Source organism: Paenibacillus qinlingensis (genome assembly GCF_031455095.1).
Classification (GTDB): Bacteria; Bacillota; Bacilli; order Paenibacillales; family NBRC-103111; genus Paenibacillus_E; species Paenibacillus_E qinlingensis_A.
Genome location: NZ_JAVDSB010000013.1, coordinates 115,344 through 173,014, shown reverse-complemented (window position 1 = coordinate 173,014; position 57,671 = coordinate 115,344). Strand labels below are relative to the sequence as shown.

Annotated in this window: 57 protein-coding genes, 1 tRNA gene, 1 pseudogene and 1 other annotated feature (1 of these 60 only partly in view); of the genes and pseudogenes, 16 read left to right on the top strand and 43 right to left on the bottom strand. The window is 43.5% G+C overall.

What is annotated here, in order from left to right; translation table 11 throughout:
- Positions 1-126: a binding site (T-box leader), on the bottom strand; it reaches 136 nt to the left of the window's first position.
- Positions 127-314: 188 nt separating this feature from the next.
- Together J2736_RS25870 and J2736_RS25865 are read right to left on the bottom strand one after the other, a co-directional pair.
- On the bottom strand, positions 315-1,391 hold the full coding sequence (locus tag J2736_RS25870) for a LysM peptidoglycan-binding domain-containing protein (RefSeq protein ID WP_310501478.1): 1,077 nt from the start codon (positions 1,389-1,391) through the stop codon (positions 315-317).
- A 117-nt stretch (positions 1,392-1,508) separates the two neighbouring features.
- Positions 1,509-2,396 (bottom strand): RluA family pseudouridine synthase, encoded by an 888-nt coding sequence (locus J2736_RS25865; protein WP_310501477.1) that lies wholly within the window; start codon positions 2,394-2,396, stop codon positions 1,509-1,511.
- Between the two features lie 265 nt (positions 2,397-2,661).
- Between J2736_RS25865 and J2736_RS25860 the strand changes: the two genes are divergently transcribed.
- Complete coding sequence (locus tag J2736_RS25860; RefSeq protein ID WP_310501476.1) at positions 2,662-4,158, top strand: phosphodiester glycosidase family protein; 1,497 nt, start codon at positions 2,662-2,664, stop codon at positions 4,156-4,158.
- 153 nt (positions 4,159-4,311) lie between these two features.
- Here J2736_RS25860 and hemL read toward each other — a convergent pair whose 3' ends face one another.
- Positions 4,312-5,610 carry a glutamate-1-semialdehyde 2,1-aminomutase gene (hemL, locus tag J2736_RS25855; RefSeq protein WP_310501475.1) on the bottom strand — a complete coding sequence of 433 codons (1,299 nt, stop codon included), beginning with the start codon at positions 5,608-5,610 and terminating at the stop codon, positions 4,312-4,314.
- A gap of 81 nt (positions 5,611-5,691) precedes the next feature.
- On the opposite strand from hemL, the gene J2736_RS25850 reads away from it, so the two are divergent.
- Entirely contained in the window at positions 5,692-6,351 is a 660-nt protein-coding gene (locus J2736_RS25850) for a Crp/Fnr family transcriptional regulator (protein WP_310501474.1), read from the top strand.
- A 5-nt stretch (positions 6,352-6,356) separates the two neighbouring features.
- Here the strand turns inward: J2736_RS25850 and hemG are convergent, their stop codons facing one another.
- The 15 genes from hemG to lonB form a co-directional block, all read right to left on the bottom strand.
- Complete coding sequence (hemG, locus tag J2736_RS25845; RefSeq protein ID WP_310501473.1) at positions 6,357-7,844, bottom strand: protoporphyrinogen oxidase; 1,488 nt, start codon at positions 7,842-7,844, stop codon at positions 6,357-6,359.
- Positions 7,841-8,788 (bottom strand): ferrochelatase, encoded by a 948-nt coding sequence (hemH, locus tag J2736_RS25840; protein WP_310501472.1) that lies wholly within the window; start codon positions 8,786-8,788, stop codon positions 7,841-7,843. The genes hemG and hemH overlap by 4 nt, the downstream gene beginning before the upstream one ends.
- A 1-nt stretch (position 8,789) precedes the next feature.
- Positions 8,790-9,854 (bottom strand): uroporphyrinogen decarboxylase, encoded by a 1,065-nt coding sequence (gene hemE, locus J2736_RS25835; RefSeq protein WP_310501471.1) that lies wholly within the window; start codon positions 9,852-9,854, stop codon positions 8,790-8,792.
- A gap of 158 nt (positions 9,855-10,012) precedes the next feature.
- On the bottom strand, positions 10,013-11,005 hold the full coding sequence (hemB, locus tag J2736_RS25830) for a porphobilinogen synthase (RefSeq protein ID WP_310501470.1): 993 nt from the start codon (positions 11,003-11,005) through the stop codon (positions 10,013-10,015).
- A complete protein-coding gene (gene cobA, locus J2736_RS25825) occupies positions 11,002-12,546 on the bottom strand; it encodes a uroporphyrinogen-III C-methyltransferase (RefSeq protein WP_310501469.1) in 1,545 nt (514 codons plus the stop codon). The genes hemB and cobA overlap by 4 nt, the downstream gene beginning before the upstream one ends.
- A gap of 5 nt (positions 12,547-12,551) precedes the next feature.
- Positions 12,552-13,496: a hydroxymethylbilane synthase gene (gene hemC, locus J2736_RS25820; protein WP_310501468.1), complete on the bottom strand. Its 945-nt coding sequence runs from the start codon at positions 13,494-13,496 to the stop codon at positions 12,552-12,554.
- Positions 13,493-14,218, bottom strand: coding sequence for a precorrin-2 dehydrogenase/sirohydrochlorin ferrochelatase family protein (locus J2736_RS25815; protein ID WP_310501467.1), 726 nt, complete (start codon positions 14,216-14,218; stop codon positions 13,493-13,495). Before J2736_RS25815 ends, hemC begins: the two co-directional genes overlap by 4 nt.
- Positions 14,219-14,244: 26 nt before the next feature.
- Positions 14,245-15,075: a cytochrome C assembly family protein gene (locus J2736_RS25810; RefSeq protein ID WP_310501466.1), complete on the bottom strand. Its 831-nt coding sequence runs from the start codon at positions 15,073-15,075 to the stop codon at positions 14,245-14,247.
- Positions 15,076-15,165: 90 nt separating this feature from the next.
- Positions 15,166-16,569 (bottom strand): glutamyl-tRNA reductase, encoded by a 1,404-nt coding sequence (gene hemA / locus J2736_RS25805; RefSeq protein ID WP_310501465.1) that lies wholly within the window; start codon positions 16,567-16,569, stop codon positions 15,166-15,168.
- Positions 16,570-16,733: 164 nt separating this feature from the next.
- Positions 16,734-17,276, bottom strand: a complete 543-nt coding sequence (locus J2736_RS25800) for a hypothetical protein (protein ID WP_310501464.1) — start codon at positions 17,274-17,276, stop codon at positions 16,734-16,736.
- Positions 17,277-17,395: 119 nt separating this feature from the next.
- Positions 17,396-17,803, bottom strand: a complete 408-nt coding sequence (gene speD, locus J2736_RS25795) for an adenosylmethionine decarboxylase (RefSeq protein WP_056610310.1) — start codon at positions 17,801-17,803, stop codon at positions 17,396-17,398.
- Between the two features lie 306 nt (positions 17,804-18,109).
- Positions 18,110-18,697 (bottom strand): non-ribosomal peptide synthetase module, encoded by a 588-nt coding sequence (locus J2736_RS25790; protein ID WP_310501463.1) that lies wholly within the window; start codon positions 18,695-18,697, stop codon positions 18,110-18,112.
- A gap of 243 nt (positions 18,698-18,940) precedes the next feature.
- A complete protein-coding gene (gene yihA, locus J2736_RS25785) occupies positions 18,941-19,588 on the bottom strand; it encodes a ribosome biogenesis GTP-binding protein YihA/YsxC (protein WP_310501462.1) in 648 nt (215 codons plus the stop codon).
- 17 nt (positions 19,589-19,605) lie between these two features.
- Positions 19,606-21,957: an endopeptidase La gene (lon, locus tag J2736_RS25780; protein ID WP_310501461.1), complete on the bottom strand. Its 2,352-nt coding sequence runs from the start codon at positions 21,955-21,957 to the stop codon at positions 19,606-19,608.
- Positions 21,958-22,120: 163 nt separating this feature from the next.
- Positions 22,121-23,839, bottom strand: a complete 1,719-nt coding sequence (lonB, locus tag J2736_RS25775) for an ATP-dependent protease LonB (protein ID WP_310501460.1) — start codon at positions 23,837-23,839, stop codon at positions 22,121-22,123.
- 182 nt (positions 23,840-24,021) lie between these two features.
- Between lonB and J2736_RS25770 the strand changes: the two genes are divergently transcribed.
- Positions 24,022-24,714, top strand: a complete 693-nt coding sequence (locus tag J2736_RS25770; protein ID WP_310501459.1) for an N-acetylmuramoyl-L-alanine amidase family protein — start codon at positions 24,022-24,024, stop codon at positions 24,712-24,714.
- Between the two features lies 1 nt (position 24,715).
- Here the strand turns inward: J2736_RS25770 and J2736_RS25765 are convergent, their stop codons facing one another.
- From J2736_RS25765 to J2736_RS25740, 6 genes are all read right to left on the bottom strand, one after another.
- Positions 24,716-25,519, bottom strand: a complete 804-nt coding sequence (locus tag J2736_RS25765; protein WP_310501458.1) for a divergent polysaccharide deacetylase family protein — start codon at positions 25,517-25,519, stop codon at positions 24,716-24,718.
- A 181-nt stretch (positions 25,520-25,700) separates the two neighbouring features.
- Positions 25,701-26,801 (bottom strand): flavodoxin-dependent (E)-4-hydroxy-3-methylbut-2-enyl-diphosphate synthase, encoded by a 1,101-nt coding sequence (ispG, locus tag J2736_RS25760; protein ID WP_310501457.1) that lies wholly within the window; start codon positions 26,799-26,801, stop codon positions 25,701-25,703.
- A gap of 97 nt (positions 26,802-26,898) precedes the next feature.
- Positions 26,899-28,167 carry an ATP-dependent protease ATP-binding subunit ClpX gene (gene clpX, locus J2736_RS25755; RefSeq protein WP_310501456.1) on the bottom strand — a complete coding sequence of 423 codons (1,269 nt, stop codon included), beginning with the start codon at positions 28,165-28,167 and terminating at the stop codon, positions 26,899-26,901.
- 12 nt (positions 28,168-28,179) lie between these two features.
- Positions 28,180-28,770 carry an ATP-dependent Clp endopeptidase proteolytic subunit ClpP gene (clpP, locus tag J2736_RS25750; RefSeq protein WP_065851718.1) on the bottom strand — a complete coding sequence of 197 codons (591 nt, stop codon included), beginning with the start codon at positions 28,768-28,770 and terminating at the stop codon, positions 28,180-28,182.
- 214 nt (positions 28,771-28,984) lie between these two features.
- On the bottom strand, positions 28,985-30,286 hold the full coding sequence (gene tig / locus J2736_RS25745) for a trigger factor (protein ID WP_310501455.1): 1,302 nt from the start codon (positions 30,284-30,286) through the stop codon (positions 28,985-28,987).
- 109 nt (positions 30,287-30,395) lie between these two features.
- Positions 30,396-31,307 carry a hypothetical protein gene (locus tag J2736_RS25740; RefSeq protein WP_310501454.1) on the bottom strand — a complete coding sequence of 304 codons (912 nt, stop codon included), beginning with the start codon at positions 31,305-31,307 and terminating at the stop codon, positions 30,396-30,398.
- A gap of 162 nt (positions 31,308-31,469) precedes the next feature.
- Here J2736_RS25740 and J2736_RS25735 point away from each other — a divergent pair.
- Positions 31,470-31,543, top strand: a tRNA-Arg gene (locus J2736_RS25735).
- A gap of 190 nt (positions 31,544-31,733) precedes the next feature.
- Positions 31,734-32,588, top strand: coding sequence for a methyl-accepting chemotaxis protein (locus J2736_RS25730; RefSeq protein ID WP_310501453.1), 855 nt, complete (start codon positions 31,734-31,736; stop codon positions 32,586-32,588).
- Positions 32,589-32,689: 101 nt separating this feature from the next.
- Here the strand turns inward: J2736_RS25730 and J2736_RS25725 are convergent, their stop codons facing one another.
- Together J2736_RS25725 and J2736_RS25720 are read right to left on the bottom strand one after the other, a co-directional pair.
- Entirely contained in the window at positions 32,690-32,821 is a 132-nt protein-coding gene (locus J2736_RS25725; protein ID WP_310501452.1) for a hypothetical protein, read from the bottom strand.
- A gap of 165 nt (positions 32,822-32,986) precedes the next feature.
- Positions 32,987-33,100 (bottom strand): DUF4023 family protein, encoded by a 114-nt coding sequence (locus tag J2736_RS25720; RefSeq protein WP_310501451.1) that lies wholly within the window; start codon positions 33,098-33,100, stop codon positions 32,987-32,989.
- Positions 33,101-33,292: 192 nt separating this feature from the next.
- Between J2736_RS25720 and asnB the strand changes: the two genes are divergently transcribed.
- Positions 33,293-35,137: an asparagine synthase (glutamine-hydrolyzing) gene (gene asnB / locus J2736_RS25715; RefSeq protein ID WP_310501450.1), complete on the top strand. Its 1,845-nt coding sequence runs from the start codon at positions 33,293-33,295 to the stop codon at positions 35,135-35,137.
- 78 nt (positions 35,138-35,215) lie between these two features.
- On the opposite strand, the gene J2736_RS25710 is transcribed toward asnB, so the two are convergent.
- The 3 genes from J2736_RS25710 to J2736_RS25700 all read right to left on the bottom strand — a co-directional run bounded on the left by J2736_RS25710 (position 35,216) and on the right by J2736_RS25700 (position 37,836).
- Positions 35,216-35,863 carry an XTP/dITP diphosphatase gene (locus tag J2736_RS25710; protein ID WP_310501449.1) on the bottom strand — a complete coding sequence of 216 codons (648 nt, stop codon included), beginning with the start codon at positions 35,861-35,863 and terminating at the stop codon, positions 35,216-35,218.
- Positions 35,847-36,605: a ribonuclease PH gene (rph, locus tag J2736_RS25705; protein ID WP_310501448.1), complete on the bottom strand. Its 759-nt coding sequence runs from the start codon at positions 36,603-36,605 to the stop codon at positions 35,847-35,849. The genes J2736_RS25710 and rph overlap by 17 nt, the downstream gene beginning before the upstream one ends.
- Positions 36,606-36,789: 184 nt before the next feature.
- Positions 36,790-37,836 carry a GerMN domain-containing protein gene (locus J2736_RS25700; protein ID WP_310501447.1) on the bottom strand — a complete coding sequence of 349 codons (1,047 nt, stop codon included), beginning with the start codon at positions 37,834-37,836 and terminating at the stop codon, positions 36,790-36,792.
- Positions 37,837-38,153: 317 nt separating this feature from the next.
- Between J2736_RS25700 and J2736_RS25695 the strand changes: the two genes are divergently transcribed.
- Complete coding sequence (locus J2736_RS25695; protein WP_310501446.1) at positions 38,154-39,116, top strand: phosphatidylglycerophosphatase A family protein; 963 nt, start codon at positions 38,154-38,156, stop codon at positions 39,114-39,116.
- Between the two features lie 54 nt (positions 39,117-39,170).
- On the opposite strand, the gene J2736_RS25690 is transcribed toward J2736_RS25695, so the two are convergent.
- From J2736_RS25690 to J2736_RS25680, 3 genes are read right to left on the bottom strand one after another with little or no spacing between them, the layout of a single operon-like run.
- Positions 39,171-40,145 carry an MBL fold metallo-hydrolase gene (locus J2736_RS25690; RefSeq protein WP_310501445.1) on the bottom strand — a complete coding sequence of 325 codons (975 nt, stop codon included), beginning with the start codon at positions 40,143-40,145 and terminating at the stop codon, positions 39,171-39,173.
- A gap of 10 nt (positions 40,146-40,155) precedes the next feature.
- Positions 40,156-40,887 carry a class I SAM-dependent methyltransferase gene (locus J2736_RS25685; RefSeq protein ID WP_310501444.1) on the bottom strand — a complete coding sequence of 244 codons (732 nt, stop codon included), beginning with the start codon at positions 40,885-40,887 and terminating at the stop codon, positions 40,156-40,158.
- A gap of 35 nt (positions 40,888-40,922) precedes the next feature.
- The gene (locus J2736_RS25680) at positions 40,923-41,597 is read right to left on the bottom strand and encodes a DUF6483 family protein (protein WP_310501443.1); all 675 of its coding nucleotides are present in this window, start codon (positions 41,595-41,597) and stop codon (positions 40,923-40,925) included.
- Between the two features lie 195 nt (positions 41,598-41,792).
- Here J2736_RS25680 and J2736_RS25675 point away from each other — a divergent pair.
- Positions 41,793-41,942, top strand: a pseudogene (locus J2736_RS25675) (LuxR C-terminal-related transcriptional regulator); the annotation flags it as partial.
- A gap of 67 nt (positions 41,943-42,009) precedes the next feature.
- On the opposite strand, the gene J2736_RS25670 reads toward J2736_RS25675, so the two are convergent.
- Complete coding sequence (locus tag J2736_RS25670) at positions 42,010-43,581, bottom strand: recombinase family protein (RefSeq protein WP_310501441.1); 1,572 nt, start codon at positions 43,579-43,581, stop codon at positions 42,010-42,012.
- Positions 43,578-43,754 carry a hypothetical protein gene (locus tag J2736_RS25665; protein ID WP_310501440.1) on the bottom strand — a complete coding sequence of 59 codons (177 nt, stop codon included), beginning with the start codon at positions 43,752-43,754 and terminating at the stop codon, positions 43,578-43,580. The genes J2736_RS25670 and J2736_RS25665 overlap by 4 nt, the downstream gene beginning before the upstream one ends.
- 207 nt (positions 43,755-43,961) lie before the next feature.
- Between J2736_RS25665 and J2736_RS25660 the strand changes: the two genes are divergently transcribed.
- The 7 genes from J2736_RS25660 (at position 43,962) to J2736_RS25630 (ending at position 48,431) form a co-directional block, all read left to right on the top strand.
- Positions 43,962-44,717 carry a hypothetical protein gene (locus tag J2736_RS25660; protein ID WP_310501439.1) on the top strand — a complete coding sequence of 252 codons (756 nt, stop codon included), beginning with the start codon at positions 43,962-43,964 and terminating at the stop codon, positions 44,715-44,717.
- A 142-nt stretch (positions 44,718-44,859) separates the two neighbouring features.
- Complete coding sequence (locus J2736_RS25655) at positions 44,860-45,288, top strand: arsenate reductase ArsC (RefSeq protein WP_310501438.1); 429 nt, start codon at positions 44,860-44,862, stop codon at positions 45,286-45,288.
- A gap of 13 nt (positions 45,289-45,301) precedes the next feature.
- Complete coding sequence (locus J2736_RS25650; protein ID WP_310501437.1) at positions 45,302-45,625, top strand: ArsR/SmtB family transcription factor; 324 nt, start codon at positions 45,302-45,304, stop codon at positions 45,623-45,625.
- Between the two features lie 9 nt (positions 45,626-45,634).
- The gene (locus J2736_RS25645; protein WP_310501436.1) at positions 45,635-47,047 is read left to right on the top strand and encodes an arsenic transporter; all 1,413 of its coding nucleotides are present in this window, start codon (positions 45,635-45,637) and stop codon (positions 47,045-47,047) included.
- 35 nt (positions 47,048-47,082) lie between these two features.
- Positions 47,083-47,511, top strand: coding sequence for an arsenate reductase (thioredoxin) (gene arsC, locus J2736_RS25640; protein ID WP_310501435.1), 429 nt, complete (start codon positions 47,083-47,085; stop codon positions 47,509-47,511).
- Between the two features lie 4 nt (positions 47,512-47,515).
- Positions 47,516-48,004 (top strand): ArsI/CadI family heavy metal resistance metalloenzyme, encoded by a 489-nt coding sequence (locus J2736_RS25635; protein WP_397341604.1) that lies wholly within the window; start codon positions 47,516-47,518, stop codon positions 48,002-48,004.
- Positions 47,997-48,431, top strand: a complete 435-nt coding sequence (locus J2736_RS25630; RefSeq protein WP_310501433.1) for a protein-tyrosine phosphatase family protein — start codon at positions 47,997-47,999, stop codon at positions 48,429-48,431. Before J2736_RS25635 ends, J2736_RS25630 begins: the two co-directional genes overlap by 8 nt.
- A gap of 144 nt (positions 48,432-48,575) precedes the next feature.
- On the opposite strand, the gene J2736_RS25625 is transcribed toward J2736_RS25630, so the two are convergent.
- From J2736_RS25625 to J2736_RS25610, 4 genes are all read right to left on the bottom strand, one after another.
- Positions 48,576-48,962, bottom strand: a complete 387-nt coding sequence (locus J2736_RS25625) for a YjcQ family protein (RefSeq protein WP_310501432.1) — start codon at positions 48,960-48,962, stop codon at positions 48,576-48,578.
- A 267-nt stretch (positions 48,963-49,229) separates the two neighbouring features.
- On the bottom strand, positions 49,230-50,618 hold the full coding sequence (locus J2736_RS25620) for an NAD(P)-binding domain-containing protein (RefSeq protein WP_310501431.1): 1,389 nt from the start codon (positions 50,616-50,618) through the stop codon (positions 49,230-49,232).
- A 286-nt stretch (positions 50,619-50,904) separates the two neighbouring features.
- A complete protein-coding gene (locus tag J2736_RS25615; RefSeq protein WP_310501494.1) occupies positions 50,905-51,171 on the bottom strand; it encodes an ArsR/SmtB family transcription factor in 267 nt (88 codons plus the stop codon).
- 341 nt (positions 51,172-51,512) lie between these two features.
- Entirely contained in the window at positions 51,513-52,508 is a 996-nt protein-coding gene (locus J2736_RS25610) for a hypothetical protein (RefSeq protein WP_310501430.1), read from the bottom strand.
- A 259-nt stretch (positions 52,509-52,767) separates the two neighbouring features.
- On the opposite strand from J2736_RS25610, the gene J2736_RS25605 reads away from it, so the two are divergent.
- A complete protein-coding gene (locus J2736_RS25605; protein WP_310501429.1) occupies positions 52,768-53,034 on the top strand; it encodes a hypothetical protein in 267 nt (88 codons plus the stop codon).
- Positions 53,035-53,286: 252 nt separating this feature from the next.
- Here the strand turns inward: J2736_RS25605 and J2736_RS25600 are convergent, their stop codons facing one another.
- The 5 genes from J2736_RS25600 to recJ form a co-directional block, all read right to left on the bottom strand.
- Positions 53,287-53,652 carry a YolD-like family protein gene (locus tag J2736_RS25600; protein ID WP_310501428.1) on the bottom strand — a complete coding sequence of 122 codons (366 nt, stop codon included), beginning with the start codon at positions 53,650-53,652 and terminating at the stop codon, positions 53,287-53,289.
- Positions 53,649-54,920, bottom strand: coding sequence for a DNA polymerase IV (locus tag J2736_RS25595; RefSeq protein ID WP_310501427.1), 1,272 nt, complete (start codon positions 54,918-54,920; stop codon positions 53,649-53,651). Before J2736_RS25595 ends, J2736_RS25600 begins: the two co-directional genes overlap by 4 nt.
- Positions 54,921-55,289 carry a hypothetical protein gene (locus J2736_RS25590; protein ID WP_310501426.1) on the bottom strand — a complete coding sequence of 123 codons (369 nt, stop codon included), beginning with the start codon at positions 55,287-55,289 and terminating at the stop codon, positions 54,921-54,923. It abuts the gene before it with no gap.
- A gap of 211 nt (positions 55,290-55,500) precedes the next feature.
- Positions 55,501-55,839: an ArsR/SmtB family transcription factor gene (locus tag J2736_RS25585; RefSeq protein WP_310501425.1), complete on the bottom strand. Its 339-nt coding sequence runs from the start codon at positions 55,837-55,839 to the stop codon at positions 55,501-55,503.
- 102 nt (positions 55,840-55,941) lie between these two features.
- Positions 55,942-57,609 carry a single-stranded-DNA-specific exonuclease RecJ gene (gene recJ, locus J2736_RS25580; protein ID WP_310501424.1) on the bottom strand — a complete coding sequence of 556 codons (1,668 nt, stop codon included), beginning with the start codon at positions 57,607-57,609 and terminating at the stop codon, positions 55,942-55,944.
- Positions 57,610-57,671 lie beyond the last annotated feature (62 nt).

Below are 57,671 nucleotides of genomic sequence, written 5' to 3'. Positions count from 1 at the left end.
GGCGATTGCACTCACATTTACTGCTCCAGGGCGACTTCGATCGGATGTATCCTGAGGAACCTCTCAGCGCTGCAGTTCCACTCTCTGAAGGGCGTTCCGACTACTACTCCCTATCTTTGCAATTCCATATGTTGGTTTGAAAATGATTTACACTATATGATAACGAATATTTGCTAAACAGTCAATATTTTCGAACCAGTATAAACGTTTATTTTTTAGTATTGGTTAAAATTAGGTTCTATATACGTCGTAACAAACATAAAGAGCCCCCAGCTGCTATTAGCAGCCAGAGGCTCTTGCCTATGTATAGGTATTTATTTGGGCAAATAAATAACTTGACCCACGACAATATCCTGATCACCAAGACGATTCATCAATTGAAGCTCACGCGTTGTCAGTTGATAACGCTTCGCAATGGATTCTAACGTATCCTCTTTCTGAACAATACAGAGTTTGAGCTTGCGGAACTCTTGCGATTCCGATCGGCTCTGCAGAAATAAACGTCTCCATTCTACCGGATCTATCCGCGATTCCGCCTCAAGAGCCGCTTGCGCCTCTGCTTCCGCAATCCGCTTGTCGGAAAGATACGAGCCTGCCTTAGATAATAGCGATTTGATGCCATAAGGGCTAACCTCCACAGCGTCCGTTGCCTTCTTACCAAAGGCAACTTTAAGCTCCTTTTTCTCCTCCGTTACAACGGTACTATCGGCATGCGGAGTTACTTTCAGCTCGATTTGTTCCACATCTACATCAAACGAATCATCGCCATGAGAGGTAGGCTGTGATGAAATGACAGCTGGTTCAGGTGCAGCTGCGATCAACGTTGGCGCTGGCGTCGGTAGTGGTGTAGGAAGGACTGGTGCTGGCGGTGGCTGGATCACTTGTTGAATCTGCGGTTCTTGTGCAACCGGTACAGGTTCAGCCATGGGCATCGGTGCATACGGCGTAACGGGCTCGGAGCGTGGATACTCAATTTGATGAACAAAAGTAACCTCTTCTTCCTCGCGCCAGCTTTCCTGTGGCACAGAGACCATTTCTACTCCCTGCAAGGACAGAACGCCTGTTACATTCAAGCTGCGTGCCGATAACAGGTCGATATCAAAATTCTCGATTTCTACCTGAATATCCTCAACACGATGAATGCGATTCAAAGGCAGCGTAATTTCGACAGGAATCAAATGCTCAAGTGTGCGAGGGCTCCCGCCTTCTTCACTAAAGTAGTTACCTGTAAGTAGTAGATTCCCCTTTAAAATCGCTTGATCATCCAGCGTTAATACTTGAATATGCGGAAGTAATTCTACTTCATTCAATTCTTGTATGGCCGCCAAATTTTCCTGCAAATGCACACGTTCATAAATATCAAATCGTAATCCAGGTTGTTGTTCAGACACCGAATGAATCCTCCCTTCCGTTAACTCGAAACATGAGTCAGCTCCGAATTGTTGGGTGATATACTTGATTGTCTCTAAAAGTATATGGGTCAAGGAGGCCAGGCATGACTACATTTTTCAATTCACGGACATCTGTTCCAATAATGACTTGAAATCTAGTGGATACGGCGCGTGACATACGATCTCTTTTTGTGTAATCGGATGCTTAAATAGAAGTCGTTCTCCATGAAGTGCTTGTCGCTGGAATAAACGTGAAGAACCTCCATATAGCGTGTCACCTACTAGTGGGTGTCCTAAATAGCTGAGATGAACTCGAATTTGATGCGTTCTGCCCGTTTCCAACTCCACTTCAACGAGTGCTCCTGCTTTCATTTGTTGAAGGACACGATAATGGGTCAGAGCCTGATCGCCATTGGGAGTGACTCTACGTTTTCCTGGATGATGACGATCCTTGCCGATCGGTTCATCAATCCATCCTTCCTTCTTTTTGAAAATCCCTTGAGCTAGTGCAGCATAGCGCCTATCTATCTGCTTCTCCCGCATAGCTTCATCCAATAGGACATGCGCCCACTCATTTTTGGCATAAAGTATGACGCCCGTCGTATCTTGATCTAGACGGTGTATATGACGAATACTGCACGCTTGTCCAGTCGTTTCATAATAATAAGCTACGGCCGAAGCCAACGTTCCACTTTGACCAACTTCCGCCGGATGAACTGACATCCCTGCTGGCTTATTAACGACTAAAGTGAACTCATCCTCATATAAAACGTCTAATGCATAAGACTCAGGTTTAAACACTGCTTTTTCCTGAGGAAATACCTTCAGCCGAATCTTATTATTTTCTATCCGAATAAGCCCCTGGGAGGCTAAGCGCAAAAAGTATTTACGAGGCACCGGCAGATAGTCCGCTAATTCTTCAAGGGCACCCGGTTTAAGTGGTTTCCACTCTGCATTGGGAAGTGGGAGCAGCAACCATTCTCCATCACGCGACCAATCGATCATGAACGTGTGCCCTTGCGAAATGATAGAAAGATTGCTAGCAGGATTAGTAGAAACACAAAGACTATCGCCATAAGGTCGATCGGAAAATCAAAAAAGTAATAACGCTTCATAATTAGAACGAGCTCCTTAAGAAAGAGGGATTATGTACACTTTATTTTAACAATTACCAATACCATTTGCATGCAAAAATATGATATTATTAATCTTGTATTGTTTTTTTTCGACATTTTCTATCAATTTATTAATAGAGCAGGAGAGGTTTACCTTGGGTAGTTCAATTGCAAATCATTTTCGAAATTATAGTTGGCTGAAGCGGACTTTACTTGTTATTGCAGCATGTACATTTTTGACTTCGACCTTTTTATTTTTGACCCCGCCAGGGACTTTCATCCGTGAGTATTTGGCCAAAACCGTGATTACAACCCAGCATCGTGACTGGGCTTGGATCTTTGTTGGCGCGCAACGTAGGGACCAGATGGTGCTTGAGATGCAAAATTTAACCGAAGTTAACTCCATTGAGAAACAAGATATTGAAGCTGTCCAATTTAATACGAATCGCCCTATTGAGAGTCTCGTCAAAGTGGAAGATATTTCAGGTACCCTATGGAAGGGTAAGCGAATGTATGTATATGATCCACGTTCTATCCGTGTTGTCGTTCCTTCCAAAGTAGGTGAAGGTGAACGAATTACAGCCATGGTACAACGTACAGGTGCTGTTGCCGGTGTCAATGGCGGTGGATTTAATGATCCTGACGGCCTTGGAAACGGATTTGCCCCAATCGGAGCTATTATGTCCGGTGGTGAAATCCTTTATACCGACCAAGAGGGAAGCAACCCGCAACAAATTGTTGGTTTTACCAAAGAAGGCACGCTAATTATTGGTAAATATACGATCAACGCCTTATTAGAACTAGGTGTCACGGAAGCTGTTTCCTTCTACCCGCGTGTTATCGCGAACGGTAAACCGCTCATCACAAGCGGTGATGGTGGATGGGGACGTGCACCGCGGACAGCTGTCGGACAAAAAGCAGACGGTACCGTTATCTTTATCGTTATTGATGGTCGTCAAACGTCAAGTGTTGGAGCGACACTGAAAGAAGTTCAGGATCTTTTCTTAGAAGACGATGTTATCAACGCTGGATTCTTGGATGGCGGAGCATCTTCTGAAATGGTTTATAATAATGCACTTATCACAAAACCATCTAGCCGTTATGGTGAGCGTCGCTTACCTTCAGCTTTCTTAGTATTCGATCATCCGGAGAAAGTAGAAGTGAAGAACATTTGGGCTGGATTGACGTCGATTGATGCAGGCGGTGCATCCACTCACCCTGAATTCTTGAAAGAACAAGCAGAACTGAAGGCGCAAGGTAAATTACCTACACCAACACCTAAAGCAACACCGACACCAAAACCAGAAAACTCGACGGAACCTGGTAAAGTCGGCGGATCTACTTCACCAGCGCATACGGAATCGCCAAAACCGACTGGGACTGATAAACCGTCAACTGGTTCACCGACATCATCACCAAACCCTAATACTACTGTAACACCTACACCTACACCAACTCCTGGCAACGGGAATACAAATACGGGCAGCCCTAAGCCGACTAATTCAGCAACACCATCGCCAACACCAAGTGCGACACCTAAGCCGTCCACTAATCCGACAGGCGCTGGGACGCCAACTGGAACGGGTAACGGGGCACCGACTGCACCTAATTCTCAATCAACAACTACTTCACCAACAGTTAAGCCGAACTAATGGTATTAAAAGCAGTTAGCATCCGATCATCACACGGAGGCTGGCTGCTTTTTTTGCACATGGATCCCTTTGCCGCGAGTAAAATATGCAGGTGAAACAAAGAGGCAGCCCTCACGTAGAACACGCTACGGACGACTGCCTCTTCTTACTTTTTTATAAACGTTTCAGCGCTTCGCGATGAGCCTCGATTGTCGCTTCAATATCCGCATCCGAGTGCGCAGTTGATACAAACATCCCTTCAAACTGCGAAGGTGCTACGGATACACCCAGATCCAAGAGATGACCGAAGTACGCATTGAAACGGCCAAGATCTGACGTTTTAGCGGAATCATAATTCGTCACTGATGTTTCTGTAAAGAACGGACAAACCATCGAACCAACGCGATTGATGGTGCTAGCTATACCGAACTCAGCCGCATTCGCAGTAAAGCCTGCTTCAAGTCTCGCAGACTTGCGCTCAAGCTCCTCATACACATTCGGCTCGCCTAGTAAGGATAGCGTGGCATAACCTGCCGCCATAGCCAGCGGATTGCCCGAAAGCGTTCCCGCTTGGTAAATCGGACCCGCAGGCGCCATCTGTTCCATGATGTCTAAACGACCGCCGTAGGCACCTACAGGCAGCCCACCGCCGATTACTTTACCCAAACAAGTTAGATCCGGTGTTACGCCATATAGCCCCTGCGCACAGTTCTTATGCACACGGAATCCGGTCATCACTTCATCGAAAATCAGCAATGAGCCATATTGCTTCGTAATGTCGCGAAGACCTTGTAAGAAGCCCGCCGAGGGAGGTACAACTCCCATATTGCCGGCAATCGGCTCAACGATTAGCGCAGCGATTTCTTCACCAAACTTTTCAAAAACAAGCTTCACAGAATCCAAATCATTATAAGGAACCGTGATCGTGTTAGAAGCCACGCTGCTCGGTACACCAGGACTGTCTGGTAATCCAAGCGTAGCAACGCCAGATCCAGCCTTAATCAACAAGGCATCTGCATGCCCGTGATAGCTGCCTTCGAATTTCACGATTTTATCGCGCTTCGTGAATCCACGTGCTAGTCGCAACGCACTCATGGTTGCTTCAGTCCCCGAATTAACCATGCGAACCATATCGATCGAAGGTACACGTTCAATGACAAGCTTGGCCATCTCGGTTTCGAGCAACGTTGGTGCACCAAAGCTTGTCCCTTTCATAGCAGTAGCCTGAATGGCCTCCAAAACCTTCGGATGCGCATGCCCAACAATGAGAGGTCCCCATGAACCTACATAGTCAATAAATGTATTTCCATCAATATCCGTTACTCGTGAGCCAGATCCGCTCTCCATGAATAAAGGTGTTAAGCCAACCGATTTAAAAGCACGAACTGGACTATTCACACCTCCAGGAATTAGCTTTCTAGATTCTTGGAATGCGGCTGCTGATCGTTTGTCGATTCTGCTCGAATTTCCCATTATTTAGCCCCCTATAACATAATCTTGTGATAAAATGAGGTCATAACCTACCAATAACTACCTACAAAGGCGGTACCACTTATGCTAGAGCTTATCAAGAAAGTCCCTTTATTTACCCAGCTAAACGAACATCAATTGAACACCCTTGCCGAAATATGTACGAGACGTACTTATAAAACAGGTACAATACTTTTTCAAGAAAAAGAAATCGGCTCTGTTTTCTATATGGTGCTTAGTGGTTCTGTTAAAATCTACACAACTAGCCAAGCAGGCGAAGAGAAAATATTGTCGATTTGCAAATCCGGCGAAAGCTTCGGCGAGTTGTCCCTCATTGATGGCAAACCACGGTCTGCCTCTGCTCAAACTTTAGAAGAATGCATACTGCTTACGATAACTGGCCAAAGCTTTCTGGAATTGCTTCGTAATCATTTTGACATTAGCCTAGGTATCATGCAAGAGCTCAGCAGCCGTCTGCGCGATACGAATCAACAAGTCTTTGATCTGACCTTCCTGGATGCAAGAACACGCGTGATCAAAACCTTAATCAAAATGGCCAATTCGCACGGCTTACGTAAAGGTACCACGGTCGTGATTAAACTTGTCCTGAATTATGATGAAATCTCTCAGTTAGCCGGTGTTCAGAAATCAACCCTCCTGCAAGTCATTCGCGATCTCGAGGAAAAGCAAATCCTGACCATCTCTGCTTCTGACTTCACCTTAGAGTTATCCAAGCTTCGTTAATTGTACTAAAGTGCCTTTACTGCAGCAGTAGTAGTTGAAGCAGCAGCATGGCTATCTGTAGCTAGAACCATCTCGGCAAGCTGATTGGCCACCTCTTTGCCTTGGCGTATGCAATCGGGCAGACCGACACCATGAAAACCTGCCCCCGTCACCAACACGCGCGGCATAGCTGTCAAAAGTGCTTTCCGGAACTCCGCGATCTCCTCCAAATGGTTAACAGGGTATTGCGGCATGGAATGCATCAACCTGGTCACTTCTGCGAATCCCGGTTCGGCCGTGATTCCAAGAAGATCTTGAATGTCTTGTCGCGCTTTGCTAATTAATTGCTCATCGGACCATGCCGGCCATTCTTGTTCACCGGAACGACCGATGTAACAACGCAGCAGCACCTTGCCTTCAGGGGCAGCATGCAGCCACTTCGCTGAAGTTAAGGTACAAGCTGTAATCGTATAGCCCTCATGCTTAGGAACTAGGAAACCGGAGGCATCCAGCTCAAAGGGAATATCTTTCCGATCAAACGACATAATTACATTGGCTACCGAGATATAATCAATCTTAGCTAGCTTGCTCGCAGTCGGGAGCTCCGAAAGCAGCTTCGCTGCTTGATACGTTGGCGTCGTTACAATGACCCCGTGAACGACTTCACGCTGACCGTCCTCAAAGACAACCTCGGTTTGTCCATCCTCTATACGACGCACGGATACAACACCAACACCCGCACGTAAATCCACTGTACGTAACGCGTCTATTAAAGCATTCACTAGCGATTGCAGCCCTCGCTTAAACGTTACAAAGACCGAATTCCGAACAGCCGCAGGCAAATGCGCGCTTTCTTCGGTCACATTTTTGCGACTCGCCATCATGCCCAGAATCAAACTGCGGTTTTTCAGCTCCATCGCCCTGAACTGCGGGAACGTAGACTTCAAGCTCAGCTTGTACGTATCCCCTGCATAAATCCCTGCAAGCAGCGGCTCCACAATGCGCTCTAGCACTTCCTTGCCTAGTCGGCGCTCAAGAAAATGCCCAAGCGATTCATCCCCTGTGCCATCGCGTTTCGGCAAGATCAAGTCCATTGCCGCGCGAAGCTTGCCTAGCGGTGAAATTAGACCCGTCTTCATAAAAGGTGTCATTTGCGTCGGAATCCCTAGAACTAAGCCTGGGGGCATGCGATGCAGCTTTCTCCCACGAACAATATAGGTTTTCTTGGCTTTCGGATTCGTACCTGTTAATTCATGCTCTAGGCCAAGATCGTAAGCCAAATCAATGATGGGACGTTTACGTGCAAGGAAGGAATCCGGTCCCTTTTCAATCACGAAACCATCACGCACAACGGTATGAATCTTCCCGCCAAATGACGGTGATTTCTCAACGACAGATATACGAAAAGGGGTACCTCGGCCATCAGCTTCCAGCCGCTTTTTCAAATAAAAAGCCGCACTCAGCCCCGTAATTCCCCCGCCTATAATCATATAATGAGGCACTTGGTTACTCATTTCGAACTCACTGCCTCTTGCCATTTCTTGTACACAACATCACTTAAGGTTTCCATATACAGAGGATCGGTATTAAGCGATGCTGTCCGTTCCAAGTGTACACCCAGCTCTTTCGCGAGAGCTTGTGCTTCAATATCAATATCGTACAATACCTCTAAATGGTCGGAAACAAAGCCAATAGGACAAAGTAAAATCTTGTCCACGCCTTCTTCTTGCTTAATCGTGCGCATAACGTCCAGAATATCCGGACCTAACCAAGGCATCGCTGTCTGACCTGCACTTTGCCAGCCGAACTGCCAGTTCGTAAGCCCCACACGCTCCGCTAAGGCTTTGGAGGTAGCTAGCAATTGATCGGGATAAGGATCCTTCATCTCCAAAATTTTCTCAGGCAAGCTGTGAGCTGTAAAGATAACCCGCACTTGATTGCGTTCAGCTTCAGCGAATTTCCCCAAAGCGTCTTCTACCCGTGTCTGTAAAGCATCCAGAAGTTTCCCATGGAGGTGATAGTCCAGAACGAAGGTCATCTGAAGACCTAACGCTTCCGCTTTGTCCTTCGCACGCTTCACATAGCCACCGACACTCATCGTCGAATAGTGAGGCGCTAGTACGATCCCTACAGCCTCTGTGATGCCGTCTTTAACCATTTGTTCAACGCCGTCTTCTACGTAAGGCTGAGCATGCTTTAGTCCTTGGTAGCAGACGAATTCAAGCTCAGGATGCTCTTGACGCAGCGTAGCTTCAAATCCTTTTACTTGTTTATTCGTATTTTCACGCAGCGGGAAGAAGCCGCCCACAATGGCCTCATAACGCGCTGTTAATTCATGTAATTGCTCAGGAGTCGGCGGATGACCACGTCTAATATGTGTATAATACGCTTCTACTTGATCTAAGCTTTCGGGCGTACCATACGACATAACTAATACACCAATACGCGTTTTGCTCATGTTACGCACCACTCTTTCCTGCTTGCTGTGTTAAAACGGAATGAGAATAGGTATGAATAAACGTCGTTAATTCCTTCAATTTCTCGAGCGATGCTTCAGGGAATAAACCGTGTCCCAGGTTAAAAATAAATCCTGGCTGCTTCATACCATCATCCATAATCGCTTTCGCTTGCGCTTCGATCACAGACATCGGCGCTGTTAGAATATAAGGATCTAGATTGCCTTGCACGGCATATCGGTTCTGAAGTCGTTCGCGCCCCACCGAAATCGGCACCCGCCAATCCAGCCCAATCACATCAGCTTGAATCGTCGTCAGATAAGGAAGCAATTCACCCGAGCTTACACCTGGGAAATAAATTTTCGGCTCTTTCAAATCGGACAACTCTTTGAAGATGCGCATCATTGTAGGCCGTACATAGACCTCAAAATCGGCTGGAGACAACGCACCCACCCAGCTGTCGAATACTTGAACTGCCTTGGCCCCATTGGCGATATGCGCACGCAGATACGTGATAACCATATCACCAAGCTTATCCATTAACGCAAACCAAACTGTTGGTTCGGAATACATCATTTGCTTCGTGCGGATATAGCTCTTAGAAGGTCTGCCTTCGATCAAATAGCTAGCAATCGTAAACGGAGCTCCTGCAAAGGAAATCAACGGAACTTCTAATTCTTTATCTAGAATACGAATCGTTTGAAGGATATGGGACAAGTCCTTCTCCACATCAATTGGACGAAGTCGTTCAACGTCTTGTGCGGTACGAACCGGTGTATGAATCACGGGACCGATATCTTTGACAATATCAAAATCAACACCAAGTGAAGCTACGGGATTCATAATATCCGAGTACAAAATAGCGGCATCAACGCCAAGCTTCTTGATCGGCATCATCGTCACTTCAGCAGCTAGTTCGGGTTGTTGACAAATTTCGAGCAAAGAGTACTTTTCCTTGATTTTACGGTAGTCAGGATCGTAGCGACCTGCTTGACGCATATACCAGACGGGCAGCGTATCAACCTGTTCTTTCCGGCATGCTTTAATAAAATTATCGTTATAACTCATGAGGCACCTTCCTCTTGTTTCCATCTATTCTCATCCATTATGCCCTAATTATACCCCTCTCACAACCAACGTAAGCTTACGTATTGCGACAAAAGTATGACAAAAGAACCACCCGAACTCCGTTTTGACACACAGAGGACAAATGGTTCACTTACGCCTTACTTTTGCAGGTAGCGTGCAATATCTTTCGCGAAATACGTTAGAATAATGTCCGCGCCCGCACGTTTGAAGCTCGTCATCGTTTCCATTACAATCGCTTCTTCGTTCACCCAGCCTTGCTGAGCTGCAGCTTTGACCATTGCGTACTCCGCACTTACATTGTAAGCGACAACGGGCAGATCAAAGTTATCCTTCAGCATACGGATAATATCCATATAAGCGAGTGCCGGCTTTACCATAAGGAAATCAGCGCCTTCTGCCACATCGCTTGCCGCTTCACGCATCGCTTCACGGCCGTTAGCTGGATCCATCTGATATGTTTTCCGATCACCGAATTGCGGCGTGGAATGCGCAGCATCACGGAAAGGACCATAGTAAGCAGATGCATACTTAACAGAATAGGCCATGATCGGCGTGTTCTCATAACCAGCTTCATCGAGTCCAGTTCGAATAGCTTGCACATAACCATCCATCATATTGGAAGGAGCGATAATATCAGCGCCGGCTTTCGCTTGTGACACGGCTGTACGGACGAGCAGTTCCAGAGATGGATCGTTCGCGACATCCGCTTGTCCTGTAATCGGGTGATGATGAATAACACCGCAATGACCGGTATCCGTGAATTGACACAAGCACGTATCTGCGATAATCAACAAATTAGGGTTAAGCTCTTTGATATAACGGGTAGCTTGCTGCACGATTCCGTCATCCATAAATGCGGATGTGCCGGTTGCATCTTTATAATCAGGTACGCCAAATAGAAGAATAGCTTGAATGCCCAATTGCGTGATTTCATCAATTTCTTCCTTCACGCGATCTAGTGAGAAATGATACACCCCAGGCATCGAGGCAATCTCTGATTTGACATTCATACCATGCGTAACAAATATCGGTTGAACGACATCATTGACTGTTACTTGATTCTCACGAACTAGATTACGAATAGCTGCATTACCGCGTAAGCGGCGGTTACGAACGATTGGAAAACTCATGATGGGTTTCCGCCTCCTTGAATCATGCTTTGTACCAAAGAAGCGACGGTCGCTTCTTCAGCCGTATATGTGATAGACAGACCTACTTGTAGGACAGTTTCTGCCGTTTTGGGACCAATAACTGCAATCTCCACGCCTTGCAAGAGCGATAACGGATCTTCTATTCCGAGTTGCTTCAACGCTTCAAATAAATTTGTAACTGTAGATGAACTTGTAAAAGTTATGATATGAATGCTTTGATTTTGCAACAAATGAATCATCTCTTCGCCATCATCGGTGGTCAGTACGTTCTCGTACACATCCACTTCGGTGACTTCAAGCCCAAGCGATGTTAGTTTGGAAGGCAAGTAATCACGTGCGAGGTCGGCAGTTGGCAGCAATACCTTCTGACCAGCGTTCAAATCCCCTTGAATGGCATCTAAGATCCCTTCCCCTTGAAACTTAGAGGGTAAGACGTCTGCCATGATACCACGCTCTGCGAGCGCTTCAGCGGTCTTAGGACCCACAGCCGCAATACGGGCATTCCCCATTCTACGAACGTCGATGCGCAGTTCTCGCATTCTGCGGAAGAAGAATTCAACACCATTCACGCTTGTTAATACAATCCAATCAAATTCAGACAGTCTCGCTAAGGCTTGATCCAGTGCTTGCTGGGCTTCAGGACGACTTGGCGGCTGTAGTCGAATCACAGGGAACTCGACAGGCTCTCCACCCAAATCATCAATGAGATCTACGAGCTCACTTGCTTGGCTGCGCGCTCTTGTAACGAGCACTCGTTTACCAAACAGCGGCTTCTTCTCCATCCAAGCCAGCTTCTCACGAAGCTTTACGACTTCACCTACGATGATGACGGCTGGGGATTTGAAGTTGGCTGCTCTCACTTTTTCTGTGATATCTGCAAGTGTACCTGTAATGGTCGCTTGATCCGCCCAAGTGCCCCAACGAACAAGCGCAACTGGCATTTCAGGCGGTTTGCCACAACGAATCAATTCGCGGCATATTTGCTCCAGATTGGCAACACCCATCAGGAACACCATCGTACCAATCGCTTTGGCGAGATGCTCCCAATTCAAGCTGGAGTAAGTTTTGTTCGGATACTCATGGCCGGTTACAATCGCAACAGACGAAGTGAAATCGCGATGTGTAACAGGAATACCCGCATAAGCTGGAACGGCAATAGAGGAGGTGATGCCTGGGATAATATCATAAGTAATCCCATTATCAACCAGCAGCTCCGCTTCTTCCCCCACGCGCCCAAATACACTTGGATCTCCACCCTTAAGGCGTGTGACTATTTTCCCTTGTAAGGCTAGATCAACAAGCAACTGATTGATTTCTTCTTGCTTTAATATATGTTTATCAGGCAGCTTGCCAACAAAGATGAGTTCTGCTTCCGGTCTACGATGCTTCAATAAGCGTGGATTGGCCAGTCGGTCATATACGATGACATCAGCTCTTTGGATCGCTTCCATCCCACGTACCGAGATGAGCTTAGGGTCACCAGGACCCGCTCCAACAAGAAAAACTCTTCCTTTGTTCATAGCAATCACTCCCTCACCTCAGCTAGAATCTTTTCAGCTCCTTGTGCGATGAGCCTATCCGCAACGAGTGAACCCAGGGCTTCCGGATCGTTGCCGGAAGCCGTTTCCTTCAGCATGGTCACGCCATCCGGCGTTCCGACCATGCCTGTCAGGGTCAACAGCGGGGCGCCATCCCCGCTGCCATTCTCGACGCTCGCGTAAGCGCCGAGCGGCACCTGGCAGCCTCCGTTGAGTCTACCGAGGAAAGCCCGCTCCGCTCGCACCGCGAGCGCCGTTGGCTCATGCTGAAACTTGCCCAGCAAGTCCAGCACGAAAACGTCGTTGCCGCGGCACTCGATGCACAGCGCTCCCTGCCCTACGGCAGGGAGGCATACCTCGGGCGGCAAATAGCTGGAGATGCGATCTTGCCAGCCGATCCGGTGAAGACCGGCGGCGGCAAGCATAATCGCATCGAAGTTCTCTTCTTCGAGCTTGCGCAGCCTCGAATCGATGTTGCCCCGGATCGACTCGATCCGGAGGTCCGGGCGGTAGTGCTGCAGCTGGCTGGCACGGCGCAGCGAGCTTGTGCCGACGAGCGCGCCTTGCGGCAGATCGTCCAGCGATGCAGCCCCACGCGTGATCAGCGCATCTCGCGGATCTTCACGCTTGGGAATCGCGCCTACAATAAGGCCTTCCGGCAACTCGAAGGGCATGTCCTTCATGCTGTGAACGGCGATATCGATCTCGCCGTCTGTCAACGCCTGTTCAATTTCCTTCACGAACAGACCTTTGCCTCCGACTTTGGATAACGTGACATCCAGAATACGATCGCCTTTCGTTACAATTTTCTTAATTTCAAATTGACATTCGATGCCATGCTCTTTCGCGAGTTGTTTCAATAGTTCCACGGCTTGTCCTGTTTGAGTCAGTGCCAAGGCACTCTGTCTTGTTCCTACAATAATCGTTTTCATTCGTCTCCGCCTCCTATACGTTGCTGCCCAATCTCATTGATGAAAGACCAAGAAGGCAGTTCACTCTCTCCCTGCACTTGCGGTTGCATCCAAACGGTATGATGTAATGCTAGTGTAAACTGCTGTTTCCAGGCTTCAAACGTCCCTTCACGGATATAACGCATGAGATCCCAAGCCAGCATTTCTTTAAATAATTGTTGTCTTGCTTCTTTATCTTTCACGTGATTCTGAATCAACAGGCGCGTTTCAGTAAGAAAATCCAAATAGATTTCATACTCATCCCCATAGGCATTGTCGAGTTCTTTGGCAATTTTACGAGCTGCTGAAGGACTTGCTCCCCCTGTAGACACCGTAATGACCAACTTACCTCGACGAACAACGGAGGGTAAAATAAAGGAACTAAGCTCGGGTTGATCCACAATATTGACTAGGCTTCCAGATCCATTCGCATCCATTGCAATCTGCCTATTCACTCGTGCATCATTCGTTGCCGCGATGACCAAGACAAAGCGTGCCTCACCATGTGCTGCCCATATCGATGGATCATAGGTTTGCCTTTTTACAATCACATTTGGTTGAGGCTCCATCGCCAGAATACCCGTCGTGAACGTTGGACTGACTACGGTCACTTCTGCTCCTGCTTGCAGCAACGAGCGCAGCTTTCGTTCCGCAATAGGACCACCTCCGATAATCAGACACTTACTTCCCGCTAAATTCATCATGATGGGATAGGGATACTGCCAATTCGTTAGCTCCATATCCACCCGTGAAAATCAGAAACGAGGTTCGATACAACGAAGTTCAACACGACGATACAGAAAGCGGCCAAATTCCACACAGCGAGCTTATTGCCCGCAATCCGCATGGATTTATGTTGAAACAAGTAAAAGGCATAGGCGGCCAACACGAAGAACGAATTAATGACTTTAGGATCGTAGAGAAGGTTTTGATTACCTTCGAGCACAACCCACACCACGCCGAGACTCAAAGCCATCAGAAGCAATGGCCCTCCAATAATGACCGACAAATACGTGTAATGCTCAATTTTCTCTAGTGACGGCAGCCGCATGACAGCCTGAGAGAAATTTTTGCTCTTTAACCTTGCATGTAAGAATATGTACATCCCTGAAAAAATAGCGGCAATCGAAAATGCGGCATAACTGCCAATAGCTAACGAAATATGAATGAATAATAGCTCATCATTGATGTCCCAATTGGATTTAATCGGCATAACATTCGGATTTCCAAAAATATTCAGTGCCAGAATCGCAAAACCTAGCACATTCACAAAGAACACAAACAATTCAATGCGGAAAAAACGGTTAATGATAAGTGATATCGTGACTAACAGCCATGAAAACATGAACAGCACATCGGATCGAACGAAAGCCCACTCTGTTAAGTGACCATATAAACTAATCGCAAAGTAAGCGGTTTGCAAAACCCATACAAACAAAAGCAGCCCCGTCCCCATCCGTTTCGCGCTCCGGCTCGCATTCGCGAAATCCGAAAAGTAAAACAGTAGGCTCAGGGCATACATATAAATCATCGCATCAAACAACCAGCTGCTTGTAACCATGGCACCTCTCCTAGGCGGTTAGCGCCTTTTAATTGAGATAAACGACTTCTGATTCACCCCTTAGGGCAAGTTCGTTTACGATCTTATATATCAAGATGGGGCTAGAACATCCGCATTCTGTAAACCACGAACGGACAGTTTCTCGTCCATTGTTTGTTTAGTTTCAACTTTGTTAAATCCGGACTCTAGCTCTTGTGCTATTTGATCTGCCTGTTCTTGTTGTTGGAGCGTATCTTCTAATGCAAAAAGCTTGGTGAATATTTCGAGGGCATCATCGCCATGACGCTCGCCAGCCATTTCTTTGATCCGCAGAATCGGATCGCGCAATACTTGATTCACAATACTTTTGGTTAATTTGCGAATCACCTTAATCTCACGTTCATCCAGATCCGTCAGCTTGTTCAGCATGTTTTCCATGGTTTCTTCATGAATTTGGTTCGCTTTCGTTTGTAGCGCACTAATCAATGGGCTTACGCCAAGTGTTTTCGTCCATTGGTCAAAAGCATTAATTTCTGAATTGATCATAACCTCGATTTTAGCCGCTTCTTTCTTTCTCTCTTGCAAATGTTTGTCAACGATATGCTCCAAATCATCAATATCATACAGGAATACGTTCGGCAATCCGCTAATCTCAGGATCCAAATCCCGCGGAACTGCGATATCCATCATAAAGAGAGGCCGTGATTTTCTTTTTTGTACATAGGTCTGAATATCTTTCTTCGTCAAAACATAACCAGGCGCACCCGTTGAGCTAATGATAATATCTACTTCGGGTAAGTATTTGGGCATTTCCTCTAGTGTGCTGGCCACACCGTTGAATTTGCCTGCCAAATCCATGGCTCTCTCCAACGTACGATTCACAACGATAACCTTGTTGGCCCCATTTGCATAGAGATGCTTCACGGTCAACTCACTCATCTTACCTGCACCAATGATCATAATCGTTTTGTTCACATAGCTTCCGAAAATCCGTTTACCGAGTTCTACGGCTGCATAGCTAATGGAGACTGGGTTATTACTAATGCCTGTTTCGGAATGTGCTTTCTTCGCAAGTGTGATGGCTTGTTTAAACAGCGTGTTGAAATAAGAGCCTGTTGCTTTCAATTGTTGAGATGCTAAAAAAGCATCCCTCACTTGACCGAGAATCTGAGTTTCCCCAATGACCATCGAATCAAGCCCCGTTGTTACACGGAACAAATGCTCATTTGCTTTGTCATTCTCATACGTATATAAATGCTTCTGGAATTCATCCTTCTTCACATGAAACCAACGCTCAAGGAAATGCGTCAAGTAATGACTGCACAATTGAGGTCGATCCACAACAGCATAAATTTCGGTGCGATTGCAGGTGGCAACAATAACACATTCCAGAATACTTTTCGTCTCTTTCAATTCAGCGATTGCTTTGGGTAAATCTTGATCTGAGAACGCAAACTTTTCACGAATTTCTACCGGGGCTGTCCGATAGTTCAAACCAACTGCGATAATATGCAACGTTACCACCTGCCTTTCGTTTTATTTAGAATCATTATAGCACAGCAATACCGACATTCCGACAAAATATTTGAATAAATTATGAATGCTTTGGGTCTGTTCGTTAGTTTTAACAGCTCTTTGCTCCTCTATACCTCATCCAGAGAGAATACAAGCAGAATCCCCTATTGCAGCCCTTTTTTCCTTAAAAAGGCAGTCATTTCCCGGTCGAGTTTGGTTAGCTCTTCATTCTGAGATGAGATAATATCACCGTTGGATGCCATCATTTTCTCATAAATCTCATACAGGTCACTGAACTGTTTATGGATTTCTTTCAATGTTAACGTTTCGTCCGGCTTTAAGGCTCTAACGCCACCTAGCTGTAACCTTTGTATGTATTGGCTTAATTGGGTCATGACGTTCAGCGAGCCCAGCTCCTCACTTCCACCAGCAGCTAAAATAAGTCGCTCATGGGTGTACTCGGCTGAATACAACGCTTGTTTCACTGGATCCAACTCTTTCGTGCTTTTGCTTAATGAGGCTTCTTCCAAGGAGCTCTTCACGATTTCTATTTGAAATAATGATACCTGAAAAAGTAAATGCGTTGCATCATGATCTTCTTTATCCTTATGTTGACCTAACATTTGGCTAAGCTGATAGATAGGCCAAATGATCAGAAAGAGAACAAAAACATAGAGCACTGTTTTCCTGATTAGTTTCTGTTTCAAAACCTCATCCCCCACTCCCAATGAATTGGACATGTATCACCAATATCATTGTATGGGTATCTGAACAAACAAATAACCACGGATTTCTCCGTGGTTATCGTTATGAAAAATGCAGAATTTTATTTAACAAGCTCTGCTTGCTTTATTTCAGGAGTTTCTACTTGTAATTCACCCATTCCGCGAACAAGCTTCTTCGCATAGAACGTTTCTGGTTTTAGTACGGACACCATAAAGTCGATTGCTAATTGAGGGTCGACTGTCTCACCGCAAGTATAACAATCAAGTGCGGCAAAACCTCTCTCAGGATAAGTATGAATGGAGAGATGACTCTCGGACAACATAACAAGCACTGTTGCACCTTGTGGTTCAAATTGCTTCGATTGTACAGATAAAACAGTCGCTCCACATACCTCGGCAGCTTCAACCATCTGAGCTTGCAGCCATTCTGCATTGTTCAGAAGTTCAAAATCTACCCCCCAAGTATCAACAGCAACGTGTCTTCCGAAAGTTGAGTATTCTGTTTCCATCTTTCGGTTCCCCCTTCCTAGGAATAAAATGTGTTAAAAAATTTCATCCGCTAGGACCTACGTCATTCACTTCCCGAGGGTATAATCTCTCGCAACATTCAATGTCCTGAGTGAATCCTGGTTCCTATATTGTTTCAACGAGAATAAAAATAACATCTATCGACGAGAAATGCAATAGTTTTTTTTGTTAAAAGCTAACTGTCACATCCACGCCATATCTAAAATATGTTGCAAAGCCATCGCATGTGCTTCAAAACAAAAAGAGACCCAAAAATGGGTCCCCACAAATATGTCATGTATGAGTAATTATGCCTCCAAAACGAACAAACGATGTGTCAGCTCATTGAGGCGAATGTCGATCTGTTGGTGTTCATCCCTTGCCTGCAGCATGTTACGCATATCAAGAAGATGATTGATTTGATCGTAGATCATTTCAATTTCTTGCTCAACTTCTTTCTTTTGGAACATCATCTGCATAAGACCAATCGTATCTTTGTGCTCATAAACAATCGTTAAGAGTTGACCTTTGATTTCTTCGATCTTCACAACGGTTCCGCGTTCATAATAATAAACCATTGTGTAACTAGGATAAATTCGGTTGACTTTAGCGCTGCCCTTGAATTCCGATACTGCTTTACGCATTAAATTAGCTAGTAAGGTATTACTTAATCTGCAGGATCCTGTGCATTCATATAGGCCCGATTTCTTTTCAAATGAAAGGACAATTTCTTGACCTGCGCCATCTTGAAAAACAACTTCTTGATTTCCGTTTTCCAAAACTTTAACTTGCAGTGTCACCCCATGGTCTACAAACATTTGAAAAAACTTCAACATATCGGCTTCTGTTAACTGGAGGCAGGTTTTGACATATTCAGTCGCTAACCTTTGTGCCATAAAAATCCCTCGATTCTTTGTTTTCAAGCCATTAACTATTACCTTGTTTATTATTATACTACAAGAGTCGCGATTATTCCTGCCAGCAATTCATGATAATCAGCCAAATATTCTGAAAAAAGCTTGATAAACTGGAATGCCATTAAATTTCCCCCAGATTACCTCGCTTTCCCGTATACTTCTTTTTGATTTCCTCTGTCTTTGAACGTTCCCCTCAAAAATACGCAAAAAGCCGCCCTATGATTAGGACGACTCAGGATTAGTTACAGCGGTAAGCACTTCTTCGGTTTGTGGCTCCGGCTCGCCGTAAGCAATCGCTTGCTCTAGAATTCCCCACAGCTCATCTTTGCCAAGCCCTAGCTCGGAAGAGAACATGAGTGGCTGAACTCCTTTATCCATCCCTAGTGTTTCACGTACAATTTTTAAATGTTTCGGCCATTTGCTCTTAGGAATCTTGTCCGCTTTGGTCGCAACGACAAGCACAGGTACATCCATGTGGCGGAGCCACTCGTACATCGCTTGATCATCTTTGGATGGCGGATGTCTCAGATCGACTAGCTGCATCACAAGGCGTAAAGGCTCACGATTCAATAAATAGCTTTCAATGAATTTGCCCCACTGCTCACGCTTAGTTTTGGATACCTTTGCGTAGCCGTAGCCTGGAAGATCAACGAAATATAAGTCCTGATTCACTTTATAATAGTTAAGGGTTTGCGTTTTGCCCGGTTGAGAACTGGTTCTAGCTAAGTTTTTACGAGAAATCAAACAGTTAATGAGAGATGATTTCCCGACATTAGAACGCCCTGCCAGCGCTATCTCTGGCAAGGCATCCTCTGGATATTGGCTAGGTCCAACCGCACTGATGATAAACTCAGCTTGATTGACTTTCATGAATGTTCAACTACTTTCTAAGTCGATCCGACGTTAGCCGTCGGCTTATTTTTGATAAGCGCATGTTCCAGCACTTGATCCATATGGCTCACAGGGATGAATGTCATCTCTGTCCGAACACTTTCTGGAATTTCGATAATGTCTTTCTCGTTGTCTTGCGGTAAAAGGATTGTACGAATGCCTGCACGATGTGCAGCTAGCGCCTTTTCCTTCAAGCCGCCAATTGGGAGCACGCGGCCGCGAAGCGTTACTTCGCCCGTCATGGCGACTAAGCGTGAAACTGGAATATTCGTCAAAGCTGAGATTAGTGCAGTAGCCATCGTAATCCCAGCAGACGGACCATCTTTCGGAATGGCTCCCTCAGGAATGTGAATATGCACATCATTCTTCTCATGGAAATCCGGAGCAATCCCAAGGACTTCAGCACGCGAACGTGTATAACTGAAAGCCGCTTGCGCGGATTCCTTCATCACATCACCAAGCTTACCTGTCAAGGTTAACTTGCCGGTACCAGGCAATACAGATACCTCGATGACAAGTGTATCACCGCCTACTTCGGTCCAAGCAAGACCTGTAACAGCCCCGATCTGATCCTTCTCTTCTGCAACATTGTATTTAAACTTAACGGGACCTAAATAGTCACTTAAGTTCTCTACGGTTACATGAACAGGTGTTTCCGGGTTCGATACAATCTTTTTGGCTGCTTTACGATTCATACCTGCAACTTGTTGCTCTAGATTACGTACGCCTGCTTCTCGCGTATATTCTCGCACAATCTTCATCAGAGCAGCCTCATCAACAACAAGCTGTTCTTCTTCAAGACCATGATCACGCTTCTGCTTCGGAAGTAAATATTTCTTGGCAATTTGGAGTTTCTCAATCTCCGTATACCCTGGAATATATAGAACCTCCATCCGATCTAACAGAGGACGAGGAATATTATGCACTGCATTCGCCGTGGTCACAAACATCACGTTGGATAGATCATAAGGAACTTCAATGAAATGATCGCTAAAAGTGCTATTTTGTTCGGGATCCAATACTTCAAGCAGAGCTGATGCAGGATCTCCGCGGAAATCCATTGCCATCTTGTCGATTTCGTCTAATAAGAAGACGGGATTGTTCGAACCCGCATTCTTCATCCCTTGAATGATTCTACCTGGCATCGCTCCTACGTAAGTACGTCGATGTCCGCGAATCTCCGCTTCATCCCTCACGCCGCCAAGAGAAATACGTATAAATTGTCTGCCCATAGATCGTGCTATAGAACGAGCAATCGAGGTTTTACCTACCCCAGGAGGACCTACCAGACAAAGGATTGGCCCTTTAAGCTTTTTGACGAGCTTCTGTACAGCCAAATATTCCAGAACGCGCTCCTTCGGCTTTTCAAGACCAAAGTGATCGTCATTCAGAATTTCTTCTGCTTTGTCTAGATCCAAATCATCGTCTGTTTGCTTGTTCCAAGGAAGACCTAGCAACCAATCGATGTAATTGCGGATAATACCGCCTTCCGCAGAAGTTGCAGGCATTTTCTCAAGCCGATCAATTTCTTTCTCGACCTTTTCGCGCACCTTATCAGGAAGCTCTGCTTCAGCTAGCTGATTGCGTAATTCATCAACCTCGCCTGCGCGGCCTTCTTTATCCCCGAGCTCCTTCTGAATGGCTTTCATCTGCTCACGGAGATAATATTCTTTCTGTGTTTTCTCCATTTGCTTCTTAACTCGCTGGCTGATCTTGCGTTCAAGCTCAAGTACTTCTCGCTCATTATTCAAAATATTAAGCATTTTCTCGAGCCGTTCACGGACATCAACGGTCTCGAGAATATCTTGTTTGTCTTTGATTTTCAGCGATAAATGACTACAAATAACATCCGCCAAGCGCCCAGGCTCATCAATATCAGAAACCGCGGCAAGCGTTTCAGGCGTTACTTTTTTAGATAAATTGATATAATGTTCGAATTGACTCAGTACACTTCGCATCAAAGCATCTATCTCAGGATCTGATATTTCTTGCTCCGGTAATTCCTTAACCGTGACCTCATAATACTCGTCATTCGTCAAATACTCTACGATTTCAGCACGTAATACGCCTTCTACAAGAACACGGATTGTACCATTCGGTAATTTGAGCATTTGCCGCACTTTAGCAATGGTTCCGATGCGATAAATATCCTCTTTTGTTGGTTCTTCTATGTTGATCTCTGATTGAGAGCAGAGGAGAATCATGCTGTCATCCACCATCGCCCGCTCGAGTGCTTTCACTGATTTTTCTCGCCCTACATCCAGGTGTAGAACCATGCTCGGATAGACCAGCAGTCCCCTAAGAGGCAATAACGGTAATCTGCGCACCTTCATTTTTCCAGGCCCCATCCTCTGCACCTCCAATAATAGGGATCCTTGAACGTTACGTTCAAAGTCTCACCTTGTCTATGTGGGATATTCTCCCTACGTTGCCCTTTACATTTTAACAAAACTCTAAACAAAACACCAATTGAGAGCTAACGCGTCATGTCAGGTAACGGAAAGCCTCCCTTTAAGAGTCAATTGTATGCTGTGAATTGGCATGTAGAATGGGTAAAGTTGTAGCCGGAATCGTTCTCTCCATAGTTAAAGGTAGTGGGATCACATTATCGTGAAGCTCAATGCCGAGTGCAGCTGAAAGTACTTCCTCGATGGTTTCAGCCGCGACAACCTCAACTCCCGGTAAATCAACAAACAGCGCTTGCCAGTTTTCTTTCGGAATGATGACACGCGTAGCTCCGGCTTGGAAAGCTGCTTCCACTTTAGCAACAACACCGCCAACAGGCTTCACTTTGCCATGGATACTCATTTCACCTGTCATCGCTAGTTTATTGTCTACAGGTATTTTATGTATAGCTGAGGCAATTGCCGTAGCCATCGAAATACCTGCGGAGGGTCCATCGATCGGCACACCACCAGGAAAATTAATATGCAAATCATAATCCGACGTATTGAAGCCTAATTTGCGAAGCACGGTCAACACATTCTCAACTGATCCACGGGCCATGCTTTTACGACGAATCGTTCTGGATCCTCCACCCATCTCTTCTTCATCAACAACGCCCGTAATATTGAATTTCCCAGTACCAGCAACAACAATTGGAATTGCCGTAACTTCAATCTCCAGTAGTGTACCCAAATTAGGACCGTAGACAGCCAAGCCATTTACGAAACCGATTTGTGGTTGAGCTGGCACTTTCCGCTCTGGTCTCGGCGGGATTTGTGAAGAATTCACAACCCATTCAATGTCGGCTGCGGTAATTGCATCCCGCTTGTCGGTTAAGGCAATACCCGCGGCTAGTTGAATGACATTCACAGCCTCGCGGCCGTTCGTGGCATATCTTGTCACAACATTTACGGCATCATCACATTTTTTAAAGCCAATTTTATCAAGAGCTTTCCGAGCAATTTCACCTACCTCATCAGGCAGTAACGGACGGAAAAATATTTCTAGACAACGCGAACGAATAGCCGGAGGAATCTCGCTCGGTGTGCGCGTTGTCGCTCCAACTAAACGGAAATCTGCCGGGAGTCCATTCTGAAATATATCATGAATATACCCAGGAATATTCGCATCCTCGGAGCTGTAATACGCACTCTCTAAGAATACTTTACGATCCTCAAGCACCTTTAATAATTTGTTCATTTGCGTCGGATGCAATTCACCGATTTCGTCGATGAACAAAATCCCACCATGCGCTTTCGTCACAGCACCTGGCTTAGGCTGCGGAATCCCAGCAACCCCCATCGCACCTGCACCTTGATAAATAGGATCATGAACAGAACCAATCAACGGGTCTGCAATACCACGCTCATCAAAACGGGCCGTCGTTGCGTCAATTTCAGTAAACTTCGAGTCAGGCCGAAAAGGCGACTCTTGATTCTTCTTCGCTTCCTCTAGTATGACGCGTGCAGCAGCTGTTTTCCCCACTCCGGGAGGGCCATAAATAAGCACATGTTGAGGATTAGGACCACACAGTGCCGCCTTCAGAGCCTTCAGCCCTTCAATTTGGCCAACGATGTCCTGCACAGAAGAAGGTCTTGTTTTCTCAGATAAAGGTTTAGTTAATGAAATGGATCTTAACTTACGCAGCTTTTCCAGTTCTTTCCTAGACTCTCTATCCACTGCAGACTTGTTCGTCTGTTGATTTCGCAGCAAATTCCAGAAATACAACCCGATTACCACTGCAAAAAACACTTGAATGACCATTAGAATGATACTTAAACTCATGTGTTGAACCTCCTTAAACACGTCATCTTCGATTAATTACGTATATGTCTTGTCTATCTGCCTTTGTTAATTTCCATTATTCCCGTGTAAAAGAAGGTTAATCCAATCTATGCAAACTTTTGCATCACGTATGATACCCTCCTTGCGGAAGAAGGATAAGGGTAGTTATTCTTGCAAAAAGGATGTGGCGGATTTTGAAGCAATACCTGTTGATTATCGTACTTGCGTTAGTTGTTTGTGCGCCTAACTCGCAGATATCTGCGGCTGCTAGTAACGATCCTCTTCTTCCGACCGCAGACATTATTCTCGACGTAGGGCATGGCGGCATCGATAGCGGGACCATGGTTGGCAAATACGAAGAAAAAGATATGAACTTAGCAATCGCCAAAAAGACGTATAAAGCACTAGTAAAAAGAGGGTATCGCGTTATTATAAATCGCACCGAAGATTACGCATTAAGTGATGATAATAGATGGTCATACGGAGGTAGACACAGAAAAGATCTGGCACAACGCTCTGGTCTAGCCAATACCATTAAACCGAAAATCATGCTCAGCTTGCATATCAATTGGTCCAAAAAATCAAACACGCGCGGTCCCCTCGTGATTTATCAAAATCAATCGGACAGTATCTTGTTGGCAGGCTTGCTGCAAGACTCATTGAATACCGTTTATGGGATGGAAGAGCTCCCTGTACTTGGCAAAAAGTATTATGTACTCAAGTTCACAAAATGCCCTTCCGTTATTGTTGAGCTCGGCTTTTTATCTAACAAGACGGATCGCAAGCTATTGAACGACAATCACCATCAAGCAAAACTTGCCAAGGCGATTACTCAAGCTGTCGATCAATATTTCTCGATGACGCATGCGAATTAGTTTATTTGACCATTTGTGAAATAGGGACAAAGGTGGCTTCCTTTTGAATAGCCGGAATTGCCTCATGGATGACATGAGCTGTTTTCTTTCCTGGAGGCCCCACATGACCGATCGCAATTACTTCGTCTTTTTCATGGATGAGTTTCTTCAGTCTGACCATTTGCTGATTAATATGACTATAGGTATACAAATCGTCGAAGAATAGCTGATTGTCTGCATGCGGCACACCGCGTGAATCTGCTATCTTGCCAATCAAACTCTTCGGCGTTGTTCGACTATCCAGCAAGATAAGATTTCGTTCTTTGCAAATCTCAATGAGAATTTTCATCACTCTTTCATCCGCGGTCGCTTTGGACCCCATATGATTATTAATACCTATGGCATAAGGAACATCATCAATGGCAGCTACGATACGTTTGTGGATTTCTTCACTGGACAAGTCCGTCGTGATAGCACCTGGACCTAACCAACTCTTCTTCCCTCTCACAGGCTCCATCGGCAGGTGTAGGATGACCTCCAGTCCTCTGTCATGTGCTAACTGAGCATCTTGCTTCGTCGAGGGCAAGAAAGGCATAACAGCCACTGTAAATGGAATAGGCAGCTTCAGCATCTCTGCTGTACCTTCCATGTTATTACCAAAATCGTCAATGACGATAGCGACCTTCTTCGTAACCGCCCCTGTAGGTTGCTGGGGGGTCAAAATAGGTTCTGCTCCTGTAAACCCTGGATTAGCCATCAGAATGGTCCCCATTATAAGGGTAAGAGCTACCTGACGACATAATGCAAATGTGCGATACATTTTCATCCTTTTCTCCTCCTAGTGCTTTAGAAAGACTTACCTTCAATTGCGTATGCTTTCCAGTTTTACTCATTATGCTTCTCTTGCTCATCAAATATGCGTAAAATATTGGATCTAGATGGGCATACAAAAAACCGTTAAAGACTCTCGTAAGAGTTCTTTAACGGTTTGTTCAAGTTCTATATGCTTAGTGCTGCTTGCGTCCAGGAATAACCCCAGTTGCTTCATAAGAAGCCACAATGATATCAATTTCCTTTTTCAACTCGCTGAGTAGTTCAGCTTCAGGCACTTTACGAATCATTTCTCCGTAACGGAATAGCATCCCTTCGCCGCGCGCTCCTGCTATGCCAATATCGGCTTCTCTGGCCTCACCAGGGCCATTTACGGCACAACCTAGTACAGATACCTTAATAGGCACTTTGATTTTGGCAATGTAGTCTTCAACTTCATTAGCGATAGAGAACAAGTCAATATCTAAGCGACCGCAAGTCGGGCAGGAAACTAACGTCGCGGCGTTCGTAATCAAACCAAATGTCTTGAGCAGCTCTCTTGCAACTTTAATCTCTTCTACCGGGTCAGCACTTAGAGAAATACGAAGCGTATTACCAATCCCCATGTTGAGCAAAGTTCCAATCCCAGCTGCGCTTTTCACAGCCCCTGTAAAGAGCGTTCCAGCCTCTGTAATCCCTAAATGAAGCGGATAGTTAAATGCCTTCGCAGCTTGCGAATACGCTGCAATCGCCATTGGTACATCAGACGCTTTCAAGGAAACGATGATATCATGGAAATCGAGTTCTTCCAAAATATTAATATGGAACAAAGCGCTCTCTACCATAGCTTCAGGCGTTGGATATCCATACTTTTCAAGAAGATGATTCTCAAGGGATCCTGCGTTAACCCCAATACGAATCGGAATACCGCGTTCTTTACAAGCTTTAACAACCGCTTCTACTTTCTCACGGCGGCCAATATTGCCCGGATTAATACGGACTTTATCAATCCCATTCTCAATTGCAGCAAGCGCTAAACGGTGATCGAAATGGATGTCAGAGACTAACGGAATATGAATTTGCTTCTTAATTTCCTTAATCGCTTCTGCGGCTTCTTTATTGTTAACCGTCACGCGCACAAGTTGGCAACCTGCTTCTTCTAGACGAAGAATTTCTGCTACCGTCGCTTTGACGTCAGCTGTTTTCGTTGTGCACATGCTTTGCATGATCACTTCGTTACTGCCACCGATCGTTAAATCACCTACCCGAACGGCTCTGGTATCTCTTCTATGGAACATTTTGGTTTCTCTCCCCATGACACCAAAAGTCCTCCGCTCCAATTCCCAGAAATGGAAATTGGATTGGAGGCTGTGTGTTCATTTATGAAATGATCGGTTATGCACTTTCTTCCTTCTTCTTACCAGATGGCTGTGCGCCCTCTTTGGTCGTAAGAACAGGCGTGATCTTGTTTTGTACCGTTTCTTTGGAAACGACGCAAGAAGAAACATCCGTTCTTGAAGGAACTTCAAACATCACATCAAGCATAATGCTTTCAATGATGGCTCTCAAGCCACGGGCACCTGTATTCCGTTTAATCGCTTCTTTGGCAATCGCATCAAGTGCTTCTGCATCAAATTCAAGCGAAACGTTATCCATCTCGAGCATCTTCTGGTATTGTTTCACGAGCGCGTTCTTAGGCTCGGAAAGAATACGCACAAGCGCTGCTTCATCAAGCGGCTCTAGCGTCGAAATGACCGGTAAACGACCTACGAATTCCGGGATTAATCCGAATCTCAAAAGATCTTCCGGAAGAACCATGGATAGGTATTCACCTGGTTTCAAATCAACCTTAGCACCATCAGTGCTGAAGCCGATGACTTTTTTACCGATTCTGCGTTTAATAATTTGCTCTAATCCGTCAAATGCACCACCACAAATAAATAGGATATTCGTCGTGTCGATTTGAATGAATTCTTGATGCGGATGCTTACGACCACCTTGAGGAGGTACGGAAGCTACTGTGCCTTCAAGAATTTTGAGAAGAGCTTGTTGTACACCTTCACCGGAAACATCACGTGTAATGGATGGGTTCTCGGATTTACGTGCAACTTTATCAATCTCATCAATGTAGATGATGCCGCGCTCTGCTTTTTCAACATCGTAATCAGCCGCTTGGATCAGTTTAAGCAAGATGTTTTCAACATCTTCCCCTACGTAACCTGCTTCTGTTAAAGAAGTAGCATCGGCAATCGCAAATGGCACGTTCAAAATTTTCGCAAGAGTTTGCGCAAGAAGTGTTTTACCACTACCTGTTGGCCCTAGAAGGACGATATTACTTTTTTGTAGTTCAACATCTTCAAGTTTGTTCTGGGAATTGATCCGTTTGTAGTGGTTATATACCGCAACAGCCAAGGATTTCTTCGCTTGTTCTTGACCAATAACGTATTGATCCAAAATATTGCGAATTTCCTTTGGTTTCGGAACATCCTTCAGATCAAGCTCTTCTTCATGCCCTAATTCTTCTTCCACAATCTCCGTGCAAAGCTCTATACATTCATCACAAATGTAAACCCCCGGTCCGGCAACAAGTTTTCGAACTTGGTCCTGGGATTTTCCACAAAAGGAACATTTGAGTTGGCCTTTTTCATCGTTAAATTTAAACATGGGATCACTCCTTTATTTCAAGTCGTTTCGAGTGATAACCTCGTCGATTAACCCGTATGCCTTCGCTTCATCAGCGCTCATAAAGTTATCTCGGTCGGTGTCTCTTTCGATCTTTTCAAGCGGCTGTCCCGTTCGGTCCACGTAAATCTGGTTGAGTTTATGCTTGGTCTTGATAATCCAATCCGCATGGATTTTAATATCGGTTGCTTGACCTCTAACACCGCCGAGCGGTTGGTGAATCATTACTTCTGCATTCGGCAGCGCGTATCGCTTACCTTTGGCTCCTGCTGTCAAAAGCAAAGAACCCATACTTGCGGCCATACCTACACAAATCGTAGATACATCCGGTTTAATAAACTGCATGGTATCAAAGATACCCATTCCAGCCGTAACCGACCCACCAGGTGAGTTGATATATAAGTGAATATCTTTTTCAGGGTCCTGGGCGGATAAAAAGAGCAGCTGGGCAATGACCAAATTAGCCACATCGTCATCAATAGCAGTCCCGATGAAAATTATGCGGTCCTTAAGTAAACGCGAGTAGATATCGTAGGAACGCTCCCCACGAGCCTCTTGTTCTACAACCATAGGAATAAGACTCATTGTACCAACTCCTTTTGCGGCAAGCGCCATGTTCTCTCAATTGAGTGTACTGAGTGTACTGAGATTCTTTTACAGTTTAACACGATTGAACCACAATGTCATTTTTCTGAAAATCAGCTATGTAGGCAGTAATACGTATGTACTAAAGCATTTGGACGTAAATTAGGGTAAAAGAAAGGCACGTTGCTTACGTACGTGCCTTTACTTACCTTATTTACACGGCTGCGGAAACATGCTTGCTATTTTGAAGCAAGAAATCAACCGTTTTTCTGATAACTAGATCATTGCTAAGACCTTCAAGAGATCCGTTGGAAGCGAACAGCTCACGAAGTTCAGCTGTTGATTTTTGGTAAGACGGTGCATACTTCTCAAGTTCCGCGTCAACTTCTTCTGCGGAAACTGTGATTTTTTCTGCAGCTGCGATAGCTTCAAGAACAAGGTTGTTACGAACACGCTTCTCAGCATCTTCTTTCATTTGTTCTTTCAATGCGCTCTCGTTTTGACCGGAGAACTGGTAGTAGATCTCAAGCGTCATGCCTTGGGAGCGAAGACGTCTTTCGAATTCTTTCACCATGATCTCAAGCTCAGCTTCAACCATCGAACCTGGAATTTCAACTTCTGCGTTAGCAGCAGCTTTTTCAACAACTGCAGTTTCAAGTGCAGCTTCGGAATCTTTTTCTTTACGTTCTTGCATACGCTTTTGAAGCTCTTCTTTGTACTCAACAAGCGTATCGAATTCACTTACGTCTTTTGCGAACTCATCGTCAAGCTCAGGCAGGTTTTTGCGTTTGATATCGTGAAGTTTCACTTTAAACACAGCTGCTTTGCCTTTCAAATCTTCGGAATGGTAGTTTTCAGGGAAGCTAACGTTAACTTCCTTCTCTTCATCTTTACCTAGACCTACGAGTTGCTCTTCGAAACCTGGGATGAAGGAGTTGGATCCAAGCTCAAGGGAATACTTCTCCGCTTTACCGCCTTCGAATGCTACTTCATCAACAAATCCTTCGAAATCGATGATAACAACATCGCCGTTAGCAGCTTGTCCTTCTTCAAGAACAACCAGTTCAGCATGACGTTGTTGCAAACGTGTAAGCTCATCATTCAATTCTTGCTCAGAAACAGTAGCGTCAACAGCGTCTACTTCAATACCTTTGTAATCGCCAAGCGTTACTTCAGGCTTAACTGTTACTTTAGCTTTGAATTTCATAACTTGACCTTTACCGAATTGCTCAACGTCTACTTCTGGGCGATCAACAGGCTCGATTTTAACCTCTTCAATCGCTTCAACGTAAACTTCTGGTAAGATGATGTCGATAGCATCTTGGTACAAGCTTTCAACGCCAAATTTAGCTTCAAAGATGGAACGAGGCACTTTCCCTTTACGGAATCCTGGAACATTCACTTTCGCTGATACTTTCTTAAATGCTTTATCCAAAGCATCTGCTACACGTTCTGCCCCAACTTCAACTTCAAGAACGCCAACGTTCTTCTCTATTTTTTCCCAACTTGCTTTCATTTTATGCCTTCCCCTCCAAAAATGTACCATGACATTAATTTTCACGTTATGCTCATTATAACCATTCTATTATACCATATAACATTTTCATTTCAAGCAAGCTTTGTTCTTAACCAGGATCAGGACTAAATTGCTTAACAAACGCTGTTAATACATTGTGTGCCCGCTTCCATTGCAAGGTCATTGCGTCCACGATGCCATAAGTTTCCAACAACTCTTCTCGATCAACAGTACCGAACAATTTATCTTGCAAAATGGCATGCAAAGCGGAAGCCCACACGTCTACCGCACTTTCCTCTGTCTTCAATAGTTCGGTGTAAATTGAAGTGCCATAGGCATAAGCAAGAAACTCTTGCCAAGTCTGGGTCGCAAAATACACAAAGTCAGGTTGGCTTATTTCACTAATGTCCCCGACTCTGCGAATCATATCACGAATGCGTAATGGAAAATCCTCCGCGGTTAGCGGCGTTTCATCGATTTCCACGAGAACCGTTTTACCATTCTTGGGGAATTCAATAAGTCCATGCTCCCCCATTTGTTTAAGAGTCTGAAGAGCCTTAAATTGTAAGTGCGGGTGCCGAGGTCTCTCGCAAAGCCAGTTTCTCACGAAATGACTCACTTCAGGTTGCTCGATAAAAGCCAGCTGCTCTAAGGCACTCACTTGTTCCTCCAGCGTTCCTTCATGAAGCATGGTTTGAAGCTTGTTCACAAAAGCGCCATCATCCGATGCTGCTTTGTCATGGATGTATTGCCGTAATAAGTCGGATTCTGCCTCCGCAACTTCATCCTCTATCTCTGAGGTTGAAAACATCGTTTCCGGAAACATGGTGAGCAGCCAGTGCCGCAGAGCTTCCCATTGGTCAGACTTGTTCGCATCAACATTGGGAAACTGCAGAAGAAAAGTAAGCATATCAAGGGCTTCTTTATATTGCTCGGAGCGTAACAGCTTGGTTAACTCGTCTTCATAGAACTGCTCTGTTTTAGGAAAAAGGATAACATTCTCTAAAGATGGGTCTGACATCAGGATCACCTCTGTTCGTGGTCTCGCTTGTGCCAGTTTACTCCATCATCCAATTGATTGCAAAAATATTTAAAAAATGAAGTTGACTCACTTTATACGTTGTGATATATTAACTCTTGCTTCGCCAAACGGATCACGTCCAGGCGGTAAGAAGTGTCATAGGTCTCAGTAGCTCAGCTGGATAGAGCACACGCCTTCTAAGCGTGCGGTCGGGGGTTCGAATCCCTCCTGGGACGTCAATTTCAAACAAAAAGGCCGCGCAATTGCGCGGCCTTTTTGTTATACATTTTTTAATAACTGATTAGAATATGTTGTAATTCTGCCGCAATTTTTGTCGAATCCTGTCTTTTTTTAGGATAAAATATGATTAGTATATTTTAACAACTCAGAATTAGCTAAGTTACTATACTTAGAGGAGTGAAACGAATGCAAGACAGGACGAAACAACAATTAGAAATTTTATCTTCTATACAAAGTCATTTAGCTATGATTATGTTTGACACGAGCGGATATGTAACATGGGCAAATTCACTCTTCACTTCTGCTATGGGATATACGGTGGAAGAAATTATCGGCTTCCATCATAGCAAGTTTTGTTTGCCTGAATTTGTTTCCAGTTCAGCCTATGAGAATCTCTGGGAAGATTTGCGTAATGGCAAGGCCTTTCAAAATAAGATTATTCGAGTAGCTAACGGTGGAGGGAAGCTTACGTTAGAAGCAACTTACATGCCGGTCTTTAACGAAGGCCGCGTGGATGCAATCATCAAGATCGCTACAGATGTTACGAAGCGTGAAACTGTCCTGCAACAGAGTACTGCCGATTTGAAAGCTATGGTAGAGAAGATTACCGTGAGCACAGATGAAGTATTAGAAGCTTCAAAAGTGATCGTTACACATATGTCAGAGATGAGCCGAGAATCTTCTACAGTCGAGAAGCAAGTCAAGAGCATCCAGTCTGTAACCACAATTGTCAAAGAAATCGCTTCTCAGTCCCATCTATTGGGTCTGAATGCCGCACTTGAAGCTGCTCGTGCAGGCGAGCATGGACGTGGGTTTGAGGTGGTTGCCAATGAAATCAGGAAAATGGCTAGTTCAAGTAAGCAATCTGCCCAAGAAATATCCGATCAGCTAATCCATATCTCGACTTCGGTGTCATCGATGATTCAAAGTATTGAGGATACCACAAAGCAAATTTCCGCCAACTCCAATTCGATTGAACAATTAAAGAAATCATATGATCATATCGCTTCGACTACGGAACATTTGGCATCCTCTATTTAGATGATACACATTACGCAACCCCAGCTAAGCCACTAACCTCCTACATGAATGAAAAAACACCCTCACTGCGGCTAACAGCAAGGGCGTCTGAAACAATACGTTTAGACAGATGGTCGATTAGGCTGATGGTGTCCTGGTTCTGTCGAGTCCAAATTCGATTGAATACGTGAGGATTGCTTCGAGTTGTCGATTGTGCTTTGTATTTTCTGTGACATACTTTTCTTTTTACCCATGCTAAGCAACTCCTTCAATTCATAGAATGAAAGCCTCAATAGTATGGAAGAATCCATTTACGATTATGCCTTCTAATTTATAGGGAATACAAGAAGAATTACCATTCAGATACAAAGAGCCTGCAGAGATCTCTCCCTGCAGGCTTTTGCTCATGCCAATCGACGTTAGTGCATCTTATGAGGCAAATTCTTGCCCGTATGACCGTCACCTTGTGTCCTTTTGTTCTTCTCGGCTTTCCTCTGCTTGTCGTGCAGCTTGCTAATGAAATGACTATCCATGAGCACTCGCCTCCTGAAGAAAGAATGGCATTACCCCTTTAGAATGTCACCGCGGCTCGAAATTTAAACACCCAATCTATACAAAAACCACGTCCCGCTTGCTCCCCCGGTTTTCTGGACAGACATTTAATACCTTCCATTCGCATACCCTTTATCATTATGCTCTCTTTAAAAAGAAAGGAAGGAACGTCTATGTGCGGAATAACGGGTTGGATAGATTGGCGGAAAGACTTGACCGGGTACCCGTCCATTCTAGAAAATATGACGGAAACGCTCCACCTTCGTGGACCTGATGCAAAAGGTACCTGGATTTCACAGCACTGTGCCCTTGGACATCGACGTCTTAGTGTCATGGATCCTGAGAACGGCGCTCAGCCTATGGTACGCAAACAAGGCGACTATACGTATACCATCGTATATAACGGCGAACTCTATAATGCCCCTGAGTTAAAAAAGGAGCTTGAACTTCGCGGCCATCACTTTCGCACAACCTGTGATACCGAAGTCCTTCTGGTTGCTTTTATTGAGTGGGGAAAAGCATGTATTGACCGTCTGAATGGCATCTTTGCTTTTGCGGCTTGGAATGACCAAGAGCAATCACTGACTCTAGTACGGGATCGACTCGGCGTTAAGCCTCTTTTTTATTCCCATCAGGATAGTGTTTTATTGTTCGGTTCTGAACCCAAAGCAATTCTAGCCCACCCTGATTTCAAAGCCGAAGTCGGCGCGGAAGGCTTTGCTGAAATATTCGCAGTCGGACCGGCCAGAACGCCAGGTCATGGGATTTATCGCAACATGTCAGAGCTGAAGCCAGGTCAATTTGCTATTTTTGATCGCAATGGCTTATCCATTCGCACCTACTGGAAGCTCGAAAGTCACCAGCACCCCGACGATATCGCGGGTACCGCTGCCAAGGTTGGGCAATTGCTAAGCGATACTTCCGAACGTCAACTCGTATCGGATGTTCCCATCTGTACGCTTCTTTCTGGCGGACTGGATTCTAGCGCACTTACCGCACTCGCTGCGACACATTACAAAGAAAGCGGGAAAGGATCCCTTCATACCTTCTCCGTCGATTACAAAGATAACGATAAGCATTTCAAAGCGAATCTGTTCCAACCAAACTCCGATGCCCCTTGGATCAAAAGGATGACCGACCACCTAGGCACTCAGCATCATTACATTGAATTTGATACACCTGAGCTAGTGGAATCTCTGAAGACAGCGGTATTAGCCCGCGATACACCAGGGATGGCCGATGTCGATGGATCCTTGTATTTATTTTGCCGAGAAATTAAAAAAGAAGCTACCGTAGCCATCTCTGGAGAAGCCGCTGACGAAATATTCGGTGGATATCCTTGGTTTCACAATGCGGAAGCACTAGAAGCGAACACGTTCCCTTGGTCACTTAAGCTGGCAAATCGGGTTGATCTGCTGGCACAGGACTTCGTAGATTGGATTAAGCCCGTTGAGTATGTCAGCAATCGGTACCAGCAAGCTTTAAGCGAGGTCCCTCGCTTAGCTGGGGAAACTCAGCAGCAGAACCGGATGCGGGAAATGTCCTATTTGAACATAACGCGGTTCATGCCTACATTGCTCGATCGTAAAGACCGCATGAGTATGGCCGTCGGGCTCGAAGTGCGCGTTCCTTTCTGTGATCACCGACTAGTCGAATATGTGTGGAACATTCCTTGGGAAATTAAAACTTCAGGGGATCGAGAAAAAGGCATTTTACGTCAAGCCTTACGTGGCGTATTGCCCGAAGATGTCCTCACACGCAAGAAGAGTCCCTATCCAAAAACACACAACCCGAATTATTTAACCGCCGTGCGAAAATGGGTACTGGAAATTCTAGACGATCCTTCGTCTCCACTCTTGCCTTTCATCGACGTCAAAAAGATTCGTGCGCTCGCAAGCTCAGACTCTAATGATTTCGATCTTCCATGGTTCGGTCAGTTAATGACGGGTCCTCAGCTATTCGCTTACTTAGCGCAAGTAGATACTTGGCTTCGGACTTATAAAATATCGATTCGTTAATCGTTTAGCTAATGAAACTAAAAGTAATAAAAAGACCTGCTTCCACGCTTTCATGTGGTTGCAGGTCTTTCTTTATATTCAATTCGTTTGATCAGGCAGCTGATCAAGGAACATCCGCAAAGCTTTGGCACGATGACTCAGCTCATTCTTCTCTTCCATTGTAAGCTCGGCCATCGTTCTCCCCAGTGACGGGATATAGAACAAAGGATCGTACCCAAAACCACTCGCGCCGCGCTCCTCATGAAGAATGTAACCTTGGCAGACATCCTCGGCTTCGATCACTTCATTCGCTACAGGATCAATCAGCGTGAGCGCACAAACAAAGGACGCCTCGCTTAGTAATGGAGGATGCTCCTCCCCCGCAGGAAGCTCGATTCTGTTGTCCAGCTCACGCAAAGCTTGGAGAAGCCTCGCGTTATTATCAGCATCTGTAGCGTTTTCTCCCGCGTAGCGAGCTGAATATACACCAGGGTCTCCCCCTAAAGCTGTCACGCAAAGACCAGAATCGTCAGCTAATACAGGTACATGAAGGTGCGCAGAGATAATCTGTGCTTTGATTCGAGCATTCTCAGCAAAGGTCTTCCCACTCTCCACGATTTCCGGTAAATCCGTGTAATCCGCTAGACTGCGAACCTTATACCCTTTAGCTCCAAAAAGCTCAGCAAACTCCTTGACCTTGCCTTCGTTACGCGTTGCAATGACAACAAAATTACTTTGTAGCCGCATGCTGGGCACCTCGAATACGTTCAGCAATCGGTCCTAGTACACCGGATTGAACTTCAATCATGGTGTTAATTCCGGCTTCTGCCAATGCCAATAATTCATCCAATTCTTTACGGGAGAAAGGAGCGTCCTCCCCTGTTCCTTGGACTTCAACAAATTGACCTTGGCCTGTCATCACCACATTCATATCAACCTTCGCTTTGGAATCCTCTTCATAATTCAGATCAAGCTTCGGCGTATCGCCAATGACACCAACGCTGACTGCAGCAAGGAAGTCATTGATCGGAAATTTGGCTAAGTTTTTGTCATTAGCAAGCTTGTTGATAGCAAAAGCCATCGCCACGAATGCACCCGTGATGGATGCTGTGCGCGTGCCGCCATCCGCTTGAATGACATCGCAATCCAGCGTAATCGATCTCTCGCCTAGCGCTTCCAAGTTGACAACCGAACGCAATGCTCGCCCGATAAGACGTTGAATTTCCATTGTGCGTCCACCTAATTTGCCTTTTGCCGCTTCACGCTGATTACGAACCTGAGTCGCTCGAGGGAGCATCGAATACTCTGCTGTAACCCAGCCTTTTCCCTGCCCTTTCATAAAAGGGGGTACGCGTTCTTCAATTGTAGCTGTACAAATGACTTTCGTATCCCCAACCTCAATGAGGACTGAGCCTTCTGCGTGCTTTATATAATGAGGGGTTATTTGCATAGGTCGCAGTTCTTGATCCGTTCTTCCACCAATTCTCATAAATGTCTTTCTCCTCCTGTAGCTCCATCTAAAGCTCTAATCCTTACGCCCCATTGTAACAAACTCACCAAGGAAAAGCACCCTAGGGTCAGTGATTGGACAAATAACCAAAAAACTACTAGATCACTCCCCCTTTTTTCGAAAAAAGTGGCGTTATCTAGTAGTTCGTAGCTAACCTATGTTTTTAGAGCTTCGCTGGATTAATATGTGTGGGTCTCAGAACAGGTTTACTGTAGTTTTGATTATCTGTCGATGTTATTTTCACAGCACCATCCACTTTAATTTGTACCTGCTTGAATGTTGTATTCTCCGTTAAGGATAAGATGACAGATTGCAGCGCATCAGCAGAAGCCTTCTGATCTGTACCTAACAGCTTGTTAGAGAAGTCAACGGTAATCAAACCTTCACCCGGTTTAATGCTTTTTAGCTCCGTTGTTGCGTTGAGTACAGCAGCAAGTCCCTTCTTCTGATCGGGTCCTTTAATTAACTGTTCCACAACCGCCTTAGCTACATCATCTGTTCTCTTAATCAGACGTGTCACAGGGACATAATATTTGTAATTTTGATCATTTTGATTTAAGAAATAGAGAGTTACCGGCGTGGCTTGACCAAATTCAGTATCCTCTGCCTTCTCCAAATTGATCCCCATGGTGCGCGCTAATGGCACATCCAGCGGTGTCTTGCCTTTCGGCATTTCTTTCAGATCCTTACCATCTACACGCAGCTGAACCTTTTCGATCGTAGGGAAGTTCGTTAAGTTCCACGTAATGGCTTCAAGGAGCTTGCGCTCATCCTTCACATCGTAGTTTAGGAATTCCTTGGAGAAATCTACTGTGGCGCTTTTGTCCGCTTTTACATTTAAACTAATAACCTTAGTCCCCTTAGGCAGGAGTGCTTGGAACCCTGAAGGCAGCTGGCTTGTTTCTGGACCTCCGTCCACCATGTACTCTAACGTTGTCTTCGCAACGGAGACTGTCTTCGGTAAGGCTAGGCTCAATGGGGTGACAAAACCTTTTCCATCTTTTACATATACGGTCATCTGAGAAGTAACATCTTCGGACATGTCGACTGTAACCGCGGCTGACGTCGTCTTCACGTCGACTTCTGCCCCCGTTCCCGGAGGTGCATCGATGTCACTCTTCTTTCCGGTGCCCAAAATCGAACATCCCGTGGTCAGTAGAACAATCACCCCCGCTAAAGCGGCTGAACGAATCCAATGTTGATGTTTCATTTGCTTATTTCCTCCTTCGAGTTTTGCTATTCGCATGGCCTGTACGAAGCTTTTTCGTATTATTATGTATACGAGGCTTTGTCCGATTTATAACTACTTTTTGTCCACCTTTTTTAAAAACTAAAAATAATAGAAATGAAGGCATCCGAGACCAATCCTTCGTCAATTCGAACTCCTATGATATACTAAATACCAGCGTGTGAACCCCGAGTAAACGACGACTCTGTCCTCTGAGGACGCTTACGTTTATTCAGAAATAAATGAACTAATTATCGAGTGCGATACGCTTCTGATATTTGAACAAGGAGGTTCTTGTCATGAGAACATTTTTGAAGGAAAAGACCCTTATTTTCAATGAATTTCGAGAAGAGGTTTTCAGTCACTACCCACAAGCTGTTATCGAGGAAGCCGTTGCAAGATTGCTCGTTGAAATAAAAGGGATTAAGAAAATCCCAACTGACTTGATTACAACTACGTTATTAGGTGTTTTGAGTAAAACGGAAACTTTCAATGTCATGTCTACCCTGATGGAGCTTCAGAAGAAGGTCAAACATGATGCAGAATTGCTAGCTAGCATGAAAGATCCTGCGTATAACGTTCACCGCACCATCGCCATGTCGATTTGCGGTTTATATGGCAGCGGCGCGATATCGCTCTTTGGCTTCATCGACTGTAAATTCCGCTTCTTTTTCCCAACCAAAAGACCTAAATCCTTCATTTCCAAAGGGATATGTGCGATTGTCGCATCCACTGCAAGTGTCATTATTTCGGATAGCGTGAAGGTGGATTACACCAAACGCAATCTGCAATTGCTGGAGTCACGAGGCGTACAGCTGGATGATATGGTTGAAATTCTGGATCAATTGCAGCGTCCTTACAATCCCGATATGCCTCGTAGTCTCTGCGAAGAGCATATTCTCGCCGTTCTTCGCAAACAGCAAACTTTTCATGCGCTTCAGCTCGCTATCAAGATCGACACCGCTGTCGAAGCCAAAGAATTCAACGCACAATACAATCACATCGTGGGCATGGATGAAGGACTTTTCGGTGTGGATGAAAGCATCGCAACTGCCGTCCCTCTCATGTACGGGACCATTGCATTGACGAATTTCGGCTTTCTGGACAAAGCCAAACTCGGCATTATCGAGCAGCTCGACAGCGATCATACGGATGGCAAATGCAATACCTTTATCGATGATATGGTATGCGGCATCGTAGCGGCGGCTTGTGGTCGGTTGGCGCATAATCATACGCCGACGTACAGTAAGCCGTTGAAGTAATTGCGGTAGGACGTAAAAAAGCTCTAACCATGGTAGTCATGGTTAGAGCTTTTTTTATTTAGTCGCGATGTAGGACACGCGATCTGCTAAAGGATCCACCTGCTGGATGCGGCCTTCAGCCTCCAGCAGGACCAAATGTGCGATCGTCTCCGACAACGCGAATCGCATCTGGTGAATGCTCAGCCGGTCGCCGAACGTCGCCCGGCACACCTCATAAGCGCTCTGCGGCGCGCTTAACTGCCCTTCCATGAGCGCGAGCCGCTCATGGTGATGGCGCACGAGCTCCTCTGCGCGAGCTGTGAACAACGGCCATGGCTCCCGGTGCCCCGGGTAAGCCATGGTTACTGGAAGCCTGCTGATTTCCTGCAGGCTGCTCAGGTAAGCGCCGAGCGGGTTTTCTTCCACCTGCGGGAGGAAGGAAACGTTCGGCGATATTTGCGGCAGGACGTGGTCGCCGCAAAACATCACCTGCGCCTCAGCGTCGTAGAAGACCAGATGACCCGCGGCATGGCCGGGGGTCTCGATGGCTTCATAGACGCGGTCGCCGAGGCGCACAGGCCCTTCACGCAGCAGGGTAACCTGCGGCTGCGGGGAAACCAATTCGACGAAGCTCACCATGTGCTTCGTCATCTCTTCCAGCCCGGCTTCGGGGAAGCCGTGCCGGGCGAAAAGCTCGAGAAGCAGCGGCGACATTGGCTGCTCAGGGCCCCACAGGAGCTGCACCTGTGCGTATCCGGTCTCCGAGAGGAGAACCGGCGCGCCTGTGCGCTCTTGGAACCAACCGGCCATCCCGTAATGGTCGGGATGATGGTGAGTGAGCACGATTTGTTCTACGTGCTCAAAACCAATCCCTTGCTCCTGCAGCACTTGCAGCCAGAGCGCCTCAGCTTCCGGTGTATGCAACCCCGGATCAATAACGGTGTATCCGTTGCTGCCGCGGATCAAGTAAGCATTCACCCATCGCAAAGGAAACGGCAGCGGCACCTTTACTTGTGTAATTTCATCTGTATGTACAGTCACGACGTTCATATCCGAGTTGTCATCCTTCCTTATGCCCAACAAAAATCATCCGACTCGAAGCTTCCGGTGCATAATCCTGCCCTTCGTAGCCCCCGTAGACATGATCGATATGTAATCCGGCTTTTTGCAACATAGCTTCAAATACCGGTCTCTCATACAATTTCACCTGCTCCAAATAATGCCGTTCCGGCTCACCATCTTGAGAAATCACGATCCGTTTGCGTACAAAACCATCTTCGATTGCTCTAGTCTCGCGAATGGTCAGCTCTTCTTCTTTACGTTCCGACTGCGCAATCAAATTCGCCTTCACATAAATTGGATTCAAAAAATCAATGATGAATCGACCATCCTTTTTTAAAAGCCGATGCATTTCATGAAGCACCTTTTCATTCTGCTCATCCTCATCAAAATAGCCAAAAGACGTAAACAAATTCACAACCGCATCAAACGTCTCATGTAGCGGCACATCCCGCATGTCACCGTGAATCCATGTCACATGCCCATCTCCACCTAGCTTGACCGCTTCCTGAAGGAGCACTTCCGACAAATCCACACCTGTCACTGTGAAACCACATCCCGAAAGCGCCATCGAATGCCGCCCCATTCCGCAACACAGATCCAAAAGCCGTGCGCCGTGCTTCAGTTCCAGCCAATTTATCATTTTTTTCACTTCATGGTAAGCACCTTGCATATCTCTATGTTTATAAACCAGCAAATAATCATTTCCAAAACTTTCCTGATACCAAGCCATCTTTTCAACACCTTCAGCTTTATAATTAAATAATGTTATAAGAGCAGCCTCGCTTTAATAATCCGTAAACCCTCAATCGCTTCTTCCCTGCTAAAATTCCCAGCCTTCAATTGCTCGTCCTCTACCTGCAACAGCTTTTCATAAAATATAAGGCCTTGTGACGGCAGTTCCTTACGCTCCGGATGGTCCTCCATATAATGAAACAAAACATCTTCAACCTTTGCGTAATTGCCCTGCTTCTCATAATGAGAGAATTGCAGCCTCTGCGTTCCTTCAGGGATTTCCCAGCCTTTCAAATGATTCAAACCAACGACCATCCGAGTGGCAATTTCCTGATTGACCTCATCCTCGGGTTCAACTTCATCTGACAGCGACAAATGTAAAAGGAGATCCAACGATTTCAGATATGCCCAATAGGCCTCGCTATCCTCTTCATGTTGGTGAAGAAGATCACCTTGTCCTACAAACATATCACTAATCACCAACGCCTTCGCCGTATCGATGCTCCCTTGGTAGGATAGCAATTCCAGAATATCCTTACTGGACAAAGATTGGAGAGAACGAATATTCAAACCCAATAAATGACGACTGGCTTCATCTAACTGTCTTTGCGCATCTTCAATCGGGATATGTTCCTTGTTAAAAAGAATCCGATGCAGCACCACCGTCAATTGTTCAATCTGTTTCATCAAATAATCACGTCTGAACATCTGAAGCAGCTCCTCTCGGTTTCAAATTCATCTCATTTCAGCTTACCACGCCTAGCGTGGAAACTCAAAAATACAATTCGCCTATTTTTCTCTGGATACCGCACCATTGACAACAGCCCTTCATAAACTAATTTTGACTGTATCCCTTAACCTTGTAATTCCCAATACCCGAGCAAGGAGGGGTGACACACATCCATGGGCAGCGACCACAAAAACAAATTTTTACTTACGAACCGCGAACGCGAAGTATTCGAACTCTTAGTGCAGGACAAAACGACAAAGGATATCGCACAGCAGCTTTTCATAAGTGAAAAGACTGTGAGGAATCATATATCGAATGTAATGTGTTTTGAAACACACAATAATAAAAAGCAGATGTTCGTTATAATGACGGCATCCATTGGGTAGTAAGTTATGATTCCAATTGTCCTAATGGAGTGTAGATTTCAACCTCTCCATCTACGCTTATCACCAATTTTTGAACAAGCTTCGTCAATACAAGCCTCATTTCATCCACATGGTCAAACTCTAATTCCACAAGATTATCCAGTGCTATTCGAATCTCTTCATAAATCTTCTCCAAATTGATTTGCTCTTCCACATTCTCTGAGGACTTCATAAGTTTGGATTGCAAGGACGCAATCTCTTGTTCATACTGCTCTTTTTCAAATTGATACTGTGTTTCATCGATTTCACCAAGCATCATCTGCTTTCTTAACTCGAATAGCAGCTTACGATTCAATTCAATGGATTTCTCTGTTTTCTTTATTTCTTTAGCAATGTCTAAGGAGGTCTTCTTTTTAGTTATTCTTCCTTTACGTTCACTGGTCTCAGACTCACTATTGATAAGTTGCTTCAGCTTCTTACTCACTTCCGCAATGATGGTATCTCTAAACTGATAATAAGGAATCCAGACACTATTCTCGCAGCCGCGATCTCCTTGCCTTCTTCTGGTTGAACAAATCAAATATCGATGTTCTTTCCCGTCTTTTCTGGATTTGGACATTGTGCAAACCATCGAACCTCCACAATGCTTACAAACCGTCATTCCAGCAAACACATTCACTTTATTCCTTACACCACCACGTTTTCCACCGCCGCGCTTTAATCTAATCTCTTGGGCAAGTTGAAACGTTTCTTCATCAATTATGGCAATGTGTGTTTGTTCAGCGCTTCGCTCCCATTTAGCTTCATCACGTTGAACTTGTTTTCTGCTCCTATCCGACATGTTGTTAATGTCATTGTAAACTTTCTTTACTTCATATTTGCCAAACACATTTTGACCTGTATATGCCTCATTCATTAGAATACGCTGAATTGTCGTAATTCCCCAAGCTCCTCCCTTTGGAGAAGGAACTTCTGTTTCTTTGTTCAGGTACTGGACAATAGCTTTTTCACCCATCTTCCGTCGAATGTACAAATCATAAATCAACTCAACGACGGGCTTGTTATCATCAGGAACGAGTGTCTTCTTGTCTCCTACAACTTCTTTTCTATATCCATAAGGTGCGATGCTACCTGTAAAATTCCCTTTTAGTGCTGACTGTCTGATCCCACGTTTTGACGAAAGACTGATCTGTTCGCTCAATTTTTGATTCACAGCTGAGATAATCTGGAATTTCAGCTCATCATTATCTTTATAGGAATCAAAGCCTTCCTCAATAGAAATCAAACGAATTCCAAGGGCATCTACTAAGATCCTCTTTAAGTTAAGCGAATCTAAGGTATCCCTTGAAAAACGAGATAAGGAAGCAAAAACGATGGTGCCAAAGTATTTTGATTTGGCATCTTGTATCAATTTCTGAATTTCTTCACGTGCAACAATGGATGTACCTGTGTCACGATCTTCGTATGTATATTGCACATCCAAATCAAGAGTTCTTGCTTTTTCTTCACAAAGTCCCTTTTGATGTTCAGGACTATCTTTTTGCGAATCTTTAGTTGTGGACACCCTGACATAAATAGCTGTCCCATTTTGTCTCATCGGTTTGGATCACCCAATTCATCATGGTTGTTAGTCTTAGTTGTCTCATAATTATAGCTTGTTCCAGGGTGTTTGGTGAGCACCTTCTTGATGGTATCATTAACCAGTTCATCAATGATTTGTTCCAAAGATTTTTCCATTTCTATGGACTTAAATACGACCCTGAGTTGCATAGGTATCACCTCATGGTTATGCCTATTACGAACCAAGTTTGTCCTATTACATTGGCTTTTGAACTTCAAGAATAGATGTGATAATGCTTTAACTTGACCCATATAATCTTCTTACGAGCCATTATTCAAGAATAATAAGGTTAACTCAGTTAACCCGATTTACAGGGTAAACCTGCATTTACCATCCGGGAAAGGAGGAGTTCTATCGTGGCATCAGAAAACACCACCTATGGTGTCAAAGTGAGCGCTGAGACTAAAGATAAAATAACTTCTATGATCGAAGTTTCCGGTTTATCAAGTAAAGTATGGTTTGAACGTCTCCTTGCTTTATATGAGCTACAAGTGTACAAGCAACATGAAGGCTCCTTGAAATACTTAAGTGACATTGAAACCCTCCAAGACCATACAAAGCGTATTGACGAAATATTTACTTCTCTCATTAAAAAGGTTATTGAAGATAACAAGCAATACACTGCTGAGATTGAAAAAGTGAATCTTGAAATGCAACAAGTGGTTAACCGTTTAGAATTAGAATCCAAACAACAGCAAGCTGAATTATCTGAATTAAAGCATGAACTTTCCGAGTCTCAAGCGAAAGTAACCCGATTAGATGATTTATCTATATCTCATAAGGAAACCATTCGCTGTTTGAATGTTGAAATTGACAGATTAAAAGACATCAATGCATCTTACGATCTAAATGAAATTGAGCATTTATATTTACAACTCGCAGATGTTAAAAAAGATCTTGAGTTATCGCAGCTTCGCCATGAGAAAGAGATCCTTGTAATAAAAGATCAACACAACCAAGAAATCATTAAACTGATGGGTAAGAAATCCTCCCCTTCGGACAAGAAACTTGGACGACCTTCAAAGAAAGCAGATCTAGAATCTTCCCCTAGTCAAGATGGTGCTTCACTAGAACAACTGGAGATCGATGATGCACTTTTATCTGAAGGCTAATTGCATGCCACAATAGACCAGCCTGAACAGGGCTGGTTATTTTTTTCGTCAACGAAAAGTAACCACAACATTTACAATTTCTTTACTTTACGAATATAAGTATTTGCTTATATAATGATTTACAGATGGAAGGAGCTGAATTATGATGAGTAAGAAACCAGTTCGAATTTACTTTTTATGCATTCAAAACCGTTGCAGAAGTCAAATCGCTGAAGCATTTGCCAAACATTACGGGAAAGATAATGTTATCGCCGAAAGTGCTGGGCTAGAAGCAAGTGACATACATCCACTTACAGTCGAGGTTATGAAAGAAGTCGGCATCGATATCTCTAATCAGACTTCCAAGAAAATTGATATGAAGACCTTCTTGGCTTCCAATGTCATTGTTAAGTTGTGTGAGAATTTAGTTGAACGTTGTCCTGTCGTTCCTTTTGGGATTACAAATGTACAATGGAATATCCTTGATCCGTTAGAGCACAGCGAAGGAAACCTCGAAGCGCTGCGCAAAAACAGGGATGAAATTGAGAAGAAAGTTATAGAACTGCTTAAAGGAATGAATGTGCCCGTGTAAAGGAGATTAATTGATGATTGAAATTGAAAAAATGGTTGAGACGTTGAAACTTTTAAGTGATAAGACGCGATTAACAATCCTTCTGTTACTTAAAGAGAGAGAACTTTGCGTTTTAGAACTTGTTGACATTCTACAAACGAGTCAACCAAATGTGAGTCAACATATGCGTAAATTAAAAGATGGCGGCTTAGTCAAAGAAGCCAAAAAGGGACAGTGGGTTTACTATTCGCTGACGATTGATAATAAACCGTTCATATCTGATTTATTCAATCAGCTTCCATCGCAAAAAGAAAAAGTTGAATCCACATCTTGTGAAAAACTTGATTGTTGTGATTAGGAGGAAACCATGACTTACATAGCGGTAATCATTTTTCTGCTAACACTAACATTTGTTATTTTGCAGCCTAAGGGACTCAATATTGGATGGTCTGCTTCTGCTGGAGCTATTCTTGCACTCATTTTTCAAGTTGTTACTTTTCACGACGTATTGACCGTTACGTCCATTGTATGGAATGCAACACTTGCTTTTGTCGCTATTATTCTTATCTCTTTGATTTTGGACAATATCGGATTTTTTGAATGGGCCGCCTTACACATGGCTCGCATCGCTAAAGGGAATGGAAGACTCATGTTTGTTTACGTCATTTTGTTAGGCGCGGCAGTTGCCGCATTTTTCGCTAACGACGGTGCAGCTCTCATTCTTACCCCGATTGTTTTGGCAATGGTTCGAGCATTAAAGCTTCCCGATAAAATGATTTTGCCGTTCATCATGGCAAGTGGATTTATTGCGGATACAACGTCCTTGCCTCTGATTGTCAGTAACTTAGTCAACATCGTGTCAGCTGACTTCTTCGGTATCGATTTTGTCACCTATGCAAGTCGTATGATTGTGACTAGCTTATTCTCACTTGGAGCAAGTTTAGTGGTGTTGTTCGTTTTCTTCCGTAAGGACATCCCAACGAGCTACGATATGAAGCAATTAAAACGACCATCAGATGCTATCAAGGATCTTAAGCTATTCAAAATGTCATGGGTTATCCTAGGCATCCTTCTCATTGCTTATGTGAGTAGTGGATTTATAAAAATTCCTGTTTCTATCATTGCAGGTGTTGTGGCACTCATCTTCATTTTAATGGCTAGATCTAGTAAGGTCATCGAAACGAAACGAGTGATTAAAGATGCTCCATGGGCTGTTGTAATCTTCTCCATCGGCATGTATGTGGTTGTGTATGGTCTTAAAAACGTGGGTCTTACCGATGCCCTTGGTAAAGTTGTTGAGAATTTGGCTGAACAGGGATTGTTTGTCGCAACGATAGGTATGGGATTCCTCTCAGCCGTGTTGTCATCCATCATGAATAACATGCCAACGGTTATGATCGATGCCCTAGCGATTAAGGGGACAAATACAGATGGCATTATTCGAGAAGCACTAGTTTATGCCAACATTGTCGGAAGTGATCTTGGTCCTAAGATTACGCCTATAGGGTCTCTTGCAACACTCTTATGGCTCCATGTTTTATCCACGAAAGGTGTAAAAATCACGTGGGGCAATTATTTTAAGACAGGTATCATTCTTACTGTGCCGACACTATTTATTACCCTTACAGGTCTGTATTTATGGCTACATGTCATTAATACAACAAGCATAAATATTTGGTTGTTAATCGTAGCGATTGCTGTAATTGTGTTGGTTGCCGCGATGATCATTAGAAAAGTAATTGAAAATCAACAAACAAAAAAAGGGCATCAAGGAGCTTAATACTTGAAGAGCCATCAAAAAGGAGAAATGCAATCATGGAAAACAACAAACCTCTAGTTTACTTTTTGTGTACAGGAAATTCTTGCCGCAGCCAAATTGCAGATGGATTTTTAAAGGCTCTAGGCAGCGATAAATACGAAGTGCAAAGCGCAGGATTAGAAGCTCATGGATTAAACCCACGTGCTGTTGCAACAATGAAAGAAGCAGGAATTGATATTTCTAACCATACATCCAATGTCATTGATCCTGAAATTTTAAACCGCGCTGATTACGTCATCACCCTATGTGGACACGCTGATGAGCATTGCCCTGTAATCTCCAACAAGAACGTTGTTAAGTGGCACTGGGGCTTCGAAGATCCTGCTAAGGCAACGGGGACGGAAGAAGAAATTACCGCGAAATTCAGTGAAGTTCGTGACTCCATAAAAGAACGCATTGAGCTATTTGTGAAAGAAGGAAAGTAAGATGATTAAACGGATGCATGTAGCGGTGAATTGTTCGAATCTACAAAAGTCCTTGGATTTTTATCGTGCTTTCTTTGGTACTGAACCAACTAAGATTAAGGATAACTATGCAAAGTTTGAACTTGATGAACCATTGCTTCATTTCTCTCTTAATGTTCGACCTTTCGAGAAAAACGGTGTGTTGAATCATTTAGGTTTTCAAGTAAACGATACTGAAGAAGTTTTGGCTATGGGCGAACGTCTTCGCCATAGCAATCTTCTCACTATCGACGAAATTAACACAACTTGCTGTTATGCTGTTCAAGACAAAGTTTGGGTCTATGATCCAGACGGAAACGCTTGGGAGATCTTCTATACGAAAGAGGACTCTGAGTTCGAGTCAGCCGGAGAAGCACGTGATATGTCGCTATGTTGTGCGCCGCCTTCGGCACCTACAGCAATGAATTCACATCATTCAAAAAACAGTTATTCTAAGGAGTTTACAGATGGCTAAAAATTATCAAGCTTTACATGAAGATAAAATCTTCTTTGGTGGCGCGGCTGATGTTGAAGATATGGTCAAGAATGAAGGCGTCGAAGTCGTAGTTGATTTACGTGGAGAAGCAACAGAACGTGCTTACCCCGGTGCTAATGTTGAATGGATTCAAGTTCCGCTTGGAGATAATGCAGAGGGTCCACAGGACGTACTTTTCCAGCAAGCGATAAGCCATGTTGTAGAGGCTTACAGAGCCGGTAAAAAGGTTGGTTTCCATTGTGGAGGCGGAAGTGGTAGAACGGGTGCTGTTGCTGTTGGCACATTAATTACACTGGGTAAGAGTCAGTCCATCGATGAGGCTGAAGCTTTAGCAAAAAGCATTCGCTCCAAAGTGAATGTAAAACCTGCGCAACGCGAGGCAATCGAAAAATTGTTTAATAAGTAGGTTATTTAGAATCCTATTGTTTATAATTGACATAAAGAAGACCGCCTTATTAATAAGGCGGTCTTTTGAGCTAGCGATTTCCGTAAGCTTATTAATGAGTAATAAAAAGAACTCAAAAAAACACAACATTTTTTATTTGAGACTCTACCCCTTAACAATTTCAGCAATTACTTTGACTGTGAAATCTTTTAGTTCATTGTATCCCCATTCAGCAAGCTTCTTTGAAACCTCTTTAATTTTCCCTTCGCCATTCAATGTCGGCAAAACGTTCAACTTAGATTCTACATATTCAATACCTGCTTTTGTCATCATAATATATTCTGTAGAAGCTACGCCTTTAAGCGGGTGTTCATAAAACCTACCACCAGTAATCAAACCTTCATTATGTAATTTTCTAATCGCAATTAAAAATACATCATCACTTAACTCTAGGATACTAGCATCAATATTTTTATTCATTTCAGGTAAATCCTTTTGATACTCAAGATAAATAGCTACTAATACCTTTTGCTTTGTGTCTAAATGTTCCAATAACATCACTCCTCACTGTTTAACAATAATAATACGATAAAACTATACGTCTTTCCTGCACAAACTCTAATCCTTCTTAACTAACTAAAATATTTGCAGTATTTAAGGCAATCACAAAGGAATATTCAACTACTTCATCTGTAAGGATTACTTATGGGTATTAACAGAGTCAATAAATAAAAAGACTTTCCTACGTCTAAAGAGACGTGTGAAAGTCTTTTTATTTGCTTTCATTCTTTATTGACGCGATGGGTTTTAGGAATTGGTCTAGTTACAACACGTCGTTTTTGAAGTTACTTGCTGGGTGACTGGTGAACAGCAAGAGCTGGCTTCTTCCATTTTGATCATCTTCAATTCAATCTTTTCCGAAACACAGCATGAACTATTTTTGGTGCTACAAACCCCTGTTTCAGGTAGCTCGAGTTCGACTCTTTCCGCCGCTTCATAATCACCTACTATTGCAGCGACTATGGACCTTACTTGTTCATAACCAGTCGCCATCAAGAACGTTGGTGCTCTGCCATAGCTTTTTGAACCAACAATGTAGAAATCCTTCTCTGGTTGACGTAGCTCCTTCTCACCGTGTGGTCTTACTGTACCGCAACTATGAACATTCGGATCGATTAATGGAGCTAATTCCAATGTGCTTTCTAGGCTAGGATCAGCAATTACCCTAACTTCTCTTAAAAAGGTGAAGTCCGTTCGTGAACCAGTATTCGAAACAATTTCATCAATATCATCGATTTGAAGTAATTCGCCATGACGAGTTCCGAACACCTGAATCTTGTTTTCTTTCTGTTTGAATGCTTGGATATGAAAAGGTGTTATCACTTTAATATTCCCTGATTCAACAAGCCTTTGAATTCGTATTCCTAGTTCTCCTCTGGCTGCAAGTTGGTCCTGCTCTTTACCACCGTAAACATCCTCTACATTGGATTTTCTCAATACCCATGTGATATCAGTTTCAGGTTTTTCGCTTTTGAGTTCTCCTAGTTCCAACAATGTATTAATCGCAGAGTGGCCACTACCCACTACAAGTACTTTCTTGTTACTGTATCGAGCTTTATGCTCTTCAAGTACATCAGGTATTCCATAGAAAATCTGCTTATTTAACAATTGTTCATCGGATGTCCAGACACCTTCAGAGAGGATTGGATTGGGGTTAGTCCACGTTCCCGAAGCGTCGATAACAGCTTTAGACTCAATGCTATGACGCTCACCATTCTTCTCAATGTGTATGATAAAAGGGAGGTCGTCTCTGCCATTTGTTTTAACTTTATTTAGACCTTTTCGGCTTATAGCAACTACCTTGGAATTCAACTGAATGAATGGTTTTATTTCAGGTAGTGCTGCAAATGGTTTAAAATATTTATCAATCATTTCTAAACCTGTAGGATTTTCCGAGTTATTCGGTGCGCTCCAACCATGAGAGTCAAGTAACTTCCTCGCAGCTTTATCAATGTTGTATTCCCACGGAGAGAAGAGACGAACATGCGCCCATTGAGATATACTCGATCCCACTTCATTGCCTGCTTCAAATAATACAAAAGATTCGCCAACTGCCACTAAATGTGCTGCCGCGGCAAGTCCAACAGGTCCAGAACCTATAATAGCTACAGGTAATTCTAACTTAGATTTATCAGGAAATTGATTCATTATTTTTCAGCCTCCGTTTTTCCGTTTTATTAACAAGCACATGCACAACAAACACTTTGACTTGTTTTAGTCTTATGAAATAAACCAACAACTTTATTAAGGCTAATACTTAAGTGATTTTGTTTCCTGATGTTAACCTCTTTGACCAAATGATCTTGTTTGCCATGTTGCTCTAAATACATCAATTGTGGATTAATATCGTGGAATAACATAGAAATACACACTCCTTAATCAAATAATATTGATATATTAATCAAAAAAAATTGATTTAAAACCCAAAAAAACTTTAAGACCCGCTAGGTCTAAAAATGCAACATAGTTGCTCAGAAAGCAAACCATTAACTTCACTTTTATTAATCTCGTAGTAGCTCCAGGTGCCGATGATTTCTTTTGTTATCAAGTTGGCATCTAACAGGATTTTCAAATGATACGATAATTTAGATTGAGCCATTTCTACGATATCACATAGATCGCACACACATGTTTTTCCCCGCTGTGTTAGTTCATACATGATCTGAAGCCTCTTACGGTCGGCCAACGCTTTAAACTTCATCTCGTATGTATCAAAAAACGAGTCATTTGGTGAAGATTTTGTTGTTACCTCACTTAATGGAATGACGATTTTCATTGTTCTCACCCGATTCATTAATCAATTAATTTTGATGTAAGAACAATATATACCAATTGAAGTGAAGATGCAATACATAATCAACTTTTTTTGATTAATTATTATTTGTCGATTAATGAACTTACGCATTCGATGTATGTCTGATTTTGATCTCCTATGGGCTTCCAGTGGGGGGCCACTTAAAGAACCTTGTTTAGAGTTATTTAACGGCCTGTTAGTGGACTGAAGGGCTGCCAACTTGGCAGCCCTTCAGATGTTTAACTATTTTATTCATTTTTACTCGCATAAGATATGAATGTACTATAACGTTTCATTACCCGTTTAAACTGCGTTTTAATTGCTTCCTTAGGATTTCTAAGATCATTATATTTATCAATTGGCAAAGCATATGACCTAACGTTCCCAGGACCTGTTAGTTCATCAACTTCAAGAATGCCTCGATCCGCTAAGTTTTGAACAGCTATATCGTAATCCGATGATAAATCGGATTTCATGTTGTTTGTTGACTCCCATACTTTGATTCGTTCGATGGTTTGTTCACTTTTCCAGCGATATCCCAGCTTTCTATCACCTTTATCTTTTATATAGAGAAGCAAGAGCATCTCTATATCAGTTAGCTCATTTTCGTTAATAAACTGTTCAAGTGATTTTTCATATGGTGCCTCTTCACGATAAATCGGTATCTTAATGGTATTACGAACTTGTACCGTTTCTTGTTCTTCTTTTGGGTCATCGTCGCATTTGCCCGATATTAAATTTTCTTTATATTTGAGAACCTTTTTATAAAGATGATTATTTATACTTTGGGTATCGTAAGGTGCATAAATACCCTTCAGCCCGAATTCTTTTTTATATTTCTTGACCTTAGGAAGCTCATCATAATCAATTAAATCCTGTGGTATCGGGTCATCCACGAAATATACAAGAATTTCTTTACCTTCTTGCGCAAATAAACTTATTTCCTCCAATGAACCAGAGCCGTGCGTTGTTGTTGGAGTACCCAGTTTTGTCCAGAAGACACCAACTAGAATGTCACACTTCTTAATTAGCTGCTCATTTATTAGCTTTTGTGGATCCGCTACGTTTTGATCATATTCAGGAACCACATCATCTTCCCAACGACTAGGTAATAGGATTACACCCGTTGTTTCTGAAAATTGCTTATTCCATAAATTTATCTGATGTTCAATTTCATTTCTTTGCCTTTTAACATCTGACGGTGACGCAATTAAAACCCTTAAGACCAGAGCGTTAAAACTCACATAAATCCCTCTTTTTTATAATTTTATTTTCATTTCTTTTCATAATTATAACAGAATCACTACCTAAATAATGCCATTTTTACGGTAATAGCTAAATCTGTCCGTTCATAAATGCCACTTGTCAGTTTATAACTTTATTTTTGGCTATGAAAAATGAATAGATGAATGCAGAAAAATATTCTTGCAATACATAAAAATAGAAATTATTATAAAACTTATCCGGCGGCGCTTCGCACATAATTGTTTAGGAGGACAGCCAATGGTTAATCAAGCAAGGTCTTACGTGGTAAATGTTAAGAAGTACAGTTCGGGAGAAGATGTGGAATACGAAGTATTCCATGTTCAAGGAAATCCTTTAGTAGCGAAAAAGAACGCGATTAATAAGGCAAAATCTTTTTCAAAACAATATTCTGATGAGGATAATGTCTATCTTTTTGTCATGATTGTTGTCGAAGGGCAAGACGATTTATTTCTTGATCAGGAAGGTAATGAGGATACAATCCTAATTGACTGGCTGAATTCTTAGCATAACAAGTAAAGACCCACAGTTAAAGCTGCATCTACGGATGCAGCTTTTTCTTTAATCCATGTAGCAGATGTTTTTCCATTGCACAAAAACAAGCCCAAGGGATGCTTTCCCTAGGGCTTGTTCACCAGTGTTTCTGGATTTAAATATATTTTAACATAATTAACCTTTTTTTCGTTAATTCTCAATTGTTTAGGTAGTTGTCATTGGCTTAAGGAGAATTACTTAAAGAATGTTCTACTCCTTAAGCATCTAATCTTCTGACCATTCTTTGCTAAACTCAACCTTCATTACATCTTGAAATCTAATCCAATTCCAATTTTCTTCACCACTGAACGGATCAATGATGTCCAACCGAAATTCGCCATGTTTGCTGCGGGTCACAATGCCAGACGTAGTTCTTACCTGGTTCTTGTCATATATCGTTAGTCGGACGGTCTTTTTGTAGATTTGGGATTGGCTAAGTGTTGCCGAAATAAAATGAATTTCTTGTTCATCAAGAGCTTGTCGTTGAATAAATTGTTTTTCTTTCTGGAACCTGATTGCGGACTCTTTATGTTGAGGAAGCGTCATCCGGCTTGATTCCCATAGACCATTCATTTCTAGTTTTTTGCTCATCTATAATGCCCCCCAATTTTTCCTGCCCTATCCGTAGCTAATCCTGCTTTCATCAGACTCGAAGCACGTATAATAGCTGTATTGCCGAAACGGTCTTTGATGCCATCCACAACTCGATCAAGCTCACGCAATTTCGTCACGTCTTCGAACAAATCAAGTTGAGTAATTTCTTCCCCTGCAAGAGTTCCTAGTGTAACGCCAACCTTCCGAACGGGAAGTCCATTCCAATTACGGCGAAATATTTCTCGTACCGAGTCGTAAACTTTCAACGTATGATTTGTATTCATTGCCATCTTACGTTGTTGACTGAAACCAGTTGGAGAGTCATATGGCGAACACATACAGAAAACATGGACTGTCCCGCTTGTAAACCCCTTCGATCTAGCATCGCGGCATACTTCTTCTGTTAACTCCAGCAGTACTACGTCAACCTCTTCAACCGTCAAATAATCACGAGGAAGCGTCATCGCGTGGCCAATCGATTTCGGCGGAGTATCAAACGTGCCAGGCGTAACCGGACTATCATCGAGTCCATTTGCGGTTCTCCACATCACTTCCGCTTGAATATCTGATTGCTTTCCAAAACGTGCTCGGAACTTCTGCTTCAGTGTCGCGAGTGGGGTTTTAGCCACATGCCCAATGGTAGGCAAACCTAGTGCGACAAAGTGCCTCGTCATTCGTGAGCCAACTCCATACATCTTATCGATAGATAATGGCCAAAGGAATCGCTCGACATCATCTTTACCTATTGTAAATATGCCACTTGCATTCTTTTTTGCAAAATTATCTGTTGCCTGTTTTGCAAGTATTTTCGTTGGTCCGATCCCAATTCGAATTCTAACGTTCATGGAGGCAGCGACCTTTTGTTGTATCATTACTGCCAGTTCATCGGGCGTGCAGCCAAAATGATTGAGCGAGCCTGTCACGTCCAAGAACTGCTCATCGATTGAAAATACCTCTACGAGATCCGTATATTTCTCGTAAATTCCTGTAATTGCTAGCGAAACATCAATATATCGTTGCATATGCGGTCGCATTACAATAGCATTTGGGCATAGTTGCAATGCCTCGCCAAGACGTTGGGCTGTGGTAATACCAAAGCTTTTAGCGATTGGACATGCCGCCAAAATAATTCCTGATCTTCTGGCTGGATCCCCAGCCACAACCACTGGGAGATTATCAAGACCAGGATGAGTTGCCTTTTCAACGCTTGCATAGAATGACTGACAGTCAGAAAGGAAGATAGTCCTTTCACATTTTTTGATCATCTACATGCGCCTCCGCATATTCATCAGTGTGGTCATAAGTTCTGCTTTAACCAAACTTCGAAGCATCGTGAAATAATAGATGTATCCTCGGACTTTGTATTCTACGTTGATTCCGATTGCATTTGTTGTTGTATTTAACACTTGGATGTCACGTTTCTTCATGCAATTCTTAAGGCTTTGTATTTGGGGGTAAATATCGCTTTCGACCTCTTTCAAATAAAAAAGAACATGATTAAAGACAATCTTATCCTTATAAATCTTCAACTCCTCCATGTCCCTGGTTAACATATCAAGCAATATAGGCAATAACGTGTATTCTTTGATAATTTGAATATCCTCATCATTCTCAACTCTTGATAAAACACTCATTTTTCCACCACCAACATACGAACGTGTATTCGTGTTTTTTATTATATACCGAACACGTATTCGTTATGCAAGCGAATTTTTTAAATTTATATCCCCATATTTGGACCGAGGGTGTAAATAAGGACAAATGAAAAACACCTAATGTACCAGGAGGTGCATTAAGTGTTTCATCAATATGGGCTGACATGTTGATTTTGTGGTTGTTCTATTATTAAGAAGATTCCAAAGCGAGCATAATGATTAGTTTCAATCGATTATTTTTTATCGAATACATAACTGTTTTACCTACATTCCTACCCGTAGTGAAGTCTAACCTGCTCAGTTGGCGTAGATGATGGGAGGCTGATGCGACTGAACATTCAACAACAATGGCAATATCACTAACACACAACTCTCTCTCTAAACAAAGGGCATGTAACACTTTCATTCTTGTTTGATCTGCCAAAACTTTAAACATTCTTACTATTTGTAATAAGTTGTGATCCTGAATTGTTTCTCGAACTTTTTCTAATTTTTCGTTTGATGACGCTTTGGGTGCAATAATACTCAAACAAAATCCCCCTCCGCACGGCGAATATTCAAATATCCATTTGAATATCAGTATTACCAAATACTCGAAATCCAAACACAACATAAAAAGCGGCCAACCTAGTTAAAAGGGTGCCGCTGTTCGTATTTCATGTAAATTGAATTGGAGTGTTCTTCCTCCAAATGTGTATAAACCTTCTGCGTGACCTGATGCAACCTCTTCGAGTAAATTAGCCTTACCAAATCCAATAATCTGCTTTTTATCCATCGTAAACTTTAAATGTTCAGAAGCTTTTCCAAAAGTCTCGAGTTGATATACTTTTTTAATTGATGCTAGGAAAAAGGGTTTTGGGTTGCCCTGTCCGTAAGGCTCTAACGCGATGAAATCATCAATAATACACTTATCCCACGCCTCAATTGGATATTCTGCAAGATATCGAATAACAGGTTCAACGTCTTCCTCGAGTTCGGCAGAAGCTTGTAATGCTAAAAAAAACGCCTTCAGATGTGCAGATTCAGTTGAAATCGTTAATCCAGCAGCGGCAGTATGTCCACCAAATCTCTTCAAATACCTTGAACAGCGGGTAAGCGTATTAATCATGGAGAAATTTGTCCCATGAACGCTTCGAGCTGAACCTGTTCCATCTGTTGCAATAACAATAGCAGGTTTCTTAAATTCTTCTGTCACCCTTGCAGCAAGAATCCCTGCAATCCCTTTATGAAACTGTCCATGAACCGCTATTATCCTCCCATGATTCAAGTTATTTTGGAGGATTGTCTCTTTAAGAGATGAGTATTGAGTTTTTTGCATCTCTTTTCTTAGTAAATCTGTATTCACCATATTTTTAAAGTCTTCATGCTTTGGTTGTTCCGAGATAAAGACCTCTAATGCTTTATTGGGGTCATCAATGCGTCCGCACGAATTCAATATTGGTGCGATTTGAAAACCAATTGTGGTACTACTTACATCTTTAATTTTCAAAACGGAAAAAAAGCACTTAAGGACTTTACACGGAGCTACGTTCATTTTTTGCAGACCTTTAAAGCAAATTGCTCTATTTTCATCTGTTAATGAAACCATATCTGCGATTGTGCCAAGCGCAGCATATTCGATGTATTCCATAATTTCATTATTCAAAGGGTTTTTATCTTTCAAGATCATGAATAGTGCTTGTACTACTTTCAATGCAACTCCAGCACCACACAAGTCCTTAAACGGATATGTTTCTTCTTCCCCTTTTGGATTTAGGAACGCGAAACACTGTGGTTCTCCATCTAATATCTCGTGATGATCAGTAACAATAACATCTATTCCTTTTTGCGCAGCTGTAATTAATGCGTCATGAGCATTTGACCCATTATCAACTGTTATGATCAGGGAAGTATTGTATGGGAAATTTTGAACACTTCTGGACGTTAACCCATAGCCCTCTTCACGCAACGGTAGCCGAGCTTGAACTTCTGCTCCAAGTCTTTTTAATGCCTTGTACATAATTGCTGTTGAAGTTATCCCATCTACGTCATAATCACCGAATATCATGATCAATTCTTTGTTTACGATTGCTTTTACAATTCGTTTTAAGGCTTTCTTCATATCCTTAAATAAAAATGGACTGTGTAGTTGATCCATTGTCGGAAACAGAAAGGCTTCAATTTTTGATGTGTCATCATATCCATTGCAAAACAAATTTAGCATCACCAGCGGGTGCAAATTGTACTTACGACTGTAATACAGTATTTTTGCCTTTTGAGGATGAACATCAATAGGCAAATCAAGATGCTTCCAATTCATTATCCTTACTCCATTTCTTTGCAATGTGAACTCAAAACGCAATGGCACTTATAATGGTGATT

Excerpts from the sequence above, each read along its gene's own strand:
- J2736_RS25655 (WP_310501438.1), top strand. The coding sequence starts at position 44,860 with ATGATGAGTAAGAAACCAGTTCGAATTTACTTTTTATGCATTCAAAAC.
- J2736_RS25665 (WP_310501440.1), bottom strand. The coding sequence starts at position 43,754 with ATGCAACTCAGGGTCGTATTTAAGTCCATAGAAATGGAAAAATCTTTG.
- clpP (WP_065851718.1), bottom strand. The coding sequence starts at position 28,770 with ATGAGTCTTATTCCTATGGTTGTAGAACAAGAGGCTCGTGGGGAGCGT.
- J2736_RS25725 (WP_310501452.1), bottom strand. The coding sequence starts at position 32,821 with ATGGGTAAAAAGAAAAGTATGTCACAGAAAATACAAAGCACAATCGAC.
- J2736_RS25770 (WP_310501459.1), top strand. The coding sequence starts at position 24,022 with ATGTGGCGGATTTTGAAGCAATACCTGTTGATTATCGTACTTGCGTTA.
- J2736_RS25720 (WP_310501451.1), bottom strand. The coding sequence starts at position 33,100 with ATGGATAGTCATTTCATTAGCAAGCTGCACGACAAGCAGAGGAAAGCC.
- hemG (WP_310501473.1), bottom strand. The coding sequence starts at position 7,844 with ATGAGTAACCAAGTGCCTCATTATATGATTATAGGCGGGGGAATTACG.
- J2736_RS25620 (WP_310501431.1), bottom strand. The coding sequence starts at position 50,618 with ATGAATCAATTTCCTGATAAATCTAAGTTAGAATTACCTGTAGCTATT.
- clpX (WP_310501456.1), bottom strand. The coding sequence starts at position 28,167 with ATGTTTAAATTTAACGATGAAAAAGGCCAACTCAAATGTTCCTTTTGT.
- J2736_RS25865 (WP_310501477.1), bottom strand. The coding sequence starts at position 2,396 with ATGATCGATTGGTCGCGTGATGGAGAATGGTTGCTGCTCCCACTTCCC.
- J2736_RS25815 (WP_310501467.1), bottom strand. The coding sequence starts at position 14,218 with ATGATGAATTTAGCGGGAAGTAAGTGTCTGATTATCGGAGGTGGTCCT.
- asnB (WP_310501450.1), top strand. The coding sequence starts at position 33,293 with ATGTGCGGAATAACGGGTTGGATAGATTGGCGGAAAGACTTGACCGGG.
- ispG (WP_310501457.1), bottom strand. The coding sequence starts at position 26,801 with ATGTTCCATAGAAGAGATACCAGAGCCGTTCGGGTAGGTGATTTAACG.
- J2736_RS25690 (WP_310501445.1), bottom strand. The coding sequence starts at position 40,145 with ATGAACGTCGTGACTGTACATACAGATGAAATTACACAAGTAAAGGTG.
- J2736_RS25810 (WP_310501466.1), bottom strand. The coding sequence starts at position 15,075 with ATGGTTACAAGCAGCTGGTTGTTTGATGCGATGATTTATATGTATGCC.
- J2736_RS25740 (WP_310501454.1), bottom strand. The coding sequence starts at position 31,307 with ATGTCAGACCCATCTTTAGAGAATGTTATCCTTTTTCCTAAAACAGAG.
- hemB (WP_310501470.1), bottom strand. The coding sequence starts at position 11,005 with ATGAGTTTTCCAATCGTTCGTAACCGCCGCTTACGCGGTAATGCAGCT.
- hemE (WP_310501471.1), bottom strand. The coding sequence starts at position 9,854 with ATGAGTTATAACGATAATTTTATTAAAGCATGCCGGAAAGAACAGGTT.
- yihA (WP_310501462.1), bottom strand. The coding sequence starts at position 19,588 with ATGAAAGTCAATCAAGCTGAGTTTATCATCAGTGCGGTTGGACCTAGC.
- recJ (WP_310501424.1), bottom strand. The coding sequence starts at position 57,609 with ATGAATTGGAAGCATCTTGATTTGCCTATTGATGTTCATCCTCAAAAG.
- J2736_RS25645 (WP_310501436.1), top strand. The coding sequence starts at position 45,635 with ATGACTTACATAGCGGTAATCATTTTTCTGCTAACACTAACATTTGTT.
- J2736_RS25600 (WP_310501428.1), bottom strand. The coding sequence starts at position 53,652 with ATGAGCAAAAAACTAGAAATGAATGGTCTATGGGAATCAAGCCGGATG.
- J2736_RS25670 (WP_310501441.1), bottom strand. The coding sequence starts at position 43,581 with ATGAGACAAAATGGGACAGCTATTTATGTCAGGGTGTCCACAACTAAA.
- J2736_RS25850 (WP_310501474.1), top strand. The coding sequence starts at position 5,692 with ATGCTAGAGCTTATCAAGAAAGTCCCTTTATTTACCCAGCTAAACGAA.
- J2736_RS25595 (WP_310501427.1), bottom strand. The coding sequence starts at position 54,920 with ATGATCAAAAAATGTGAAAGGACTATCTTCCTTTCTGACTGTCAGTCA.
- J2736_RS25700 (WP_310501447.1), bottom strand. The coding sequence starts at position 37,836 with ATGAAACATCAACATTGGATTCGTTCAGCCGCTTTAGCGGGGGTGATT.
- J2736_RS25605 (WP_310501429.1), top strand. The coding sequence starts at position 52,768 with ATGGTTAATCAAGCAAGGTCTTACGTGGTAAATGTTAAGAAGTACAGT.
- lon (WP_310501461.1), bottom strand. The coding sequence starts at position 21,957 with ATGGGGCCTGGAAAAATGAAGGTGCGCAGATTACCGTTATTGCCTCTT.
- tig (WP_310501455.1), bottom strand. The coding sequence starts at position 30,286 with ATGAAAGCAAGTTGGGAAAAAATAGAGAAGAACGTTGGCGTTCTTGAA.
- J2736_RS25685 (WP_310501444.1), bottom strand. The coding sequence starts at position 40,887 with ATGGCTTGGTATCAGGAAAGTTTTGGAAATGATTATTTGCTGGTTTAT.
- speD (WP_056610310.1), bottom strand. The coding sequence starts at position 17,803 with ATGGAAACAGAATACTCAACTTTCGGAAGACACGTTGCTGTTGATACT.
- arsC (WP_310501435.1), top strand. The coding sequence starts at position 47,083 with ATGGAAAACAACAAACCTCTAGTTTACTTTTTGTGTACAGGAAATTCT.
- J2736_RS25765 (WP_310501458.1), bottom strand. The coding sequence starts at position 25,519 with ATGAAAATGTATCGCACATTTGCATTATGTCGTCAGGTAGCTCTTACC.
- J2736_RS25710 (WP_310501449.1), bottom strand. The coding sequence starts at position 35,863 with ATGCGGCTACAAAGTAATTTTGTTGTCATTGCAACGCGTAACGAAGGC.
- rph (WP_310501448.1), bottom strand. The coding sequence starts at position 36,605 with ATGAGAATTGGTGGAAGAACGGATCAAGAACTGCGACCTATGCAAATA.
- cobA (WP_310501469.1), bottom strand. The coding sequence starts at position 12,546 with ATGAACAAAGGAAGAGTTTTTCTTGTTGGAGCGGGTCCTGGTGACCCT.
- J2736_RS25630 (WP_310501433.1), top strand. The coding sequence starts at position 47,997 with ATGGCTAAAAATTATCAAGCTTTACATGAAGATAAAATCTTCTTTGGT.
- hemL (WP_310501475.1), bottom strand. The coding sequence starts at position 5,610 with ATGGGAAATTCGAGCAGAATCGACAAACGATCAGCAGCCGCATTCCAA.
- J2736_RS25590 (WP_310501426.1), bottom strand. The coding sequence starts at position 55,289 with ATGAGTGTTTTATCAAGAGTTGAGAATGATGAGGATATTCAAATTATC.
- hemC (WP_310501468.1), bottom strand. The coding sequence starts at position 13,496 with ATGAAAACGATTATTGTAGGAACAAGACAGAGTGCCTTGGCACTGACT.
- lonB (WP_310501460.1), bottom strand. The coding sequence starts at position 23,839 with ATGAGTTTAAGTATCATTCTAATGGTCATTCAAGTGTTTTTTGCAGTG.
- J2736_RS25680 (WP_310501443.1), bottom strand. The coding sequence starts at position 41,597 with ATGTTCAGACGTGATTATTTGATGAAACAGATTGAACAATTGACGGTG.
- J2736_RS25790 (WP_310501463.1), bottom strand. The coding sequence starts at position 18,697 with ATGGCACAAAGGTTAGCGACTGAATATGTCAAAACCTGCCTCCAGTTA.
- J2736_RS25695 (WP_310501446.1), top strand. The coding sequence starts at position 38,154 with ATGAGAACATTTTTGAAGGAAAAGACCCTTATTTTCAATGAATTTCGA.
- J2736_RS25650 (WP_310501437.1), top strand. The coding sequence starts at position 45,302 with ATGATTGAAATTGAAAAAATGGTTGAGACGTTGAAACTTTTAAGTGAT.
- J2736_RS25730 (WP_310501453.1), top strand. The coding sequence starts at position 31,734 with ATGCAAGACAGGACGAAACAACAATTAGAAATTTTATCTTCTATACAA.
- J2736_RS25615 (WP_310501494.1), bottom strand. The coding sequence starts at position 51,171 with ATGAAGTTTAAAGCGTTGGCCGACCGTAAGAGGCTTCAGATCATGTAT.
- hemH (WP_310501472.1), bottom strand. The coding sequence starts at position 8,788 with ATGAGCAAAACGCGTATTGGTGTATTAGTTATGTCGTATGGTACGCCC.